At 72.0% G+C, this 57,671-nt stretch carries 48 protein-coding genes and 1 pseudogene; 36 read left to right on the top strand and 13 right to left on the bottom strand.

What is annotated here, in order from left to right; translation table 11 throughout:
• Positions 1–10: 10 nt before the first annotated feature.
• The 3 genes from ACIRL2_RS37170 (at position 11) to truA (ending at position 2,591) form a co-directional block, all read left to right on the top strand.
• The gene (locus ACIRL2_RS37170) at positions 11–1,027 is read left to right on the top strand and encodes a DNA-directed RNA polymerase subunit alpha (protein WP_020549209.1); all 1,017 of its coding nucleotides are present in this window, start codon (positions 11–13) and stop codon (positions 1,025–1,027) included.
• 99 nt (positions 1,028–1,126) lie between these two features.
• Entirely contained in the window at positions 1,127–1,648 is a 522-nt protein-coding gene (gene rplQ / locus ACIRL2_RS37165; protein ID WP_395871678.1) for a 50S ribosomal protein L17, read from the top strand.
• A 100-nt stretch (positions 1,649–1,748) separates the two neighbouring features.
• Positions 1,749–2,591: a tRNA pseudouridine(38-40) synthase TruA gene (truA, locus tag ACIRL2_RS37160; RefSeq protein ID WP_395871676.1), complete on the top strand. Its 843-nt coding sequence runs from the start codon at positions 1,749–1,751 to the stop codon at positions 2,589–2,591.
• Between the two features lie 45 nt (positions 2,592–2,636).
• Here the strand turns inward: truA and ACIRL2_RS37155 are convergent, their stop codons facing one another.
• On the bottom strand, positions 2,637–3,683 hold the full coding sequence (locus ACIRL2_RS37155) for a hypothetical protein (protein WP_395871674.1): 1,047 nt from the start codon (positions 3,681–3,683) through the stop codon (positions 2,637–2,639).
• A gap of 357 nt (positions 3,684–4,040) precedes the next feature.
• Between ACIRL2_RS37155 and rplM the strand changes: the two genes are divergently transcribed.
• The 3 genes from rplM to glmM all read left to right on the top strand — a co-directional run bounded on the left by rplM (position 4,041) and on the right by glmM (position 6,539).
• Positions 4,041–4,484, top strand: a complete 444-nt coding sequence (gene rplM, locus ACIRL2_RS37150) for a 50S ribosomal protein L13 (protein WP_020549205.1) — start codon at positions 4,041–4,043, stop codon at positions 4,482–4,484.
• 41 nt (positions 4,485–4,525) lie between these two features.
• Positions 4,526–5,011, top strand: a complete 486-nt coding sequence (rpsI, locus tag ACIRL2_RS37145) for a 30S ribosomal protein S9 (protein ID WP_395871672.1) — start codon at positions 4,526–4,528, stop codon at positions 5,009–5,011.
• A 160-nt stretch (positions 5,012–5,171) separates the two neighbouring features.
• A complete protein-coding gene (gene glmM / locus ACIRL2_RS37140; protein ID WP_395871670.1) occupies positions 5,172–6,539 on the top strand; it encodes a phosphoglucosamine mutase in 1,368 nt (455 codons plus the stop codon).
• Between the two features lie 21 nt (positions 6,540–6,560).
• Here glmM and ACIRL2_RS37135 read toward each other — a convergent pair whose 3' ends face one another.
• Both ACIRL2_RS37135 and coaA read right to left on the bottom strand, forming a co-directional pair.
• Positions 6,561–7,535 carry a DUF389 domain-containing protein gene (locus tag ACIRL2_RS37135; protein ID WP_395871668.1) on the bottom strand — a complete coding sequence of 325 codons (975 nt, stop codon included), beginning with the start codon at positions 7,533–7,535 and terminating at the stop codon, positions 6,561–6,563.
• Between the two features lie 19 nt (positions 7,536–7,554).
• Entirely contained in the window at positions 7,555–8,523 is a 969-nt protein-coding gene (coaA, locus tag ACIRL2_RS37130) for a type I pantothenate kinase (protein ID WP_395871666.1), read from the bottom strand.
• A gap of 93 nt (positions 8,524–8,616) precedes the next feature.
• Between coaA and glmS the strand changes: the two genes are divergently transcribed.
• Complete coding sequence (gene glmS, locus ACIRL2_RS37125; RefSeq protein WP_395871664.1) at positions 8,617–10,467, top strand: glutamine--fructose-6-phosphate transaminase (isomerizing); 1,851 nt, start codon at positions 8,617–8,619, stop codon at positions 10,465–10,467.
• 99 nt (positions 10,468–10,566) lie between these two features.
• Here glmS and ACIRL2_RS37120 read toward each other — a convergent pair whose 3' ends face one another.
• Positions 10,567–11,106, bottom strand: a complete 540-nt coding sequence (locus tag ACIRL2_RS37120) for a MarR family winged helix-turn-helix transcriptional regulator (RefSeq protein ID WP_395871662.1) — start codon at positions 11,104–11,106, stop codon at positions 10,567–10,569.
• A 112-nt stretch (positions 11,107–11,218) separates the two neighbouring features.
• Between ACIRL2_RS37120 and ACIRL2_RS37115 the strand changes: the two genes are divergently transcribed.
• The 6 genes from ACIRL2_RS37115 (at position 11,219) to tsaE (ending at position 17,248) form a co-directional block, all read left to right on the top strand.
• A complete protein-coding gene (locus tag ACIRL2_RS37115) occupies positions 11,219–12,175 on the top strand; it encodes an EamA family transporter (protein ID WP_395871660.1) in 957 nt (318 codons plus the stop codon).
• 106 nt (positions 12,176–12,281) lie between these two features.
• Positions 12,282–12,650 (top strand): holo-ACP synthase, encoded by a 369-nt coding sequence (locus tag ACIRL2_RS37110; RefSeq protein ID WP_395871658.1) that lies wholly within the window; start codon positions 12,282–12,284, stop codon positions 12,648–12,650.
• An 11-nt stretch (positions 12,651–12,661) separates the two neighbouring features.
• Positions 12,662–14,128: an NAD(P)H-hydrate dehydratase gene (locus ACIRL2_RS37105; RefSeq protein ID WP_402238233.1), complete on the top strand. Its 1,467-nt coding sequence runs from the start codon at positions 12,662–12,664 to the stop codon at positions 14,126–14,128.
• 131 nt (positions 14,129–14,259) lie between these two features.
• Positions 14,260–15,432 carry an alanine racemase gene (gene alr / locus ACIRL2_RS37100; protein ID WP_395871828.1) on the top strand — a complete coding sequence of 391 codons (1,173 nt, stop codon included), beginning with the start codon at positions 14,260–14,262 and terminating at the stop codon, positions 15,430–15,432.
• Positions 15,429–16,571, top strand: coding sequence for an alpha/beta fold hydrolase (locus ACIRL2_RS37095; RefSeq protein ID WP_395871654.1), 1,143 nt, complete (start codon positions 15,429–15,431; stop codon positions 16,569–16,571). The genes alr and ACIRL2_RS37095 overlap by 4 nt, the downstream gene beginning before the upstream one ends.
• A gap of 158 nt (positions 16,572–16,729) precedes the next feature.
• The gene (tsaE, locus tag ACIRL2_RS37090) at positions 16,730–17,248 is read left to right on the top strand and encodes a tRNA (adenosine(37)-N6)-threonylcarbamoyltransferase complex ATPase subunit type 1 TsaE (RefSeq protein ID WP_395871652.1); all 519 of its coding nucleotides are present in this window, start codon (positions 16,730–16,732) and stop codon (positions 17,246–17,248) included.
• A gap of 73 nt (positions 17,249–17,321) precedes the next feature.
• Here the strand turns inward: tsaE and ACIRL2_RS37085 are convergent, their stop codons facing one another.
• Positions 17,322–19,637 carry a transglycosylase domain-containing protein gene (locus ACIRL2_RS37085; RefSeq protein ID WP_395871650.1) on the bottom strand — a complete coding sequence of 772 codons (2,316 nt, stop codon included), beginning with the start codon at positions 19,635–19,637 and terminating at the stop codon, positions 17,322–17,324.
• Positions 19,638–19,814: 177 nt separating this feature from the next.
• Positions 19,815–20,435, bottom strand: a complete 621-nt coding sequence (locus ACIRL2_RS37080; RefSeq protein WP_395871648.1) for a L,D-transpeptidase — start codon at positions 20,433–20,435, stop codon at positions 19,815–19,817.
• A gap of 173 nt (positions 20,436–20,608) precedes the next feature.
• Between ACIRL2_RS37080 and tsaB the strand changes: the two genes are divergently transcribed.
• The 5 genes from tsaB to ACIRL2_RS37055 all read left to right on the top strand — a co-directional run bounded on the left by tsaB (position 20,609) and on the right by ACIRL2_RS37055 (position 24,511).
• Positions 20,609–21,292 carry a tRNA (adenosine(37)-N6)-threonylcarbamoyltransferase complex dimerization subunit type 1 TsaB gene (tsaB, locus tag ACIRL2_RS37075; RefSeq protein ID WP_402238228.1) on the top strand — a complete coding sequence of 228 codons (684 nt, stop codon included), beginning with the start codon at positions 20,609–20,611 and terminating at the stop codon, positions 21,290–21,292.
• 131 nt (positions 21,293–21,423) lie between these two features.
• On the top strand, positions 21,424–21,912 hold the full coding sequence (gene rimI / locus ACIRL2_RS37070; protein WP_395871643.1) for a ribosomal protein S18-alanine N-acetyltransferase: 489 nt from the start codon (positions 21,424–21,426) through the stop codon (positions 21,910–21,912).
• Positions 21,905–22,948: a tRNA (adenosine(37)-N6)-threonylcarbamoyltransferase complex transferase subunit TsaD gene (gene tsaD, locus ACIRL2_RS37065; RefSeq protein WP_395871641.1), complete on the top strand. Its 1,044-nt coding sequence runs from the start codon at positions 21,905–21,907 to the stop codon at positions 22,946–22,948. The genes rimI and tsaD overlap by 8 nt, the downstream gene beginning before the upstream one ends.
• Positions 22,949–23,006: 58 nt before the next feature.
• Positions 23,007–23,282 (top strand): hypothetical protein, encoded by a 276-nt coding sequence (locus tag ACIRL2_RS37060; RefSeq protein ID WP_395871639.1) that lies wholly within the window; start codon positions 23,007–23,009, stop codon positions 23,280–23,282.
• Positions 23,283–23,617: 335 nt separating this feature from the next.
• Positions 23,618–24,511, top strand: coding sequence for a polysaccharide deacetylase family protein (locus tag ACIRL2_RS37055; RefSeq protein ID WP_395871637.1), 894 nt, complete (start codon positions 23,618–23,620; stop codon positions 24,509–24,511).
• Here the strand turns inward: ACIRL2_RS37055 and ACIRL2_RS37050 are convergent.
• The gene (locus ACIRL2_RS37050) at positions 24,499–25,737 is read right to left on the bottom strand and encodes a THUMP-like domain-containing protein (protein WP_395871635.1); all 1,239 of its coding nucleotides are present in this window, start codon (positions 25,735–25,737) and stop codon (positions 24,499–24,501) included. The genes ACIRL2_RS37055 and ACIRL2_RS37050 overlap by 13 nt on opposite strands.
• 245 nt (positions 25,738–25,982) lie before the next feature.
• On the opposite strand from ACIRL2_RS37050, the gene groES reads away from it, so the two are divergent.
• From groES to ACIRL2_RS37035, 3 genes are all read left to right on the top strand, one after another.
• Positions 25,983–26,291: a co-chaperone GroES gene (gene groES / locus ACIRL2_RS37045; RefSeq protein WP_161359282.1), complete on the top strand. Its 309-nt coding sequence runs from the start codon at positions 25,983–25,985 to the stop codon at positions 26,289–26,291.
• A 134-nt stretch (positions 26,292–26,425) separates the two neighbouring features.
• Positions 26,426–28,054, top strand: coding sequence for a chaperonin GroEL (gene groL / locus ACIRL2_RS37040; RefSeq protein ID WP_395871633.1), 1,629 nt, complete (start codon positions 26,426–26,428; stop codon positions 28,052–28,054).
• A gap of 185 nt (positions 28,055–28,239) precedes the next feature.
• On the top strand, positions 28,240–29,058 hold the full coding sequence (locus tag ACIRL2_RS37035; RefSeq protein ID WP_402238223.1) for an SDR family oxidoreductase: 819 nt from the start codon (positions 28,240–28,242) through the stop codon (positions 29,056–29,058).
• Between the two features lie 130 nt (positions 29,059–29,188).
• Here the strand turns inward: ACIRL2_RS37035 and ACIRL2_RS37030 are convergent, their stop codons facing one another.
• Positions 29,189–29,524 (bottom strand): WhiB family transcriptional regulator, encoded by a 336-nt coding sequence (locus ACIRL2_RS37030; protein WP_395871629.1) that lies wholly within the window; start codon positions 29,522–29,524, stop codon positions 29,189–29,191.
• A gap of 491 nt (positions 29,525–30,015) precedes the next feature.
• Here ACIRL2_RS37030 and ACIRL2_RS37025 point away from each other — a divergent pair, with 491 nt between their 5' ends.
• From ACIRL2_RS37025 to ACIRL2_RS37005, 5 genes are all read left to right on the top strand, one after another.
• Complete coding sequence (locus ACIRL2_RS37025) at positions 30,016–30,627, top strand: response regulator transcription factor (RefSeq protein ID WP_020549179.1); 612 nt, start codon at positions 30,016–30,018, stop codon at positions 30,625–30,627.
• 233 nt (positions 30,628–30,860) lie between these two features.
• Complete coding sequence (gene shbA / locus ACIRL2_RS37020; RefSeq protein ID WP_205354273.1) at positions 30,861–31,454, top strand: RNA polymerase sigma factor ShbA; 594 nt, start codon at positions 30,861–30,863, stop codon at positions 31,452–31,454.
• On the top strand, positions 31,451–31,657 hold the full coding sequence (locus ACIRL2_RS37015; protein ID WP_395871627.1) for a hypothetical protein: 207 nt from the start codon (positions 31,451–31,453) through the stop codon (positions 31,655–31,657). The genes shbA and ACIRL2_RS37015 overlap by 4 nt, the downstream gene beginning before the upstream one ends.
• Before the next feature lie 204 nt (positions 31,658–31,861).
• Positions 31,862–33,364, top strand: a complete 1,503-nt coding sequence (gene guaB / locus ACIRL2_RS37010; protein WP_395871626.1) for an IMP dehydrogenase — start codon at positions 31,862–31,864, stop codon at positions 33,362–33,364.
• 121 nt (positions 33,365–33,485) lie between these two features.
• Positions 33,486–34,601 (top strand): GuaB3 family IMP dehydrogenase-related protein, encoded by a 1,116-nt coding sequence (locus ACIRL2_RS37005; RefSeq protein ID WP_078975688.1) that lies wholly within the window; start codon positions 33,486–33,488, stop codon positions 34,599–34,601.
• A gap of 130 nt (positions 34,602–34,731) precedes the next feature.
• Here the strand turns inward: ACIRL2_RS37005 and ACIRL2_RS37000 are convergent, their stop codons facing one another.
• Complete coding sequence (locus ACIRL2_RS37000; RefSeq protein WP_402238344.1) at positions 34,732–35,517, bottom strand: hypothetical protein; 786 nt, start codon at positions 35,515–35,517, stop codon at positions 34,732–34,734.
• 106 nt (positions 35,518–35,623) lie between these two features.
• Positions 35,624–36,172: pseudogene (locus tag ACIRL2_RS36995) on the bottom strand (serine/threonine-protein kinase); the annotation flags it as partial.
• 249 nt (positions 36,173–36,421) lie between these two features.
• Between ACIRL2_RS36995 and ACIRL2_RS36990 the strand changes: the two are divergent.
• The 7 genes from ACIRL2_RS36990 (at position 36,422) to ACIRL2_RS36960 (ending at position 49,043) form a co-directional block, all read left to right on the top strand.
• Complete coding sequence (locus ACIRL2_RS36990; RefSeq protein WP_395871622.1) at positions 36,422–38,128, top strand: glycerol-3-phosphate dehydrogenase/oxidase; 1,707 nt, start codon at positions 36,422–36,424, stop codon at positions 38,126–38,128.
• A gap of 259 nt (positions 38,129–38,387) precedes the next feature.
• Positions 38,388–40,250 carry a serine/threonine-protein kinase gene (locus ACIRL2_RS36985; protein ID WP_395871620.1) on the top strand — a complete coding sequence of 621 codons (1,863 nt, stop codon included), beginning with the start codon at positions 38,388–38,390 and terminating at the stop codon, positions 40,248–40,250.
• Between the two features lie 39 nt (positions 40,251–40,289).
• Positions 40,290–42,053, top strand: a complete 1,764-nt coding sequence (locus ACIRL2_RS36980) for a protein kinase (protein ID WP_402238217.1) — start codon at positions 40,290–40,292, stop codon at positions 42,051–42,053.
• Between the two features lie 110 nt (positions 42,054–42,163).
• Positions 42,164–43,831: a protein kinase gene (locus ACIRL2_RS36975; RefSeq protein WP_402238215.1), complete on the top strand. Its 1,668-nt coding sequence runs from the start codon at positions 42,164–42,166 to the stop codon at positions 43,829–43,831.
• Positions 43,832–44,054: 223 nt separating this feature from the next.
• Complete coding sequence (locus tag ACIRL2_RS36970; RefSeq protein WP_395871613.1) at positions 44,055–45,896, top strand: serine/threonine-protein kinase; 1,842 nt, start codon at positions 44,055–44,057, stop codon at positions 45,894–45,896.
• 67 nt (positions 45,897–45,963) lie between these two features.
• Positions 45,964–47,358: a dihydrolipoyl dehydrogenase family protein gene (locus ACIRL2_RS36965; protein ID WP_395871610.1), complete on the top strand. Its 1,395-nt coding sequence runs from the start codon at positions 45,964–45,966 to the stop codon at positions 47,356–47,358.
• Positions 47,359–47,459: 101 nt separating this feature from the next.
• Positions 47,460–49,043, top strand: coding sequence for a succinic semialdehyde dehydrogenase (locus ACIRL2_RS36960; RefSeq protein ID WP_402238211.1), 1,584 nt, complete (start codon positions 47,460–47,462; stop codon positions 49,041–49,043).
• Between the two features lie 602 nt (positions 49,044–49,645).
• Here the strand turns inward: ACIRL2_RS36960 and ACIRL2_RS36955 are convergent.
• A complete protein-coding gene (locus ACIRL2_RS36955) occupies positions 49,646–49,933 on the bottom strand; it encodes a chorismate mutase (RefSeq protein ID WP_395871606.1) in 288 nt (95 codons plus the stop codon).
• A gap of 291 nt (positions 49,934–50,224) precedes the next feature.
• Between ACIRL2_RS36955 and guaA the strand changes: the two genes are divergently transcribed.
• Together guaA and ACIRL2_RS36945 are read left to right on the top strand one after the other, a co-directional pair.
• The gene (guaA, locus tag ACIRL2_RS36950; RefSeq protein ID WP_395871604.1) at positions 50,225–51,814 is read left to right on the top strand and encodes a glutamine-hydrolyzing GMP synthase; all 1,590 of its coding nucleotides are present in this window, start codon (positions 50,225–50,227) and stop codon (positions 51,812–51,814) included.
• Between the two features lie 300 nt (positions 51,815–52,114).
• The gene (locus ACIRL2_RS36945; RefSeq protein ID WP_402238209.1) at positions 52,115–53,311 is read left to right on the top strand and encodes a hypothetical protein; all 1,197 of its coding nucleotides are present in this window, start codon (positions 52,115–52,117) and stop codon (positions 53,309–53,311) included.
• A gap of 146 nt (positions 53,312–53,457) precedes the next feature.
• Here ACIRL2_RS36945 and pcrA read toward each other — a convergent pair whose 3' ends face one another.
• Complete coding sequence (gene pcrA, locus ACIRL2_RS36940; protein ID WP_402238207.1) at positions 53,458–55,974, bottom strand: DNA helicase PcrA; 2,517 nt, start codon at positions 55,972–55,974, stop codon at positions 53,458–53,460.
• Between the two features lie 157 nt (positions 55,975–56,131).
• Between pcrA and ACIRL2_RS36935 the strand changes: the two genes are divergently transcribed.
• Positions 56,132–56,851, top strand: coding sequence for a PIG-L deacetylase family protein (locus tag ACIRL2_RS36935; protein ID WP_395869995.1), 720 nt, complete (start codon positions 56,132–56,134; stop codon positions 56,849–56,851).
• Positions 56,852–56,911: 60 nt separating this feature from the next.
• Here ACIRL2_RS36935 and ACIRL2_RS36930 read toward each other — a convergent pair whose 3' ends face one another.
• A complete protein-coding gene (locus ACIRL2_RS36930) occupies positions 56,912–57,268 on the bottom strand; it encodes a hypothetical protein (protein ID WP_395869993.1) in 357 nt (118 codons plus the stop codon).
• Positions 57,269–57,671 lie beyond the last annotated feature (403 nt).

Here is a 57,671-nt window from a genome sequence, read left to right as displayed (position 1 = left end):
AGGCATCCCCATGCTTATCGCCCAGCGGCCGACCCTCACCGAGGACGTCGTCGACGAATACCGCTCGCGGTTCGTCATCGAGCCCCTCGAGCCCGGCTTCGGCTACACGCTCGGCAACTCGCTCCGTCGTACGCTCCTGTCCTCGATCCCGGGCGCTGCTGTCACCAGCATCCGGATCGACGGCGTCCTGCACGAGTTCACCACCGTGCCGGGTGTCAAGGAGGACGTCACCGACCTCATCCTGAACATCAAGCAGCTCGTCGTCTCCTCGGAGCACGACGAGCCGGTCGTGATGTACCTGCGCAAGCAGGGCCCGGGTGTGGTCACCGCCGGCGACATCGCGCCGCCGGCCGGTGTCGAGGTGCACAACCCCGACCTGGTCCTGGCGACGCTGAACGCCAAGGGCAAGCTGGAGATGGAGCTGACCGTCGAGCGCGGTCGCGGCTACGTCTCCGCGGTGCAGAACAAGCAGGCGGGCCAGGAGATCGGCCGCGTGCCGGTCGACTCGATCTACTCGCCGGTGCTCAAGGTCACGTACAAGGTCGAGGCCACCCGTGTCGAGCAGCGCACGGACTTCGACAAGCTGATCGTCGACGTCGAAACCAAGCAGTCCATGCGTCCGCGCGACGCGATGGCCTCCGCGGGCAAGACGCTGGTCGAGCTGTTCGGTCTCGCCCGCGAGCTGAACATCGACGCCGAGGGCATCGACATGGGCCCGTCGCCGACCGACGCCGCGCTCGCGGCCGATCTGGCGCTGCCGATCGAGGAGCTCGAGCTCACGGTCCGCTCGTACAACTGCCTCAAGCGCGAGGGCATCCACACCGTGGGTGAACTGGTCGCGCGCAGCGAGGCCGACCTGCTGGACATCCGCAACTTCGGTGCGAAGTCCATCGACGAGGTCAAGGCGAAGCTCAACGGGATGGGTCTGGCCCTCAAGGACAGCCCGCCCGGGTTCGACCCGACCGCCGCCGCGGACAGCTTCGGCGACGAGGACGACCACGGTTTCGCCGAGACCGAGCAGTACTGAGCTTCGTCGCGAGGCGTAGCCCACCACCCGGGCCGACCGGCCCGGGTGGACTGACGCCGGTACCTGATACGGCCGGCGCAGGAATATCTAGGAGAGAACATGCCCAGGCCCACCAAGGGTCCGCGCCTCGGCGGCGGCCCGTCCCACGAGCGGCTGATCCTGGCCGGTCTCGCGACGGCGCTGTTCGAGCACGGTCGGATCACCACGACCGAGGCCAAGGCGCGTCGGCTGCGTCCCGTCGCCGAGCGACTGATCACCAAGGCGAAGAAGGGCGACCTGCACAACCGTCGCCAGGTGCTCACGATCGTTCGTGACAAGAGCGTCGTGCACGCGCTCTTCGAGGAGATCGCTCCTCGGTACGAGAACCGCCCGGGCGGTTACACGCGCATCACCAAGATCGGCAACCGCAAGGGCGACAACGCGCCCATGGCGGTCATCGAGCTGGTCGAGGCGCTGACCGTGGCGCAGACCGCGGTCGGCGAGGCCGAGGCCGCCACGAAGCGCTCGGTCAAGGAGCAGGAGACCGCCAAGGTCGAGACGACGAAGGTCGTCGAGACCGAGGAGGCGCCCGCCGCCGAGGCCGAGAAGGCCGAGGAGAGCAAGGACGCCGACAAGGCCTGACGGTCTCGTCGCGTGCTCCACGCGTTGTGAATCACAGTGCGAGCCCGTCCCCCGTACCCGTACGGAGGGCGGGCTCGCGCCATGCCCGGAGGTGGTTGACGTGGTGCGCTTGCGCATCGATCTGTCGTACGACGGCACCGAGTTCGCGGGCTGGGCCCGGCAGCGCGAGCTGCGCACCGTGCAGGGCACGCTGGAGAGCGCCCTGACCACCGTGCTGCGGCTGGCCGAGCCCGCCCAGTTGACGGTGGCCGGGCGCACGGACGCGGGGGTGCACGCGCGGGGTCAGGTGGCCCACCTCGACGTGCCCGACGAGGTGTGGGCCGCGCTGGGCGACGTGGCGCTGCGTCGGGTCACCGGGGCGCTGCCCCGGGATCTGCGGGTGCGCGACATCACCGTGGCGCCCGAGGGCTTCGACGCCCGGTTCGGCGCGATCTGGCGGCGCTACGCGTATCGGGTGTGCGACGCGCCGGGCGGGGTGGACCCGCTGCGGCGGGGCAGCGTGGTGTGGCACGACCGGCCGCTGGACGAGACCCGGATGAACGCGGCCGCGCAGCGGTTGTTGGGCGAGCACGACTTCGCGTCGTTCTGCCGCAAGCGCGAGGGGGCCACCACCGTGCGCTGCCTCCAGGACTTCTCCTGGGCGCGCGAGACGCCGAGCGGGGCCGATGTGGGTCCCGCGTTTCGGCCGGTGATCGTGGCGACCGTGCGGGCCGACGCGTTCTGCCACAACATGGTGCGCTCGCTGGTGGGCGCGATGCTGGCGGTGGGCACCGGACGCAAGCCGGTGGAGTGGCCGCTGGAGGTGCTCGGGCGCGCGGTGCGCGACTCGGGCGTGCACGTCGCGCCCGCGCACGGGTTGACCCTGGAGGAGGTGGCCTACCCGGCGGACGCGTTGCTCGCGGACCGGGTGACGGCCACCCGTCGGCGTCGGGACGGCGGCTGAGGTCGGGATGGACGGGGGTCGGGGTGCGGCCCCGGCCCGTCCGGGTCAGCCCTGGATCTGTTCCAGGGCCTTGCGCCGGTTCTCGTCGTCGATCTGCTTGGAGCGCGCCTCGCCGCGTGCGGTCAGCGAGTTCCACAGGAACTTGTCCACGTCGTCCTGGGCCTGCGCCATGGTCTTGTCGTCGCCGACCGGGTCCTTGCCGTCGGCGTACCAGTCCAGGGTGAACAGCGCGTAGCGGCCGACGGAGTTGCGCAGCTTGCCGTGCTTTTGCTTCTGGGCGTCGAGGACCTTGACGCCGGGGCCGGCCAGCGGCAGCAGTTCGCCGCCATCCTTGCCGTTCTTGATCGCCGCGGCCTTGTCGGCGGAGGGGAACGAGGCGACCGCGGCGGTGGAGACGATGCCGTTCGGGCCGACCACCGCGAGTCGGATGAGCTGGGTGCACTGCTGGTTGCGCGCGGCCGGGCCGAGCTTGGCGTCGGTGCCGTCCGAACAGGTGTTGTCCAGCTTGCTCGCGACCACCGAGTACTGCCGCCCGTTGACGGTGAACTTCGCGCCGGGGAACAGCGATTCGACCGTGAACGGCGCGTTGTCCAGGGCCGGGTCGGCGAGCACGGCCTGGGCCGGAGGCGGCGGCGGGACCGTGGGCGCGGGGCGGAAGGTGGGCTTGGCCGGGGCGAAGGTCGAGGCGGACGGGACGCCCGAGGCGCCCGGTCCCGCGCTCTTCTTGTCGTCGTCGCCGGACGTGGCCATGACCGCCGCGACCACGCCGCCGATCAGGGCGAGTCCGAGCACGGAGCCGCCCACGGTGAACAGCAGCCTGCGGCGGCGGGCCGCCGCGTCGCGTCGCTCCGCCAGCGCGTCCCAGTCGGGACCGGTGGAGGAGCCGAACTGCTGTTGCCCCGTTGGCTGTTCGTGCGCCGGTCGGGCGAAGGGCTGCTGTGGTTGGGGATGCGGCTGTGGCCCCTGGGGGCCCTGCGCCTGGGTGGGGAACGGATCCCACGCGTGGGCCGGCTGCCCCGGTGACCCGGGCCCGCCCGGGCGTACGCTCCAGGGCTGCTGCCCGTCGTCTCCCGGTGTACCGACCCCCGACATACCCGCCCCCTGCAAGGAGTGACCCGCCTCGGCTCCCCATGCGCCGACGACCCGATCGTTCGGCGCATCGTACCTATCCGCCGATCCGGTGAGGACCGGCGTGGCACGGTAGGAGCACCCGCGCGGATGGCTTACGCTGGGGAGGGGCGTGAGCAGATCATCGCCCCATTGCTCGTTTTGACCGGCACCCCCTTGACCCGGTATTGTGCCGGTTCGTTGTGCGTATTGGCTTGCTTGAGTGGAGTCGGTACGCCGGGCCGCCGGCCACCGGAGTCCGCATTCGGTTCGGAATCATCTCCCGGACAGCCAGTCGGCATCCGTAAGCACACACTCACGAAGAAGCGAAGGCTATCGACCGTGCGCACGTACAGCCCCAAGCCCGGCGACGTCCAGCGTCAGTGGCACGTCATCGACGCGACCGATGTCGTGCTCGGCCGTCTGTCCACCCAGGCTGCTGCCCTGCTCCGGGGTAAGCACAAGCCGGTGTACGCGCCGCACGTCGACACCGGCGATTTCGTCATCATTGTGAACGCCGACAAGGTTCACCTGTCGGGCAACAAGCGCAGCCAGAAGATGGCGTACCGCCACTCCGGCTACCCGGGTGGCCTCCGCGCCGTCCGCTACGACGAGTTGCTGGAGAAGAACCCCGAGAAGGCCGTGGAGAAGGCCATCAAGGGCATGCTCCCGAAGAACACCCTGGGTCGGCAGATGTTGTCGAAGCTCAAGGTGTACCGCGGTTCCGAGCACCCGCACTCGGCGCAGCAGCCGGTTCCGTTCGAGATCACCCAGGTCGCGCAGTAGTCACGGCCACCGCCTGACGAACGAATAGTTTGAGGAGAACAGTGGCCGAGACCATTGCAGAAACCCCGATCGAGGAGACCGAGGGTCTTCCGCTCGAGAGCTACACGTCCGAGTCGCTCGCCTCGCGCTTCAGCGAGCCGCAGGCGGGTTCGGCCACCGGCCGCCGCAAGGAAGCCGTCGCGCGCGTCCGGATCGTTCCGGGCACGGGCAAGTGGAAGATCAACGGGCGCACGCTCGAGGAGTACTTCCCGAACAAGGTGCACCAGCAGCTCGTCAACGAGCCCTTCAAGGTGCTCGAGCTGGACGACCGCTACGACGTGCACGCCCGCATCCACGGTGGCGGCGTCTCCGGCCAGGCCGGCGCGCTGCGTCTGGGTGTGGCCCGTTCGCTGAACGAGGCCGATGTCGAGTCGAACCGCCCGGCGCTCAAGAAGGCCGGCTTCCTGACCCGTGACCCGCGTGCCACGGAGCGCAAGAAGTACGGTCTGAAGAAGGCGCGCAAGGCGCCTCAGTACAGCAAGCGCTAAACAGCCCGCAGCACCCTCTGCGGCTGTACGCAGCGTCATCAGGCCCCGGGGGCACGGTTCGTGCCCCCGGGGCCTGATGCATTTTCCGGCGGTACTCCTGGGGGAGTGGCGTCGCGAGGTAGTGTCCGAGACATCCGGAATGTATGCGGGAGATCCAACTGTGGGACGACTCTTCGGTACGGACGGCGTGCGTGGCCTGGCGAATGGCCGGCTGACCGCGGAACTGGCGCTCGATCTGGCGGTCGCCGCCGCGCGGGTGCTCGGATCACGCGGCCGGGACGGGATTCCGCAATCAGGGCACGGCCGCAGGCCGTTCGCCGTGGTGGGTCGTGACCCCCGGGCCTCCGGAGAGTTTCTCGAGGCGGCCGTGGTCGCGGGTCTGGCGGGCGCGGGTGTGGACGTGTACCGCGCCGGCGTGTTGCCGACGCCGGCGATCGCCTACCTGACCGGGCTGCTCGGCGCGGACATGGGCGTGATGCTCTCGGCGAGCCACAACGCGATGCCGGACAACGGGATCAAGTTCTTCGCGCGGGGCGGGCACAAGCTGCCCGACGACGTGGAGAACGAGATCGAGGCGCTGCTGGGCACCGCGTGGGAGCGGCCGACCGGGTCCGGGGTGGGCCGGGTACAGGACCATCCCGAGGGCCACGAGCGCTACGTCGAGCACCTGCTGTCCTCGCTGCCGCATCGCCTGGACGGGCTCAAGGTCGTGGTGGACTGCGCGAACGGCGCCTCCTCGGCGGTGGCGCCGGACGCGTTGCGTCGGGCCGGGGCCGAGGTGATCGCGATCCACGCGGAGCCCGACGGGCTGAACATCAACGACAACTGCGGTTCCACGCACATGGACGCGCTGCGGGCGGCCGTGGTCGAGCACGGCGCGGACGCGGGCATCGCGCACGACGGCGACGCGGACCGGTGCCTGGCGGTGGACGCGCGCGGCGAGTTGGTCGACGGCGACGCGATCCTGGCGGTGCTCGCGCTGGCGATGCGCGACGGCGGACATCTCGTGGAGAACACGCTGGTGGCCACCGTGATGTCCAACCTGGGGCTCAAGCTGGCCATGCAGGCCGCGGGCATCAAGATGGTGGAGACCGCGGTCGGCGACCGCTACGTGCTGGAGGCGATGCAGGCCTCGGGCCTGTCGCTGGGCGGCGAACAGTCCGGCCACGTGGTGTTGTTGGATCACGCCACCACGGGCGACGGCACGCTGACCGCGCTGCGCCTGCTCGCGCGCGTCGCGGAGACGGGCACGCCGCTGCACGAGTTGGCCTCGGTGATGACGCGCCTGCCGCAGATGTTGGTCAACGTCGCCGGGGTGGACCGCACTCGGGTGCACACCACGCCCGAACTGGCCCAGGCCGTCGCGCTGGCGGAGAAGCGATTGGGGGACACCGGCCGGGTGTTGCTGCGTCCCTCGGGCACCGAGCCGTTGGTGCGGGTGATGGTCGAGGCGCAGACGCACGACCAGGCGCACGACGAGGCCGCGGGTCTGGCCGAGGTCGTGCGGACCCTGCTCGCGCTCGAGTAGCACGGCCGAACCCCCGCGGGTTCACGATGACTTCCCGGCCCCCGTCGTACGCGACGGGGGCCGTTGTTTCGCGCGGGCGGCCTGCAGGCTCCACAGGCCGCGCTGGACGAGCAGGGTGAGGGTGCCCGCGAGCACGATGCCGACCAGGTTCAGGCCGAGTTGGCCCAGGGAGCCGGCCGCCTGCCGGTAGTCGGCGTACCGGATGGCCACCGACGCGTTCGCGGCCGCGGGCACGGTGGTGACCGAGATCAGTACGCCGATCAGCGCGCCGGACTTGGCGCTGGTCAGCGAGAGCATGCCCGCGACGCCGGCGAGCAGCGCGACCCAGAACGACAACCAGTCCGGTTGGAAGATGAACTCGGTGAGTGGGCGCGAGCGTTCGAGCATTTCGCGGTCGAACAGGCCGAACGCGCCCAGGAGCGCGGTGAACGCCATGGTGACCGCCATCGCCACCGGGAAGCCGATCAGCAGCGCGAGCGCGGAACGGCCGGCGAGTCGGGGCTTGCGCTGCACGGTGGCCACGCACAGTCCGGCGAGCGGGCCGAACTCGGGTCCCACCACCATCGCGCCGACGATCAGGATCGGGTTGTCCAGCAGTACACCGCACGCCGCGATCATGGTGGCCACCGTCAGGAAGGCCAGGAAGGTCACCGAGAGGGTGGACTCCTCGGAGGTGGCCTCCTCGATCTCCTCCCAGACTACGGAGTCGGCGCTGTCGCCCGGCGCGTTCCGCTCGGCCTGGTCCGCGGACCGGGACAACATCACGTCCAGGTCCTCGAGCGCGATCGCACCGTCGTCCTCCAGGCCCAGCGCGCGCAGGTCGGCGAGCACCGCGCTGGTGGTCTCGCGCGCGAGATCGCAGGCGATCACGTCACCGGGGGGTTGCACCGCCGCGCCCGGCCACACCACCAGGTGGGTCGCTCCCGGTTCGCCGAGCAACAGGTCGCGCACGGCGGCGCTGCGGTCGGCCGGGACGATCAGGCGCAGATGGAACATCCCGTGACGGTACCGCCCTTCACAGCTTGCGCAGTCGCAATCTGCTCACCGCGTGCTCCGCATCCTTTTGCAGTACCAGCGTGGCGCGGGCGCGGGTGGGTCGGATGTTCTGCACCAGGTTGGTCTCGTTGATGGTGGCCCACGTGTTCTCCGCGTAGCGCAGCGCGTCCTCGGGGGTCATCACCGCGTACTTGCGGAAGTACGAGGCCGGGTCGCGGAACGCGGTCTGGCGCAGTTTGACGAAGCGTTCCAGGTACCAGCGGCGGATGTCCTGGGTGCGGGCGTCCACGTACAGGCTGAAGTCGAAGAAGTCGGACAGCGCGAGCCGGGGGCGGCCGTCGGCGGTCGGCGAGGCGGGTTGCAGCACGTTCAGGCCCTCGACGATCAGGATGTCGGGCCGGTGGATGGTCAGCCGCTCGTTCGGCACGATGTTGTAGGTCAGGTGCGAGTACACCGGCGCGGTGACCTCGGGCTTGCCCGCCTTGACGTCGGCGACGAAGCGCACCAGGGCGCGTCGGTCGTAGGACTCGGGGAAGCCCTTGCGGTGCATGATCCCGCGGCGCTCCAACTCCTCGTTGGGGTAGAGGAAGCCGTCGGTGGTCAGCAGTTCGACGTGCGGGTGGTCGGGCCAGCGGGCGAGCAGTTCGCGCAGGATGCGGGCGGTGGTGCTCTTGCCCACCGCGACGCTGCCCGCGACGCCGATCACGAACGGTATGCCCGGGTTCTCGCCGTTGCCCAGGAACGTGGTGAGCGCGCGGCCCAGGCCCCGGGTGGCGCCCACGTAGAGGTTCAGCAGCCTGGACAGCGGCAGGTAGACGTCGGAGACCTCGTCGAGGTCGACCACGTCGCCCAGGCCGCGCAGGCGTTCGAGTTCGTCGGCGGTCAGCGGCAGCGGCGTCCCGGCCCGAAGCCGGGTCCAGGCGGCGCGGTCGAGTTCGACGAAGGGGGACAGGTCGCGAGCCGGCCCCTGAGCCGCGAAGGAGTGCACGTGCCTATTGTCCCGAGTGTGCGCCCACGCGCCGTCGCCGGGCCGTCGAACGCGTTTCCGCCGGCCCGATGTGGACCCCGTAGGCTGGCCCCCATGTGCGGGATTGTGGGATATGTGGGCGCTCAATCGGCGCTGGACGTGGTCATCGGCGGGCTCAAGCGGCTGGAATACCGCGGTTACGACTCGGCCGGGGTGGCCGTGCTCTCCGCCGGTGCCCTGGTGAGCGAGAAGCGCGCCGGGAAGCTGGCCAACCTGGTGGGCGCGCTGGCGGAATCGCCGCTTCCGGTGGGGACGTGTGGCATCGGGCACACGCGGTGGGCCACCCACGGTGCGCCCAACGACGCGAACGCGCATCCGCATCTGGACAACGCGGGTCGGGTCGGCGTCGTACACAACGGGATCATCGAGAACTTCGCCGCGCTGCGCGCCGAGTTGGCCGAGCGCGGGCACAAGCTCGCCTCGGAGACCGACACCGAGGTGGTCGCGCACCTGCTGGCCGAGGAGTTCGCGGGCGCCGGCGAGGACCTGGCCGAGGCGATGCGCCGGGTCTGCCGTCGGCTGGAGGGCGCCTTCACCCTGGTCGCGGTGCACGCGGACGCTCCCGACGTGGTGGTCGGTGCGCGCCGCAACTCGCCGCTGGTGGTCGGTCGCGGTGTCGGCGAGAACTTCCTCGCCTCGGACGTGGCCGCGTTCATCGAGCACACGCGCGAGGCGATCGAGCTGGGCCAGGACCAGGTGGTCGAGCTGCGCCGGGACGCGATCACGGTGACCGACTTCGACGGCGCGCCCGCGGCCATTCGCGAGTACCACGTGGACTGGGACGTGTCGGCCGCCGAGAAGGACGGCTACGACTACTTCATGCTCAAGGAGATCGCCGAGCAGCCCAAGGCGGTCGCCGACACGCTGTTGGGCCGGATCGGCACCGACGGGCGCCTGGTGCTCGACGAGGTGCGGATCGCGGACGAGGTGCTGCGCGAGATCGACAAGGTCGTGATCATCGCCTGCGGCACGTCCTTCCACGCGGGCCTGATCGCCAAGTACGCGATCGAGCACTGGACCCGCGTGCCCTGCGAGGTCGAGCTGGCCAGCGAGTTCCGCTACCGCGACCCGATCCTGGACCGGCAGACGCTGGTGGTGACCATCTCGCAGTCCGGCGAGACGATGGACACGCTGATGGCCCAGCGGCACGCCCGCGAGCAGGGCGCCAAGGTGCTGGTCATCTGCAACACCAACGGCTCGACGATGCCGCGCGAGGCGGACGCGGTGTTGTACACGCACGCGGGCCCCGAGGTCGCCGTCGCCTCGACCAAGGCGTTCCTGACCCAGTTGGTCGCCTGCTACCTGGTCGCGCTGTACCTGGGCCAGGTGCGCGGCACCAAGTGGGGCGACGAGATCACCGAGGTGATCGAGCAGCTCGCGGCGATGCCGGAGATGGTGGACAAGGTCCTGGACACGATGGAGCCGGTGCGCGAGCTGGCCCGTTCGCTCAAGGACGCCGGTTCGGTGTTGTTCCTGGGCCGGCACGTGGGCTACCCGGTGGCGCTCGAGGGTGCGCTCAAGCTCAAGGAGCTGGCGTACATGCACGCCGAGGGCTTCGCGGCGGGAGAGCTCAAGCACGGTCCGATCGCGCTGATCGAGGAGGGCCTGCCGGTCGTGGTGGTGGTCCCGTCGCCGCGTGGGCGCTCGGTGCTGCACGACAAGATCGTGTCCAACATCCAGGAGATCCGGGCCCGCGGCGCACGCACCATCGTGATCGCCGAGGAGGGCGACGAGGCGGTCGTGCCGTACGCCGACCACCTGGTGCGCATCCCGGTCACGCCGGTGCTGCTGCAGCCGCTGGTGTCCACCGTGCCGTTGCAGGTATTCGCGTGCGAGCTGGCCACGGCCAAGGGCCACGAGGTGGACCAGCCGCGCAACCTGGCGAAGTCGGTCACGGTCGAGTAGTCCGACCCGATCCTCGACCGCCCCGCGCCCCCTCATCGAGAGGGGGCGCGGGGCGGTTTCGCGTTTCGGGCGGGGCGCTCGGGGCCGGATCGGTTCGGGTCAGCCCAGGTGGGTGTCGCCCTGGGCGATCAGGAGCTTGCGCAGCAGGGCGTTGAGCTGGTCGCGCTCGCTTTCGTCGAGGACGGCGAGGAAGCGGCCCTCGTTCTCCAGGTGGCCGACGAGGATGTCGTCCACGAGCTTGACGCCCTCGGGGGTCAGCTTGACCAGGACCGAGCGGCGGTCCTCGGCGCTGACCGAGCGCTCGACCAGGCCCTTCGCGGTGAGCTTGTCCACCCGGTTGGTGATCGCGCCCGACGTGACCATCGCCGAGCGCAGCAGCGTGCCCGCGCTGACCCCCTCGACGCCGCCGGAGCGGCGCAGCGTGGCCAGCACGTCGAACTCGGAGAAGTCGAGCCCGTAGCGGGCGAAGTAGGTGCGCAACGTCTGGTCGATGAACCGGCGCAGCCGGTTCATCCGCCCGACGGCCGCCATGACGTCGAGGCTCTCGGGAGCGATGTCGGGCCGCTCCCGGTGCCATTGGTCCCAGACGTCGTCGATCGCGTCGCGGATGTCTGTCTCGGATGTGCCGCGTTCGGTCATGCCGCCAATTTATCTCAACGCTCATCTACTTGACGCTCACAGAAGGAGGGTATTTACTTATCTCAACGTTCAGATAGTTACTGCTCGCAAAACTAGCGTTGAGGTGAATGGCATGGCGGTTCAGGGTGGTAGCAGGGGGATCGGTCGGGTGGGGATGCTCCTGGCGACGGCCGTGGCCCCGGCCACGTGGGGGACCACCTACCTCGTGACCACGGAGATGCTCCCGGCCGACCGGCCGTTGCTCGCGGCCGGCGTGCGGGCGTTGCCCGCGGGTCTGCTCCTGGTCGCCATGTCCAGACGGCTGCCGACCGGGGTGTGGTGGTGGCGCTCATTCGTCCTGGGGATGCTCAACGTCGGGTTGTTCTTCCCGCTGATCTTCGCCGGCGCGTACCGCCTGCCCGGTGGTGTCGCGGCCACCATCGGCTCGGTGTCGCCGCTGATCGTCGCGGGCCTGTCGTTCCTGATCCTGAAGGTGCGGGCACAACCGCGGGTGCTGCTCGCCGGCGTCGGCGGCGTGGTCGGCGTCGCCCTGCTCGTGCTCAGCTCGGAGGCGGAACTCGACCCGATCGGTGTCGGCCTGATGCTGCTGGCCACCACCTTGATGGCGATGGGCGTGGTGATGTCGGCGCGCTGGGGTCGACCCGAGGGGGTCTCGCTGTTGGCCACCACCGGATGGCAGCTCACCGTCGGCGGCATGGTGATCGTCCCGATGATGTTCGCGATCGAGGGCATGCCGCCGGTGCCCACCGGCCGCAACCTGCTCGGCTTCGGCTACCTGGTGCTGATCGGCACCGCGCTCGCCTACGTGCTGTGGTTCCGCGGCATCGAGCGCCTCGGCGCCGGCGTGGCGTCCTTCCTCGGCCTGGTCAACCCGGTGGTCGCCACGCTGGCCGGCCTGGTCGTGCTGAGCCAGACGCTGACCGCGCTCCAGGTGCTCGGGCTGCTGATCGCCCTCGGCGCGATGTTGCTCGGCCAGTGGCAGCCGCGGCGCCGCACCGAGGTGCGCGTCGAGCCGCCGGTGACTCTCGTCAACGAGCGCAACCGGGCCGACGTCGTCGAGGCGTCGTGACCCGAGAGCGCCCACGAGCCCACCGGGCCGCACCCCCGCCGGGGGTGCGGCCCGGACTCGTCGTGGGCCGGGGCGCCGGCGGCCCCGGTGTTTGTAGGCTCGGGCCGTGATCATCGGTGTGGGTATCGACGTCGCGGACATCGCGCGGTTCGGGCAGTCGTTGGAGCGGACCCCCGGGTTGGCCGATCGGCTCTTCACCGAAGGGGAGCGTTGGGTGCGGTCCGGGCAGGAACGCGGCGTCGCGTCCCTGGCCGCCCGGTTCGCCGCCAAGGAGGCCCTGGCCAAGGCACTCGGCGCGCCCGGCGGCCTGCACTGGCTGGACGCCGAGGTGACCACCGAGGATTCCGGCCGGCCGCTGCTCGCGGTGACCGGCACGGTCGCCGCGCGGGCCTTCGAACTGGGCGTGCGGCACTGGCATGTGTCGCTCAGCCACGACGCGGGCATTGCTTCCGCTGTCGTCATCGCCGAGGGCTGAGGGGGTCGCGCATGCGCGCAGCGCACGACGTCGAGCAGGTGCGTGGCGCGGAGGCCGCGCTGTTGGCCACGTTGCCCGAGGGCACGCTGATGCGGCGCGCCGCGACCGGCCTGGCGAATACGTGCGCCCGACTGCTCGGCCGGGTCTACGGCACCCGGGTCGCGCTGCTCGTGGGCAGCGGCGACAACGGCGGGGACGCGCTGTACGCGGGCGGCATGCTGGCCCGACGCGGCGCGCGGGTGGACGCGTTGCTGCTCGCGCCGGAGCGGGCCCATCCGGCGGGCCTGGCGTGGGCGCGGCGGGCCGGCGTACGGGTGTGGGACGCCGGCGCGCCGGACCGGGCCGACACGATCGACCTGCTCGGGCGGGCCGACCTGGTGCTCGACGGCATCGTCGGGATCGGCGGCAAGGGCGCGCTGCGCCCACCCGCCGCGGAACTGCTCGCGCACGTGCGGGATTCGATCGTGGTCGCGGTCGACGTGCCCAGCGGGGTGGACGCGGACACCGGGCGGGTCGAGGGCGCGGCGGTACGGGCCGATGTCACGGTCACCTTCGGCACCTACAAGCCCGGCCTGCTGGTCGACCCCGGAGCGCAGTACGCCGGCGTGCGGCACCTGGTGGACATCGGGCTCGACCCGCACCTGCCGACGTCACGGGTGGACGTCCTGCAACACGCGGACGTGGCCCGGCTGTTGCCCGCTCCCACGGGGGAGAGCGACAAGTACTCGCGCGGGGTGCTCGGCGTGGTCGCCGGCTCGCCCCGATACCCCGGCGCGGCGGTGCTCGTGGTCGGCGCGGCCGTGCGCGGCGGCGTGGGCGCGGTCCGCTGCGCGGGTCCGGCCGAGGTGTTGCGCCCGGTGCTCGCGGCCTGGCCGGAGACGCTGGCGACCGAGGCTGCCCCGGTCGACGCCGGTCGGGTGCAGGCCTGGGTGGTGGGACCGGGCCTGGACACCGACCAGGACGCCCAGGCGCGCTGGGCGGGCGTACTGCACGGCTCGGCGCCGGTGCTGGTGGACGCGGACGGACTGACCCTGCTCGCCCGGGCGAAACCCGGCACCTGGCCGACTCCCGCGCTGCTCACCCCGCACGCGGGAGAGGCGGTGCGCCTGTTCGCCGCCGCCGGGGTCGTCACGACCCGCGAACGCGTCGAGGCGGAGCGGCTGGAGCACGCGTGCCGGCTCGCCGCGCTCTACGACTGCGTGGTGCTGCTCAAGGGCTCCACCACGGTGATCGCCGCGCCCGACGGCCGGGTCCGGATCAATCCCACCGGCACCCCGTGGCTGGCCACCGCGGGCAGCGGCGACGTGCTCTCCGGCCTGGCCGGCGCGCTGCTCGCGGCGGGCCTGGACCCGCTGGACGCCGGTTCGGCGGCCGCCTACCTGCACGGCCTGGCCGCCCGCGCGCTGCCCGGTCCGGTGACCGCGCCGGACCTGATCCGGGCGCTGCCCGCGGTGTGGGCGGACGTCACAGGCACGTGACAGGGAGACCGCCCCGGCACGGGCCTGCCACACTGGGAGTCTTGAGCTCCGGGATGCCCGGCACCGGATCCCGTCCGGAGCCGGGACGCGGGCTCTCGTCGATGACCGTCGTCGGAAGGACCACCAGCCACATGCGTGCCGAGGCGCGGATCGATCTCGATGCCATTCGGGACAACATCGCGGCCGTCCGGGCTCGGGTGGGCTCGGCGGCGGTGATGAGCGTGGTCAAGGCGAACGCCTACGGACACGGCCTGCTCCCGTGCGCGCGGGCGGCCCGTGCGGGCGGCGCCGCGTGGCTGGGCACCGCGGTGGTCGAGGAGGCGCTCGCGTTGCGCGCGGCCGGCGACACCGGGCGCGTGCTCACCTGGTTGTGGGCCCCGGGCGACCGCTTCGAGGACGCGGTGCGCGCCGATGTGGACATCTCGGTGAGCGGGCTCTGGGCGATGCGCGAGGTGGTGGACGCCGCACGGGCGAGCGGCCGGACCGCGCGCGTGCACCTCAAGGCGGACACCGGCCTGGGCCGCAACGGTTGCCTACCCGCCGACTGGCCGGCCCTGGTCGATGCCGGGCTCAAGGCCCAGGCCGACGGCGCCGTCGAGGTGGTCGGCCTGTGGTCGCACTTCGCCTGCGCGGACGAGCCCGGACACCCCTCGATTGCGGTGCAACTGGCCGAGTTCACCGAGATGCTGGCGCACGCCGAGGGCTGCGGGGTCACCCCCGAGGTGCGGCACATGGCCAACTCGCCCGCGACGCTGCTGCTGCCCGAAGCGCACTTCGACCTGGTCCGGGTGGGCTTGGTCAGCTATGGCCTGTCGCCCGTGCCGGAGGTCGGCGGCCCCGCCGACTTCGGGTTGCGCCCGGCGATGACGCTGGCGGCGAACCTGGCCGGGGTCAAGCGGGTTCCGGCCGGGCACGGCGTGTCCTACGGGCACTCGTGGATCGCGCCGCGCGAGACCACGCTCGCGCTGGTGCCCACCGGCTACGCGGACGGCATCCCCAGGAACGCGAGCAACGCCGGTCCGGTCCTGGTGGCCGGCCGCCGGCGCACGATCGCCGGCCGGGTGGCGATGGACCAGTTCGTGGTCGACCTCGGCGACGACCCGGCCGCCGCGGGCGACGAGGCGATCCTGTTCGGGCCGGGCGATCGGGGCGAGCCCACCGCGGAGGACTGGGCGGTGGCGACCGGCACGATCAGCTACGAGATCGTCACCCGGATCGGCGCGCGGGTGCCTCGCGTCTACACCGGGACGACCGCCGCCGGGACGACAGCCGAAACGGCCGCCACCGGGACGGGCGCGCCGTGAGCACCCCCGTGCCGGGCCCCTCCGGCGGCGGTCGTGCGCTCGGCCGCCGGGCCGGCATCGTGGGCGCCGCGGTCGGTGTGCTCGCGGCCGGCGCCGCCGCGGGCGTGGCGATCGAGCGGATGACCGTCGGCCGCGCGTTCCGCCGCCGGACCGAGGCGCAGATGGACGCGCTGGCGGAGTTCGGCACGCTGCGCGGCGAACCGCACATCGTCACCACCGGCGACGGCGTCGAGTTGTACGCCGAGGTGGACGGCAGGCGTGACGCGGCGGTGACCGTGGTGCTGTGTCACGGCTACTGCCTCGACATGGACTGCTGGCACTACCAGCGGGCCGAACTGCGCGACGAATACCGACTGGTGTTCTACGACCAGCGCAGCCACGGCCGATCCGGCCGGGGCGCTCCGGAGACCTCGACGATCGACCACCTCGGCGCCGACCTGTACACGGTGCTGACGGAACTGGCGCCCGAGGGCCCGCTCGTGCTGCTGGGCCACTCGATGGGTGGGATGACCATCATGGCGCTGGCCGATCAGCACCCCGAGTTGTTCGGGGACCGGGTGATCGGCGTCGCGCTGATGAACACCTCGGCGGGCCGCTGGGCGACGGTGACGCTGGGCATTCCCGCGGCCGGCGCCCGGCTCGTGCACCGGATCGCGCCCGGGTTGCTGCGTACGCTCGGCCGGCGGGCCGCGCTGGTGGAGGCGGGTCGGCGGGCGGCCCGCGACCTGGTGTACCTGTTCACCGAGCGGTACGCGTTCGACTCCGAGGTGGACCCGACCCTGGTGCGGTTCACCGACCGGATGATCTCCGGTACGCCGATCGACGTGATCGCCGAGTTCTTCCCGGCCTTCGAGGCACACGACAAGATGGCCGCGCTGCCGGCGCTGGCGGGGGTGGAGACGCTCGTGGTGGGCGGCGAGGGCGACCTGATCGCGCCGGCCACGCACAGCGAGGCGATCAAGGAGGCGCTGCCCGGCGCCGAGTTGCTGATCGTGCCGCAGTCGGGGCACCTGACCCCGCTGGAGCATCCGGTGGTGGTCAACGCGGCGGTGCGCGATCTTCTCGCGCGCGCCACGCGTGCACCCGGGCGGCGCGCCGGGCGATCCGGCGGGCACGCGCGCGGCGGATCGTCCGCATAGGTCGGAATCGACGCGAGCCGTGATCCTGCGGGACAGTGATCCCGGGTGATGACCCCGAGCGATGGTCCCGGGAAGCCGGGACGACTCGGGGAGGGCGGGCCCGAAGCGGTTCGGGTTCGCGAGTTCGGCGTGGTGGGAGTGCTGAAGTGGTGCGAAGTGTGACGGTGACGGTCGCCGGCGGCGCGGACACGCGCGCGCTCGGTGCCCGTCTGGCCAAGTTGCTGCGGGCCGGCGATCTGATCGTGCTGTCCGGCGGCCTGGGCGCGGGCAAGACCACGCTGACCCAGGGCATCGGGGTCGGCCTGGGAGTGCGCGGCGCGGTGACCTCGCCGACGTTCGTGATCGCCCGGGTGCACCCCTCCGAGGTCGGCGGCCCGGCCCTGGTGCACGTCGACGCCTATCGGCTCGGCGGTTCGGCGGACGTCACCGCCGAGATCGACGGCCTGGACCTGGACGCCTCGCTCGACGAGTCGGTGACCGTCGTGGAGTGGGGCGAGGGCATGGTCGAGGAACTGACCGAGGACCGCCTGGACATCGCCATCGCGCGTGACGCGCTCGGGCCGGACGCGCTCGCGGAGAGCGCGACCGACTTCGCCGGCGACGAGGTGCGCACGATCCAGGTGACCGGGGTCGGCGCCCGCTGGGCGAGCATCGACCTCGACGCGTTGGCGGGCTGACCCGGACCGGGATCGACCGGCCCGGACCCGGACCCGGACCCGGACCCGGACCGGGACCGAGGCCCTGGGCCGGTCAGGTGACGGCCGCCGCCGGGGACTCGGGCGCGTCGGGGGACTCGGGCACGTTCGAGGGCGGGCGGCTGGTCGCGCCGCCGCCACCCGAACCGCCCGGCGGGGCGGACGTGTCCGGCGGGCGGGTGCCGGTCGCCGGGGGCGTGGTCGGCGGAGCGGTGGTGCCGGTGTCGCCGGTCGGCGGACCGGTGGTCGCGGTGGCCGGCGCGCTGGGCGTGGCGGTACCGGTGTTCGGCGGCACCAGGCTGGTGTCCGGCACACCGAGGCCGCCGGCGGTCTCCTCCGGGAAGTCGGTCGCCTTCTGCCCGGCGAGTGCGGCACGCATGTAGGTCGTCCACATCCGGGTCGGCAGGTTGCCGCCGTCCACCCGGTCCAGTCCGGCGACCCCGGACAGGGACAAGAACGCGTGCGTCTCGGCGTCCTCGCGGAACATGCCCATCGAGGTGGACAGGTCCGGGGTGTAGCCGACGAACCAGGCCGAGCGGTTGTCGTCGGTGGTGCCGGTCTTGCCCGCCGCCGGGCGGTTCAGCGCCTGTGCGCGAAATCCGGTGCCGCTGTCCACGACGCCGCGCAGCACCTGGGTGACCGCGTTCGCCTGCTGGTTGTCGTAGGCGTCCTCGGTGTCGTGATCGGGCAGGTCCACGGTGTCGCCGGAGCGGGTCAACCGGTCCACCGGGTAGGGCGCGCGCTGTTTGCCCTCGGCCGCGAACGTGGCGTACGCCGAGGCCATGTCCAGCGCGCTGGGGGTAGAGGTGCCCAGCGACACGGACGGGATCGGTTGCAGCCCCGGCGTGCTCGCGGGCAGCCCCGCGTCCACCGCCGCCCGCACCACCCGGTCGGGGCCGACGTCCATGCCCAGTTGGGTGTAGACGGTGTTCACCGACTTGTCCATCGCCCGGGCCAGGGTGATCTGCCCGTAGTCGACGCCGTCCTCGTTGCCCGGTTGCCAGGGCACGCCGTCCTGCAGGACGGGCTTGCCGTTCGGGTAGCGGATCACCACGTTGTCGTTGCCGTTGTAGACCGTGCGCGGGCTGATCCGGTCCCGCCTGCCGTCGCGGTCCTGCACGCCGTCGCGCAGACCGGCGGCCAGCACGAACGGCTTGAACGTGGAACCGACCTGCACGTCGCGGCGGGTGGCGTCGTTGACGAACTGCCGGACGTAGTTGGGGCCGCCGTAGATCGCGACGATCCGGCCGCTGCCCGGCTCCACCGACGCCGCGGCGACGCGTACGCCGACGTCCGCGGAGCGCTCGGCCGGATCCAGCGACTGGGCGAGCTGGTCCTGCACGGTCTGCTGGAGCACCTCGGTCGTGCGCTTGTCGAACGTCGTGGTGATCGCGTAGCCGCCGGCGTCGAGCCGGTCCTCGTCGACCACGTCGTGGTCGAGCAGGTAGCGCTTGGCCATCTCCACCAGATAGCCGTTGACGCCGGCCAGGTTGGCCGCCGGACGCGGGTCGATCGGCTCCGGGAAGACCATGCCGGCGCGCTGCTCGGGGGTGAGCCACTTCTCCTTGACCATGCCGTCCAGGACGTAGTCCCAGCGTGCGAGTACCCGCCGCCGGCCCGCCTCGGTGGTGTTCCGGACGTCGTTGGCGCTGGGCGCGTTCAGCAGCACCGCCAGGTAGGCGCCCTGCTCGACGGTGAGTTGCCCGACGTCGATGCCGTAGTACGCCTGCGCGGCGGCCTGGATCCCGTACGCGCCGCGGCCGAAGTACACGCTGTTGAGGTAGCCGGTGAGGATCTCGTCCTTGGAGACGGTGCGGTCGAGTTTGACCGAGATGATCGCCTCCTTGAACTTGCGGCCCAGCGTCTGCTCCTGGGTCAGGTAGACGTTCTTGACATACTGCTGGGTGATCGTCGAACCGCCCTGGAGGCCGCCCGAGCCACCCGCGGCGTTGCGCAGCAGGGCGCGCACGGTGCCGGTGATCGATACACCGGCGTTGGAGAAGAAGGAGCGGTCCTCGGCGGCGAGCACCGCGTGCTGCACGTCGATCGGGATCGCGGCCAGCGGCACGGTCTGCCGGTTGGTGGTGCCGGTGCGGGTGATCTCGCTGCCGTCGCTCCAGTACCAGACGTTGCTCTGCTGCCGGGCCTGGGCGTTGACGGTGTGCGGAACCGGGGTGACCGCGTAGACCAGACCCACGGCGGCGAACAGGCCGGACAGGACCAGCAGGACGAAGGTGAGCAGGTGCTTGAACGAGGGCAACCAACGCCGGAGTCCCCGCCGATTGCTCCGGGGGTAGTCGAACAACCTGCGCCGGGGAGTCGGCCCCTGGACGTCGCCGGGACCGCTCGGACCGGAGGAGTCGTGCGCCACGCCGCCACCATTTCCTCGGTGCCATTGCCCTGACGGGCCCTGTCGGTCAGCCGCGTGTGCCCGATGGGGCTGGTGTGACCGGAGGGATCATCATCCTGATGATATGTGGGCAAAGCACGGGAATCGCCGCTGAATGGGGCAATGGTGGGCGTGGCGTGGTGAATCGGACCTGTGCGGTCAGGGCACCACGATGACGGGTGTGCCGACCGGGGCGAAGGCCCACAGGGCCGCGCCGTCGTCCGGCTTGGAGCGGATACCCGCGCTCTTGGCCGGCGACGTGGAGGCCTTCGGGCGTGCGGTGCCGCTGGGGGAGGGGCCGGGCTTGGCGCCGGTGTCGATCTTGTCCAGCGGAGTGTCCGTCGCGGCGAAGCCGAGCGGGATGCCCTGTACCGCGCCGAAGCGCACCGAGTAGGTGATCCGGAGGTTGTCGCTGCCGGTCTGCGCCTCCTCCTTCTTCAGGGTCACCTGGTACGAGCCCGGTTGCGGCTTGACCGGCGCGTTCGCGACGGGGTATTCGCGCAGCGTGCGGTCGGCCTCGTCGACCAGCCAGACGTGGCTGTCCTTGATCGCGTAGACGACCCGCTTGCCGGTGCCGGAGCCCGCGGGCACCGGCGGCGGTACGTAGACCGGGGGCGCGGTCGCCCCGGACGGGGCGGTGGGGGTCGGCGTGTTCGTGCGCGCTATCCCCCGGTTGTCCGGTGCCGAGTTCGCGGCCTGCGCCGCGAGGAAGCCGACGCCGACCAGTGCGGCGATGGTGATGCCCGCGACGGCCACGCCCGGGTTGAGCCGCTTCGCCATTGCCTTGGGTCCCTCTTCCGCCGTGTGGTGGCCTCCATGGTGCCGGCAGGCACCGCCCGCGCGTTGGAGCCGGGTCCACTTTTCCTTCCCGGCAGCCCGCGGCGCCCCGCGCACCCGCGCGTCCCGCGGGCGCGGCGGACGAGAGCACGGCGCGCGGTCGGTAGCCTGGTGCCGTGCTGCTGCTCGCCTTCGACACCGCCACCCCGGCCGTCACGGTCGCCCTCCACGACGATTCCGCCGTCCTCGCCGATTCCACCCGGGTCGACGCCCGTCGGCAGGGCGAACTGCTCGCGCCCGGCATCGCCGACGTGTTGCGCGCGGCGGGCCGAACCCGCTCCGACGTCACCGCCATCGCGGTCGGGGTCGGGCCCGGGCCGTACACCGGCCTACGGGTGGGCATCGTGACCGCGCTCGCGATGGGCGACGCGCTCGGCATCCCCGTGTACGGCGTGTGCACCCTCGACGCGCTCGCGTACGCGGCCCGCCGGGACGGCACCGTCACCGGGCCGTTCGTGGCGGCGACGGACGCACGCCGCAAGGAGGTCTACTGGGCGCGGTACGACGAAGCGGGTGCGCGCGCGCAAGGCCCGGCGGTGGATCGCGCGGGCGACCTGCCCGAGGACGTCACCAAGCTGCCGGCGGTGGGCGCGGGCGCCGCGTTGTACGCGGGGACGTTCACCGACGCGCGTGCGCCGGAGCACCCGGACGCGGCGGCGCTCGCGGCGTTCGCCGTACGGCGACTGGCGGCCGGGGAGGCCCTGTCGGCCCCCGAGCCGTTGTACCTGCGCCGCCCCGACGCGCAGGTCCCCGCGGGCTACAAGGCCGTCACCCCCGACGGACCGCCGCCCCGGGCCTGACGGTCACCGATCCGCGACGCCGGCCCCACCCCGCCCCGGCACCCCTGCCGGCCCCCTGTCGGTCGCCCCGGGCCGGGCCGGCCCGATCGATCGGGCTCAAGGGGTGGTGGGGCAGTCGATAGACTCCCGGCATGGAATCCGGCCCTCGACTGCGGCGCATGCGGTGGTGGGACATCGAGGCCGTCATGCGACTCGAACACGAACTGTTCGCCGAGGACGCGTGGTCGGCCGGGATGTTCTGGTCCGAGTTGTCCGAGCCCGAGTTGCGCTATTACGTGGTGGCCGAGGACGAGACCGGGGCGCTCGCCGGGTACGCCGGGCTCGCGGTGATCGGCGACGAGGGCGACGTGCAGACGATCGGGGTGCGCCGCGATCGGTGGGGGACGGGCCTGGGCTCGGTGTTGTTGACCGAACTGCTCGATCTGGCGCTCGAACGCGGCTGTCGGGACGTACTGCTGGAGGTGCGCGTGGACAACGCCCGCGCACAGGCGCTCTACGAGCGCTTCGGATTCAAGGGGATCGGCGTGCGGCGGGGCTACTACCAGCCCGCCAACGTGGACGCGCTGGTGATGCGCCGCGATCTCAAGGAACGTCGGGAAGGAACGGCCACCGGTGGCTGACGAACCACTCGTCCTGGGCATCGAGACCTCGTGCGACGAGACGGGCATCGGCATCGTGCGCGGCACCACGCTGCTCGCCGACGCGGTCGCCTCCAGCGTCGACGAACACGCCCGGTTCGGCGGGGTGGTGCCCGAGGTGGCCAGCCGCGCGCACCTGGAGGCGATGGTGCCCACGGTGCGCCGCGCGCTCGCCGACGCGGGCGTCACCATGCGCGACATCGACGCGATCGCGGTCACCTCCGGCCCCGGCCTGGCGGGGGCGCTGCTGGTCGGCGTCGCGGCGGCGAAGGGCTACTCGGTCGCGCTGGACAAGCCGCTGTACGGCGTCAACCACCTGGCCTCGCACGTGTGCGTGGACCAGTTGGAGCACGGCAAGCTGCCCGAGCCGTGCATGGCCCTGCTGGTCTCCGGCGGACACTCCTCGCTGCTCCTGGTGCCCGACATCACCGCCGACGTGCGGCCACTCGGGTCGACCATCGACGACGCGGCGGGCGAGGCGTTCGACAAGGTCGCGCGGGTGCTCGGGCTCGGCTTCCCGGGCGGACCGGTGATCGACCGGCGGGCGCGCGAGGGCGACCGAACCGCGATCGCCTTCCCGCGCGGGCTGACCGGACCGCGCGACGCGCCCTTCGACTTCTCCTTCTCCGGCCTCAAGACCTCGGTCGCGCGCTGGGTCGAGGCCCGGCAGCGGGCCGGCGAGGCGGTGCCGGTGGCCGACGTCGCGGCCTCCTTCCAGGAGGCGGTGGTGGACGTGCTGACCCGCAAGGCGATCCGCGCCTGCAAGGAGAACGGCGTCGAGCACCTGATGATGGGCGGCGGCGTCTCGGCCAACTCGCGGTTGCGCGCCCTGGCGCAGGAGCGCTGCGACGCGGCCGGGATCGTGCTGCGGGTGCCGCGGCCGGGCCTGTGCACCGACAACGGCGCGATGGTCGCCGCGCTGGGCGCCGAGATGGTCGCCCGGGACCGGGCCCCCTCCACGCTGTCCATCCCGGCCGACTCCTCGATGCCGGTCACGGTGACCCAGGCGCTGTCGTAGGCGCGGGCGCTCACGCGGAGTACGACGGTTCGGGAACGGTGGAAACGGGAGAGGCGAGATGGCGATCGCGGCGATGTGGGAGGCCAGGGCCGAGGCCGGCGGGGGAGCGGCGCTGGCCGCGTGGGTGCACGCCGCGGCGCTGCCGGTCCTGGTCGACGCGCCCGGCCTGGAACGGGTCGAGGTGTTCGCCTCCTCCGACGAGCGGGACGGCGACCGGGTCGTGGTGATCGCGCTGTGGACCGGCGAGCCGGTGTCGCTGCCGGACCCCCCGGCCGCGCTGGTCGCCCGCACGCCGCACGCGTGGAGCTTCGAACGGCTCAGCGTCGGCCCCTGACCGGGCGCCGCGTTCGGGCCGACACGCGCGAGTGGGCGTTCCGGTCCGCGGCGGAGTTGCCGGTCCGCGTCGGAGTCCGGCGTCCGGTTCCGCGCAACACTCGACCCGCGTCCGACGAGGAGGCCATTCGCAAGCCGGACGCGGGCCGAGTGCCTTGGCTGATGGCTGCGTGCCGCCGCACGTGCCATTGGCCTTGCCGGGAGTGTGCCCAGCTCATCGGCTGCTCAACAGTCCTTCGACAGTCCCTTGAACAGCCCTTGTCCGGACCGTGACAGGCCGCCGCGACGCGTAGCGTGGGCGCGATCGGAGCACACGAACGAAAGGGTCCGGCGACAGTGGCGCATCGAACGGTACAAAAGCGGCGGGGCGCGGCCCGCACCTCGGCCCTGATCGGCCTGGCCGGTGCGCTGCTCGTCGCGCTGACCGGCTGCGGCGGCTCCGACGACACCGCCGCGGTCAAGGGCACCGGCCGGCCCACCGGCGGCGCGTCCACCGACCCGACCAGGCCCACTCCCGCCGCGAAGCCGGACACCCCGGGCGCCGACGCCGCCGCGCTTGCCGCGAAGTGGAACCTGAAGCCGTTCACCCCGCCGCCCGCCCCGCCCGCGGTCAAGCCGATCAAGGCCGGCGGGCCCCAGCCGCCGGTGGTGGACAAGATCCCCACCGAGGAGAAGATCGTGTTCATCACGATCGACGACGGGGCGGAGAAGGATCCCGGGTTTCTCGACATGATGCGGGACCTGCGGATCCCGGTGTCGATGTTCCTCAACGACACCTACGTGCGGCAGGACCCGGAGTACTTCCGCAAGCTCCAGGCGCTCGGCGCCACGGTGCAGAACCACACGCTGTCCCACCCGGACCTCAAGACGCTGGGCGCGGAGGCGCAGAAGCACCAGATCTGCGGTCAGCAGGACCGGCTCGCCGAGATCTACGGCAAGCGCCCGACGCTGTTCCGCCCGCCGTACGGCAACTGGAACGCGACCACGCAGACGGTGGCCGGTGGTTGCGGCGGGATCGACGCGATCGTCAAGTGGCGGGAGTCGATGCAGATCAACGACATGCAGTACGTCGGCGAGAAGAAGCTGCACCCGGGCGACATCATCCTGGCCCACTTCCGCGGGCCCGGTGAGCTCAAGGGCACCACGATGACCGAGATGTTCGGCAACATGCTGCGCAAGATCCAGGCCCAGGGCTACACGGTCGCGCGCCTGGAGGACTACATCGGTTGAGGTCCTCCCGGCCGGTCGAGCACCCCGCCGAGGCCCGGGCCGGTGGGCTGCCCCGGGGACACCGGCTGCCCGATCAACATCGTGGGCGCGCCCGCCACCCGGGTCAGCAGCACCGTGGCCGCGTTCGGGCCGGTCGGCCCGACCCGGCGGCGGACCTCCTCGGGTTCGACCGCCGAGCCGCGCTTCTTGACCGTGAGGTTGCCGACGCCGCGCTCGCGCAACAGGGCCTTGAGCCGCTTCAGATTGAACGGCAACACGTCGGTGATCTCGTACACGCTCGCGAACGCGGTGGCGACCAGCTTGTCCGAGGCGAGGTAGGCGATCGTCTCGTCCACCAGGTTGCCGTCCACCAACTCGCCCACCTCGGCCACCAGGTGCGCCCGGATCACCGCGCCGTCCGGCTCGTAGAGGTAGCGGCGGACCGGGCCCACCGGTGCCCGGCGAGCCGGGCCCGAGGCCAGCGCGGCGCCGGCGGGCAGCACGGTGGCGCGCAGGCCGCCGCGCGCGAGCCGGCCCCACCACAACACCGCCTCCTTGACGTCGCCGCGATCGGAGACCCACTCGGCCTCCATGCCCTCGGGCACGATCTCGTGCGGGATGCCGGGCGCGACCTTGGCCGCGCCGCACGGCACCCGGGCGGCGAGCGTGGTCAGGAACGAGAACGGCGGCGAGTACGCCCGGGGGTCGAAGGTGCGGCCCCGGGCGGTGCGCCGCGCCGGGTCGATCAGCGCCGCGTCGTACCCGCCCAACTCCACCTCGGTCACGTCCGCGCACTCGACGGTGAGCAGGTGCGCCAAGCCCAGCGCGTCGGCGTTGGCCCGGGCGACCGCGCAGGTCAGCGGGTCCAGGTCGACCGCGTGCACGGCGATCCCGGCGCGGGCCAGCGCGAGCGCGTCGCCGCCGATGCCGCAACACAGGTCCACGGCCCGGTCGATCCCGCCGGCCGCGACCAGCCGGGCGGCCCGGTGCTCGGCCACCGAGGTGCGGGTGGACTGTTCCAGCCCATGGGGTGTGAAGTACATCCGCGCCGCGTCCGCACCGAACTTGGCCCGCCCGCGCTGCCGCAGCCGGGACTGGGTGAGCGCGGCGGCCACCAGCTCCGGCGAGTGCTCCCGACGCAGCCGGGTGGCCAACGACAGCTCTTCGCCGATCTCGTGGTCGGCGAGCAGGTCCAACAGCGAACGGCCCTCGTCGGTCAGCAGCGCGGTGAAAGCTTCGGTGTGCACGCGCCCATTCTCGCCGAGCGCCGCCGGCCCCCGTCGGGAAGGCCACCGGTATGAACAATGCGGTCCGACGCGCTGAATCTGGCACTCTGGTTGACGGAGTGCTAACCGCCACCTAGTGTCTGTGCTGGCACTCTCCCCATGAGTGTGCCAGTGCGATACGAGCAGGTCCGGCACCCGCGACGACGGATCTGTCCCATCGCCGACAGACATTTTTCCGTGAGATCTCCGAAGGGGGAGGTCGCATCGTGACGACCGCCAACACCAAGGTTGCCATCAAGCCGCTCGAGGACCGCATCGTGGTCCAGACGCTTGAGGCCGAGCAGACCACCGCGTCGGGTCTCGTGATCCCGGACACCGCCAAGGAGAAGCCCCAGGAGGGCGTCGTCCTGGCTGTGGGCCCGGGTCGTTTCGAGGACGGTCAGCGTCTGCCGCTCGACGTGAGCGTCGGTGACACCGTTCTGTACAGCAAGTACGGCGGCACCGAGGTGAAGTACAACGGCGAGGAATACCTCGTTCTCTCGGCTCGCGACGTGCTCGCGATCATCGAGAAGTGACATCGCGCTGACGCGCCGGAACCGGTGACGGTTCGACGACCCCGCCCCGGATCGCCCTGCCTTGTCGGCCGGTGGACCCGGGGCGGAGTCGGTTGTACGACGTCGACTAGCAACCTTTAAGGACGAAGACCCTCATGGCGAAGATCCTCCAGTTCGACGAGAAGGCCCGGCGGTCGCTGGAGCGCGGCGTCAACGCGCTGGCCGACACCGTCAAGGTCACGCTCGGCCCCAAGGGCCGCAACGTCGTGATCGACAAGAAGTTCGGTGCCCCGACCATCACCAACGACGGCGTGACGATCGCCCGTGAGGTGGAGCTCGAGGACCCGTACGAGAACCTCGGCGCGCAGCTGGCCAAGGAAGTCGCGACCAAGACCAACGACATCGCGGGTGACGGCACCACCACCGCGACGGTCCTGGCCCAGGCGCTCGTCCGCGAGGGTCTGCGCAACGTGGCCGCCGGCGCGGCCCCGATGGACCTGAAGAAGGGCATCGACCTCGCGGTCGCCGCGGTATCCGAGCAGCTGCTCAAGACCGCCCGCGCGATCGACGGCAAGGAGGACATCGCCGCCGTCGCCGCGCTCTCGGCGCAGGACCAGCAGATCGGCGAGCTGATCGCCGAGGCCATGGACAAGGTCGGCAAGGACGGTGTCATCACCGTCGAGGAGTCCCAGACCATGGGTCTGGAGCTGGAGTTCGCCGAGGGCCTCCAGTTCGACAAGGGCTACCTGTCGCCGTACATGGTCACCGACCAGGAGCGTATGGAGGCCGTCCTCGACGACCCGTACATCCTGATCCACCAGGGCAAGATCTCGGCCATCGCCGAACTGCTGCCGCTGCTCGAGAAGATCATCCAGGCCGGCGCGTCCAAGCCGCTGCTGATCGTCGCCGAGGACGTCGACGGCGAGGCGCTGTCGACCCTGGTCGTGAACAAGATCCGCGGCACGTTCAACGCCGTCGCGGTCAAGGCCCCGGGCTTCGGCGACCGCCGCAAGGCGATGCTGGAGGACATGGCGATCCTGACCGGTGGTCAGGTCATCGCCCCCGAGGTCGGCCTCAAGCTCGACCAGGTCGGCCTGGAGGTGCTGGGCAGCGCCCGTCGCATCACCATCACCAAGGACGCGACCACCCTGGTCGACGGCGCCGGCGACGCCGCCGCGATCGCGGACCGGGTCAAGCAGATCAAGCGCGAGATCGACGACACCGACTCCGACTGGGACCGCGAGAAGCTCCAGGAGCGCCTCGCGAAGCTGGCCGGCGGCGTGTGCGTGATCCGTGTGGGCGCGGCCACCGAGGTCGAGCTCAAGGAGAAGAAGCACCGTCTCGAGGACGCGGTCTCCGCGACCCGCGCGGCCATCGAGGAGGGCATCGTCGCCGGCGGCGGCACCGCCCTGGTGCACGCCGTCTCCGTGCTCGCCGACAACCTCGGCCAGACCGGCGACATCGCGACCGGCGTCGCGGTCGTGCGTCGCGCCGCGGTCGAGCCGCTGCGCTGGATCGCCGAGAACGCGGGCCTCGAGGGCTACGTCATCGTCAACAAGGTGCAGGAGCTCGGCATCGGGCACGGCTTCAACGCCGCGACCGGCGAGTACGGCAACCTGGTCGACTCGGGCGTCATCGACCCGGTCAAGGTGACCCGTTCCGCGCTGCAGAACGCCGCGTCGATCGCGTCGCTGCTGCTCACGACCGAGACCCTGGTCGTCGAGAAGCCGGCCGAGGAAGAGCCCGCCGCGCACAACCACGGCGGCCACGGCCACTCGCACTAGTTCCACCCGCGACGCCTCGCGACACCCCGACGGGCCCGACCGCTTCGCAGCGGTCGGGCCCGTCGGCCTTTCCGGTGCCGGCCCGATCTGCGAGAGTGCCGGGAGCCGTCAACTGACGGACCGTCAGGAGTCGGCCGGGCGACTGCCGTCGAGCGCCGTCGGTCGAGCACCATCGAAGGAGAGACATGGGTACCTACGCGATCACCGGAGCGGCCTCGGGTCTGGGCGCCGCGACCAAGGCCCGGCTGGAGGCGGACGGCCACCGGGTGATCGGCGTCGACCTGCACGACGCCGACGTCGAGGTGGACCTGAGCACGGCCGAGGGTCGCGCCGAGGCGATCGCCGGGGTCACCGAACTGTCCGGCGGCGCGCTCGACGGCTTCGTGCCCTTCGCGGGTCTGGCGGCGGCCACCGGGCGCCCGGGCGGTCTGCTCGTATCGGTGAACTACTTCGGCGCGATCGCGCTCCTGGAGGGGCTGCGTCCGCTGCTCGCGGCCGGCACGAACGCGTCCGTCGTGCTGATCAGCTCGAACTCGACGACCGCCCAGCCGAACTGGCCGGTGGAGGTGGCCGAGTTGTGTCTGGCGGGCGACGAGGCGGGCGCGACGGCGGCGACCGAGGTGTTCGGCGAGTTCGCCGCGCTCCAGGCCTATCCCGCGACCAAGGCCGCGCTCGCGTGGTACGCGCGGACCAAATGCGCCGAGTACATCGCCGACGGCATCCGACTGAACGCGATCGCGCCGGGTCTGATCGAGACGCCGATGACGGCCGAGGGCCGCAAGGACCCGTTGACCGCCGAGGGCATGGAGATGTTCCTGAACACGATCCCGGCCGGCCGCGGCGGTCGGCCGGAGGAGATCGCCGCGCTGGTGGCGTTCCTGCTCGGCGGCGAGTCGAGCTTCTTCGTCGGTTCGGTGGTCTTCTGCGACGGCGGCACCGACGCGGCGTTCCGGGGCAAGGACTGGCCGAAGGTGTGGGAGATGGACATGTCCGCCCTCCGGTAGGCGATCGCGAGCGCCTCGGCGCTGCTGTGGTGACACGTGCCGCGGCTCGTGGTGACACGTGCCGGGCCGCGCCCAAGCTCGGCGGCCCGCCCCCGGATCCGGGGGCGGGCCGCCGAGCTTGGTGTGTGTCTCAGTGCGTCACGGACGCGCCGCCGGCCGCGGCGGCCGCGCGTTCCGCGGCGACCCCGTGCCGGCGGTCGCTGTCGAGTTCGACCCGTTCGTCCTCGGTGAGCCCGCCCCATACGCCATACGGCTCGCGCACCTTCAGGGCGTGCGTGGCGCACTGGCGACGGACCGGGCACCGCATGCAGACTTCCTTGGCCGAAGCCTCTCGGGCGACCCTGGCGGCGCCTCGCTCGCCTTCGGGGTGGAAGAACAGTGCGCTGTCGACTCCGCGACAGGCTGCCGAGAGCTGCCAGTCCCACAGATCGGCGTTGGGGCCGGGGAGTCGCGAGAAATCAGCCATGACTCGTCCCTCTTGCTTATCGCGTACGAGTTGTCGGTGAGCAGGGTTGCCACCTCGGGTGCAGACCGTGCAGAACAGTCGTGATCAAGCGATCAGAAGTAGGTGCGACTGTGTCACGAATTGATCAGTTCCAATCCTAATTCCCACTTATGCACTGAAAGCAGAAAAAATTACTCACTCTGGTGGCTCACGGGCACCGGTGGGTGCGCTTCGGTGGGATTCGACGAGGGGAAGCGGTGGAAGGTGACGTTGGGTACGCGAGCGATCACCCACGCGTGTCCTCGGGCTCGGTCGCCTCGTTGTCGTAACGGCGGAGCGGAACTCCCCCCGTAACCCTTTCGAGTGATGCTCGTTGGGGTGGGTGAAGCGGTTGGCGATGGAGGCGGTCGGGGCCGGACCCCGAGTCACCGTCCTCCGGGACCGCCGCAAAGGAAACGGTACGTACAGGCGTGGAGGCTCAACGTGACGCGGATCCACTGCGGAGGCCGGCGATGACGACCGTCCTGGTCTGCGACGATTCCCCGCTGGTTCGGGAGACCCTGCGGCGGGCGGTGGCCACGGTCCCCGGCGTCGAGAGGGTGACGACGGCCACGAGTGGCGAGGAGGTACTGCGGCGCTGGGGCGCGGAGCGGTCCGATCTCGTCCTCATGGACGTGCGGATGCCCGGGCTCGGCGGCGTCGAGGCGGTGCGCCGCCTCCTGGCCGGCGACCCCGGCGCACGGGTGATCATGCTGACGATGGCCGAGGACCTGGACGGCGTGGCCCTCGCGGTCGCCGCCGGGGCTCGGGGATATCTGCACAAGGACGCGTCGCGCGCGGAGTTGCGCGCGACCGTCTCCCAGGCGCTCGCCGACCCGACCTGGCGGCTCGCGCCCCGGCGTCTGCGTTCGCCCGACATGGGCGTGGCGCCGACCCTGACGGCACGTGAGATCCAGGTGCTCGAAGGGATGAGTCACGGGCGCAGCAACGCCGAGATCGGGCGCGAGCTGTTCCTGTCGGAGGACACCGTCAAGACCCACGCGCGCCGGCTGTTCAAGAAGCTGGGCGCGTCCGACCGGGCCCACGCGGTCGCGCTCGGATTCCGGTGGGGACTCGTGCGATGACGCACGCACGCGAGCACTCCCCCGACCGTGAGGGGCCCGAGGGTCGCCTCCCGGGTGGGCACGGTCGGTGGGGACTTGTGCGATGAGGCGTGTGCCGACGGCCCCCGACGGGCGAGGGTCCGTGCGGTGATTGCCGTTGCCCGGGGGGCCGGATGAGTCCCCCGGGTCGGCATGGCCGCGATTCGGTCGCCGATCCCTGCATACTGAATGGCATGGGTGGGACCCCCGAGCGAATGCCGGACGAGCCGTACGAAGCACACGCGCAGGCCGACGACGGCATGCGTGCCGTCGTGGTTCGCGCGGTCCAGGGGGACGTGCAGGCGACCGACGAACTGCTCGCGTACGTGCGACCCCTGGTGTTGCGCTACTGCCGGGCCCGGCTCGGCCGGGTCTCCGGCGCCGAGCACGCGGCGGACGACGCCGCGCAGGAGGTCTGCCTGGCCGTGTTGTCCGCGCTGCCGCGCTATCGCGACGAGGGCCGCCCGTTCGAGGCGTTCGTGTTCGGCATCGCGGCACACAAGGTGGTCGACGTGCAGCGTGCCGCGATGCGCGGCGCGGTACCCACGTGCGATCTGCCGGAGGCGGTGGACGACCATCCCGGTCCCGAGGACCAGGTGGTGCGGCGCAGTGACGCCGCGCACGCCCGGGCCCTGCTCGGCCGTCTTCCCGACAACCTGCGCGAGTTGCTCGTGCTGCGGGTCGCCGTCGGGCTCTCCGCCGAGGAGACCGGGCGGGCGATGGGCATGTCGCCCGGCGCGGTGCGGGTCGCGCAACACCGTGCGCTGACTCGCCTGAGGGCGTTGGCGGGCGAGGAGAAGACCGCGTGAGCGGCGGCGGTGTGCGGTTCGGTGGCCGATCCGGCACCGCCGACCTGGGCCTGCTGCGGCAGGACGACGAACTCGTCGAGCAGTTGCGGCGACGCCGTCCCACGCCCGCCCAGGACCGGATCGCCAGACTGTTCGACGCGCTGCTCGCCGAGGTGGACGGCACCGCGGCGAACCGGCGCCGGGCGGTGCCCGACCGTTGCTGAGGCGGGTCGGGAATGGCGCGGACCCGGTGCGCGGTTGTGCTCACCATCGGCAAGCGGGCTCGAAGCACCGCGTGGGGCCAGTAGCATGAACCCTCAATCCACCCATCCGCTTGCCGAGAGCGCGTTTCCGCCGTACCCGGGGACCCGCCCTGTTCGGGGAGCGGGCCGGCGGAGCGATCCATCGGAATACCTTCGGAAGGTGTCATGAGTCTCACGGCCGACGGCGTACCCGAGAAGTTCGCGATGCTCGGGCTGACGTACGACGATGTCCTGCTGCTGCCGGGCGCGTCCGACGTCGTGCCGAGCGAGGTGGACACCTCCGCCCGGGTCACCCGCAACATTCGCGTCCGGATCCCGCTGTTGTCCTCGGCGATGGACACCGTGACCGAGGCCCGAATGGCGATCGCCATGGCCCGTCAGGGCGGCGTCGGCGTGCTGCACCGCAACCTCTCGATCGAGGACCAGGCCGCGCAGGCGGACACGGTCAAGCGCTCCGAGGCCGGAATGGTGCTCGACCCGATCACCATCGGCGCGGACGCCACGCTCCAGGAAGTCGACGCGCTGTGCGCGCGGTTCCGGATCAGCGGCGTCCCGGTCACCGACGACAACGGTCGGCTGCTGGGCATCGTGACCAACCGCGACCTGCGCTTCGAGGTCGACCACTCGCGCCGGGTGCGCGACATCATGACCCCGATGCCGCTGGTCACCGGCAAGGTCGGCACCACCGGCGACCAGGCGATGGAACTGCTGCGCCGGCACAAGGTGGAGAAGCTGCCGCTGATCGACGACGCGGGCAAGTTGCGCGGTCTGATCACGGTCAAGGACTTCGTCAAGAGCGAGCAGTACCCGAACGCGACCAAGGACGCGGACGGCCGACTGGTGGTCGGCGCCGCGATCGGCACCGGTGACGACAGCTACCGCCGGGCCCAGGCGCTGGTCGAGGCCGGCGTCGACTTCATCGTGGTGGACAGCGCGCACGGCCACTCGCGCAACGTCCTGGAGATGATCGCCAAGGTCAAGGCGAACACCAAGGTCGAGGTGATCGGCGGCAACATCGCCACCCGCGACGGCGCGCAGGCGCTGATCGACGCGGGCGTGGACGGTGTCAAGGTCGGCGTCGGCCCGGGCTCGATCTGCACCACCCGGGTGATCGCGGGCGTGGGCGCGCCGCAGGTCACCGCGATCTACGAGGCGGCCCAGGCCGCCCGCGCGGCGGGTGTGCCGGTGATCGGCGACGGCGGCCTGCAGTACTCCGGCGACATCGCCAAGGCGATCGCGGCCGGCGCGGACACGGTGATGCTCGGCAGCCTGCTCGCGGGCTGCGAGGAGAGCCCCGGCGACCTGATCTTCATCAACGGCAAGCAGTTCAAGTCCTACCGGGGCATGGGCTCGCTCGGCGCGATGCAGTCGCGCGGCCAGGCCAAGTCCTTCTCCAAGGACCGCTACTTCCAGGACGACGTGCTCTCCGAGGACAAGCTGGTCCCCGAGGGCATCGAGGGCCAGGTGCCCTATCGGGGCCCGCTCTCCGCCGTCGCGCACCAGTTGATCGGCGGCCTGCGCGCGTCGATGGGCTACGCGGGCGCCGCGACCGTCACCGAGCTCCAGGACAAGGGCCGCTTCGTGCGGATCACCTCGGCCGGGCTCAAGGAGTCGCACCCGCACGACATCCACATGACCCAGGAAGCGCCGAACTACCACTCGCGCTAGATCGCGCCACACCCCGAGGGGCTTCGTCCGTACCGCGGGCGGGGCCTCTCGCCGGTTTGCCCGCCCCGTACCCTGGGATACGGGTTTTCCCATCCACCGATTCCAGCAGGAGAGGCGCAACGTGACTGAGGTCGAAATCGGCCGGGGCAAGCGTGGCCGGCGTGCCTATCACTTCGACGACGTCGCCATCGTCCCCAGCCGGCGGACCCGGGACCCCGAAGAGGTCTCGATCGCGTGGCAGATCGACGCGTACCGGTTCGAGCTGCCGTTCCTGACGGCGCCGATGGACAGCGTCGTGTCGCCGCAGACCGCGATCGAGGTCGGTCGCATGGGCGGCCTGGGCGTGCTCAACCTCGAAGGGCTGTGGACCCGCTACGAGGACCCGACGCCGCTGATCGAGGAGATCGGCGCGCTGGACGAGGACGCGGCCACCCGGCGGATGCAGGAGATCTACGCCGAGCCGATCAAGGAGGAGCTGATCGGCGCGCGGATCAAGCAGATCCGCGACTCGGGCGTGGTCACCGCCGCAGCGCTGTCGCCGCAGCGCACCGCGCAGTACCACAAGGCCGTGATCGACGCGGGCGTGGACGTGTTCGTGATCCGCGGCACCACGGTCTCGGCCGAGCACGTCTCCGGGCGCGCCGAGCCGCTGAACCTCAAGCAGTTCATCTACGACCTCGACGTGCCGGTGATCGTCGGCGGTTGCGCGACCTACCAGGGCGCACTGCACCTGATGCGGGCCGGCGCGGCCGGGGTCCTGGTCGGCTTCGGCGGCGGCGCGGCGCACACCACCCGCGGCGTGCTCGGCGTCGCGGTGCCGATGGCCACCGCGGTGGCGGACGTGGCCGAGGCGCGCCGCGACTACCTCGACGAGTCCGGTGGCCGGTACGTGCACGTGGTCGCCGACGGCAGCGTGGGACGCAGCGGCGACATCGCCAAGGCGGTCGCGTGCGGCGCGGACGCGGTGATGATCGGTTCGGCGCTGGCCCGGGCGAGCGACGCCCCCGGCGCCGGTCACCACTGGGGCTCCGAGGCGCACCACCCGGAACTGCCGCGCGGTCGGCGGATGAACCTGGGCGCGGTGGGCACGCTGGAGGAGATCCTGCTCGGTCCCTCGCACGTATCCGACGGTTCGATGAACCTGTTCGGCGCGCTGCGTCGGGCGATGGCCACCACCGGCTACTCGGAACTCAAGAAGTTCCAGCAGGTCGAGGTCACCGTCTCGCCCGCCCACTGACCGAAGTCCGTACACCGACGAGGTCCGCACATCGGCGAAGTCGCCGGCCGGGAAGTCGCCGGCCGGACCGAAGTTGCCGAATGGCCCCGAACACCCTTGGTGTTCGGGGCCGTTCGCGTTCGCAGACGGATCAGTCGCGGCGGCAGATCCCGGTGGTCGTGCCGTTCGCGGGCGCGCAGACGTACTTGAGATCGGCCGAGGCGCCGCTGAGGAACCGGCCCACGCACAGGTCGGCGACGGTGCGACCGCGAGCGGCACAGTAGGCCAACGCGGCGGTGCCGTCCGGGAACGGGCCGTCCGCGTACACGACCCAGTGGTTCGGCTTGAGCGAGGCGTACCGGTCGCTGTCCAGGACCTGCGCGTCGGGGACCTGCCGGCGCACCTCGGCGAGCTTCGCGTCGCGCCCGGTCACCTCGTCGGACTTGGGTACGGACGCGAGTTGGGCGATCCAATGGCCGCCGGGGCGCCCGGTGGGGGACGCGGTCGCGGCGGGCGGCTCCGCGGCGGGCGCGGTGACCGTGACGGTCGTGGGCGGCACGGTCGTGCCGGGGGCGGTGGGCGGGCCCGGGGGCGAGGTGGGGGCGGCCGAGCCGGCCGGCGGGCCGGTGTCGGTCGGCGCGGACGGCGCCGGGGAGGACGTGCGTGCCCGCGGGGTGCCGTCGTCGCCCGTGAGCGCGAGGGCGGTGAGCACGCCCGCCGCGATCAGGACGACCACGAGCAGCGCCGCGAGCAGCGGGAGGCGCAGGTGGGACGGCGATTCGGGGCCTGGAGGCGGCAGCGGGGGACGCGGCGGCGCGGTCGTGGGCAGCGTGGCGTCGTCGCCGCGGATCGCCGCCTCCAGTCGGGCGGCCGACTCCGCCCCGGTCGGGCGCGCGTCCGGGTCCTTGGCGAGCAACTCGACGATGATCGGGGCCAAGGCGCCCGCCCGCCCGGCGCGGCGGCGGCAGCGTCTCGTGCAGCACCGCACCGAGCGTGGCCATGGTCGACGCGCGGCGGAACGGGCTGTACCCCTCGACCGCGACGTACAGCAGCATGCCCAGCGACCACAGGTCGGCCTCGGGACGCGGGGCGTGCCCGAGCACCCGCTCCGGGGCCAGGTATTCGGGGGAGCCGATGATCGAACCGGTCACGGTGAGCGCGGGGGTGCCCTCGACCGCGGCGATGCCGAAATCGGTGAGCACGACCCGATCGCCGGGTCCGAGCAGCACATTGGCCGGTTTCACGTCGCGGTGCAGCACACCCGCCTCGTGCGCGGCCCGCAGCGCCCCGAGCACCGCCAGGCCGACCCCGGCCGCCCGGTCGGGCGACAGACCGCCCCGGTCGAGCGAGTCCTGGAGCGAGCCGCCGGGGACCAGCTCCATCACGATCCACGGGTAGCTCTCGTCCTCGATCACCTGATGGACGGTGACCACGTTCGGGTGGGCGAGTCGGGCCAACGCGCGCGCCTCGCGCAGCGCCCGCTGCCGGATTCGGTCCACCTCGTCGGCCGGCAGTCCGTCGGGTGCCCGCACCTCCTTGAGCGCGACCTCGCGGCCCAGGGTGACGTCCCGGGCCCGCCACACCGTGCCCATGCCGCCCGCGCCGAGGCGTTCGATCAACTCGAACCGGCCGTCGCCGACCATGCGTCCCGCGTCCACGCCGCCCCCCGGTGCCGAGTGCGGGGAACCGGCGCGCGCCCTTCCGGCCGCGGCGCCGGTGCCCGAACCCACCCAGAATGACAGAGCGCGTGGTCCGGCCGACGGGCATTGGGTAGGCGGGGGTGGGGCGAGTCGCCCGATCGGTGTGGTCCGGCAGGTGACGATCGGATTCGGAGGTGGCTGATGCGGACCGCGGCGATGGGACCTCGGGCGCGCGCGCAGGCGTTGCGGCGGATGGCCGAGAGCGAGTTGGACGTGGTCGTGGTGGGCGGCGGCGTGGTCGGCGCGGGCACCGCCCTGGACGCGGTCACGCGCGGCCTCTCGGTGGGACTGGTCGAGGCGCGTGACTGGGCGTCGGGCACCTCCAGCCGATCCAGCAAGCTGATCCACGGTGGTCTGCGCTACCTGGAGATGCTCGATTTCGCGCTGGTGCGCGAGGCGTTGCGCGAGCGCGGACTGCTGTTGCACACGCTCGCGCCGCACCTGGTCAAGCCGGTGTCGTTCCTGTACCCGCTGCGCCATCGGGGCTGGGAACGGCCGTACGTCACGGCCGGGGTGACGCTCTACGACACCATGGCGGCCTCCGCCGGGCGGGCTCGCGGGCTGCCCCGGCACCGGCAACTGACTCGGCGTCAGGCGCTGCGCCTGGCACCGGCGTTGCGCAAGGACTCGCTGGTGGGCGCGGTGCAGTACTACGACGCGCAGATGGACGACGCGCGCTACACGATGACACTGGTGCGTACCGCCGCCGGCTACGGCGCGCAGGTGGCCTCGCGCGCGACGGTGACCGGGTTCCTGCGCGAGGGCGAGCGGGTGGTGGGCGTGCACGTGCGCGACATGGAGACCGGCGGGACGTACGACATCCGGGCCGGGCAGGTGGTCAACGCGACCGGGGTGTGGACGGACGAGACGCAGGCCCTGGTCGGCGAGCGTGGGCAGTTCCACGTGCGCGCGTCCAAGGGCATCCACCTGGTGGTGCCCAGGGACCGGATCCACTCCTCCACCGGCCTGATCCTGCGCACCGAGAAGAGCGTGCTGTTCGTGATCCCATGGGGGCGGCACTGGATCGTCGGCACCACGGACACCCGGTGGGACCTGGACAAGGTGCACCCCGCGGCCAGCCGGGCGGACATCGAATACCTGTTGGAGCACGTCAACCGGGTCCTGGCGGTGCCGCTCACCCGGGAGGACGTCGAGGGCGTGTACGCGGGACTGCGTCCGCTGTTGGCCGGCGAGTCGGACGCCACGTCGCAACTCTCGCGCGAGCACACCGTCGCGCACCCGGTGCCCGGTCTGGTGGTGGTCGCGGGCGGCAAGTACACGACGTATCGGGTGATGGCCGCGGACGCGGTGGACGCGGCGGTGCACGGACTGGACCGCAAGGTCCCGCCGAGCTGCACCGAGACGGTGCCGCTGGCCGGCGCGGAGGGGTATCCGGCGCTGTGGAACGCGCGGGCCTCGATCGCGACGCGGACCGGGCTGCACGTGGCCCGGGTGGAGCACCTGCTGAACCGGTACGGGTCGATGATCGAGGAGGTGCTCGCGCTGATCGCGGACGATCCGGAGTTGGCCTATCCGCTGGACGGCGCGGACGACTATCTCGCCGCCGAGGTGGTGTACGCGTGCACCCACGAGGGCGCGCTGCACCTGGGCGACGTGCTGGATCGGCGGACCCGGGTCTCGATCGAGATGTTCGACCGCGGCGCGCGGGCGGCGCGGGCCTGCGCGGCCCTGATGGCGCGGGTGCTGGGGTGGGAGGAGGAGCAGTCGCGGCGGGAGGTGGAGTACTACCTCAAGCGGATCGAGGCGGAGCGGGCCTCGCAGGAGCAGATGGACGATCACACCGCGGACGCGGTGCGGCTGGGCGCCGAGGACATCGTGCCCGGGTGAGGCGGCGCCCGACCCGGCACGCGGTCCGCGACCGGCCCGCCCGGCACGGTTGATCGCGCCGTGGTTGGGGCACCTTCCATCGCGCCGTGGTTGGGGCACCTTCCGGGGCGCCGTGGCGTTCCATCGATACGCCGGCCAGGTGTCTTTCGGCGATGTTCGTCCCGGAACCGGTGGACCCCGCGCGCCGCCGGACTGGAGTATGGAAAGGGCAACCACCCGATCGCGCGGCGGGGCCGCGGCTGCATGGGGAGCGAGAGACTTGACCGACCCGGAAGCACCCGAGCGTTTGGTCGCGGGGCGATACCGCCTGGGTGATCAACTGGGCCGGGGTGGCATGGGCACGGTCTGGCGGGCCGTGGACGCCATGCTCGACCGCGACGTCGCGGTCAAGGAGATGCGGTTGCCTCGCTACGAGGACGACGACGAGCGCGGCACGCTGAGCGCGCGGATGTTGCGCGAGGCGCGTGCGGCGGCGCGGATCGACCATCCCAACGTGGTGACCATCTTCGACGTGGCCGAGGAGGACGGGCGGCCATGGATCGTGATGGAGCTGGTCCGCGGCCTGTCCCTGGCGCAGGAGCTGGACAAGGAGGGGCCGATCCCGTCCGAGCAGGTCGCCGAGCTGGGGCTGCGGTTGCTCGCGGCGCTGGAGGCCGCGCACGAGGCCGGCGTGCTGCACCGGGACGTCAAGCCCGCCAACGTGCTGCTCGCCCGCAACGGCCGGGTCGTGCTCACCGACTTCGGAGTCGCCTCGGTCGAGGACAGCGCCACGCTCACCCAGGCCGGCGCGATGGTGGGATCGCCCGAATACCTGGCGCCCGAGCAGATCGCGGGCGAGCCGCCCGGACCGGAGGCCGACCTGTGGTCGCTGGGCGCGACCTTGTTCGAGGCGGTCGAGGGCCGCCCCGCGTTTCGCCGCAACACGCACGCGGCCACGCTCGCCGCGGTGGCCGCGGGCCGTTTCCCGGAGATCTTCCTGGCCGGCCCGCTGACCCCGGTGCTCAAGGCGCTGATGGTCAAGGACCCGAGCCGGCGCGGCTCGCCGGCGCACGTGCGGGAACTGCTCCTGGAGGTCGTCGAGAGCGGTCCCAACCCGGCCGGCGGCCGGATCGCCGAGCGCTTCGTCCCGGACCGGATCCGGCCCGGCGCGGTCCGCCGGCACGGCGTGCGGGTGTCCGGTCACCCCCAGGCGCCGTCCGGGCCGCGCACGCCTCGGCCGCCGCGTACGCCTCGGCCGCCGGGCAAGGTCGGCGCCACCGCCTACCGGCCCGGCCGGGGCAGCCTGGACGAGACCTCGCCCAACGTGCGGCTGCCCCGCGAGGGCGGCGTCTTCCGGGCCCGCTACCGGCGCTGGCCACGCTGGTGGTTCCGGCACTGGACGACCATCCTGACCTCGGTCGGCATCGCCACCGCTGCCGGCGCGCGCTGGTTGGCCGCGTTCGGCAACTGGACCGGGATGTACACGATCGTGCTGCTCGCGCTCGCGCTGAGCGTGTGGCTGGTGTTGCCGCACCGGCGGATCTCCCGATCGGTGCCGATCGCGATGTTGCTCGGAGTGATCGCCGGCGGGGCCCTGGAGGCCGCGCGGATCAATCCCGACCCGATCATCGTGGGCGCCCTGATCGGCGGTTGCCTGGTGGTCGGCCCGTTCGTGGACAACAAGGTGATACCGCGACTGCGCCGCCGACGGCGGACCGATCTGGGCTTCGCGCTGCCCGTTCCGGAGGGCTGGACCTGTACGGACAGCCCCAGCGGATTGACGGTGACCGATCCGGACCGGCTGATCTCGGTGACCGTGACGGTGGATCGGGGCATCGTGATGGCCCCGGAGGAATCGGTCGCGCACCGTGAGCACGGCAGCATCGGCGGCCGGGAGCGACTGGACGGCGAGGACTACGAACGGCTGCTCCTGCGGGCCACCGACTACCGCGGGCACGAGGCCGCGGAGTGGGAGTACGTGTGGCGCGGCCAGGACCTGATCCCCTACCACGGCAAGGACCTGGTGGTCCGCACCGCGTCCGGCGTGCGCTACTGGCTGACCGTACGCGGACGCGACGATTTGTGGGGGACCGCCGGCGCGTACTACGAGCACGCGCGTGGACACCTGTCGATCGCGGGCTGACCCGGGTCGACGCGGAGACGATCGTGTCGAGGGGTCGGGATGAGTGGGCGCGTGCTCGCGGGGCGGTATCGGCTGGTCGAGGTGCTCGGTCAGGGCGGGATGGGGGTGGTCTGGCGGGCGCACGACCCGACCATCGGGCGGGACGTGGCGATCAAGGAGTTGCGGTTGCCCGAGCACCTGGACGCCGACGAGGTCGAGCGGCGCTCGGCGCGGATGCGGCGCGAGGTGCGCGCGGCGGGCCGGGTCCGGCACGCGAACGTGGTCACCGTGTTCGACGTCGTGGTCGAGGACGGCCGCCCGTGGATCGTCATGCAACTGCTGCCCGGCCGGCCGCTGACCGCGCTGATCGCCGAGGGCGCCATGGCGCCGGACCGGGCCGCGCGGATCGGCGCGCGGATGCTCGCGGGTCTGGCCGCCGTGCACGGGGTCGGCATCGAGCACCGCGACGTGAAACCCGCCAACGTCATGGTCGACGAGGACGACGGCGTGGTGTTGACCGACTTCGGCATCGCCACCCACGCGGACGCGCCCTCGGTCACCGAGACCGGTGCGACGGCGGGCACCCCCGAGTACATGGCGCCCGAGCGCGCGAGTGGGCAGCCGTCCGGGCCGCCCGCCGACCTGTGGTCGCTGGGCGTGACGCTCTACGAGATGGTCGAGGGGCACTCGCCGTTCCGCCGGGACAACCCGCTGGCCACGTTGCAGGCGGTCGCGGCCGGGATCTGCCCGCCGCCCGGGTGCGCCGGGCCGCTCGCCGAGGCCGTGCTCGGACTGCTCACCCGGGATCCGGCCGCGCGGATGACGGCCGCGGCCGCGGGGCCGCTGTTGGCCCGGGCGGGCGGGAGCGGCGGGACGGTGCGCCCGGACGTCGAGGCCACCGACGTGCGCGAGCCGATGCCCGTACCGGTCCCGCCCCCCGTTCCGCCTTCCATCCCGCCTTCCATCCCGCCTCCGGTCCGGCTTCCGGGCGCCGTCTCGCCCGCGCCGCCGCGGCCGGCCGGTCCGCCGCCGATGCCGGCCGGGCCGCCGACGCCCGCACCGACCGGGCGCCCGGGCCGACTGTTCATCGTGCTCGGCACGGTGGTCGCGGTGCTGCTGACCGCCGCCGGTGTCACGATCGGCGTGCTGGTGGGGCGGAACGGGGCCGAGCCTCCGGACGCGGCCTCGGCGGGCGGGCCGCGCCGAACGGCGCCGGTGACCTCGGCGGGCTCCGGCGTCGCCCAACCGGACACGCCCGCGACCTCGGCCGCCGGCGCCCCGACCGGTGCCGCTCGCCCGACCGACCCGGGCGTCGTCGGGCCCGCGACGACGCCCGCGCGGGTGGACACCCCCGCTCCGACGAACCCGCCGGGCGGCTTCCGACGGGTCACCTCACGCGGCGCGTTCACCGTCCTGGTGCCCGCCGAATGGACCGATCGCGACGCCGTCGGCGAGCGGGTCTACTACCGCTCGCCGGACGACCTGTACCGCCTCGGAGTGCGCCCGGACGCGTCCGACGCCAAGGGCGATCCGTGCGGCGAATTGGCCGTACAGGAGTCCAAGGGCCTGGGACCGGGCACCTACATCGGAAACGGAACGGACTACCACCTGATCCGGCTCGAGTGCACCACCGTGCACGGACAGGTCGCCGGACTCTGGGAGTTCCGCTGGAACGATCGGGGCACCGTGCGCCGATCGATCAACATGCGCTTCGTCGAGGACGGCCGGACCTGGGACTTCTGGGTCTCCGGCCCGGACTCCGGCTCGGCGCTGGTGCGTTCGGCCTTCGACGCGGCGCGCGAGAGTTTCGCGCCGGGCGCGTGACCGAACGCTCTCGGGCGGAACCTTCGGAGCACACCGGACGTCTTACCCGTGACGCCAGTGACGCGCCGACGGGGCGGATCGGTGGTGTCCACGGTCTTGGGGAGGACCACGTGGCACACGACAGCGGCTCGCACGGCCGCCTGGTGGATGGGCGCTATCGGTTGGGCGAACCGCTCGGACGCGGCGGGATGGGCACGGTCTGGCTCGCCTTCGACGAGCTCTTGCGCCGGGACGTCGCGGTCAAGGAGGTCCGGATACCGGACGACCTGGACGAGATGGAGACCCAGGGGCGCTGCGAGCGCGCGCTGCGCGAGGCCCGCGCGGCGGCCCGGATCACCCACCCCAACGTGGTCACGATCTTCGACGTCGCCGAGGACGACGGGCGTCCGTGGATCGTGATGGAGCTGGTCCGCGCCCCCTCCCTCACCGACGTGCTGGAAGAGGGCCGGATGGCCCCGCACGAGGCGGCCGAGGTCGGCTTGGCCGTGCTCGCCGCGCTGCGCGCCGCGCGCGCCGCCGACGTGCTGCACCGGGACGTCAAGCCCAGCAACATCCTGATGGCGCCCGGCGGTCGGATCGTGCTGACCGACTTCGGCATCGCCACCGTGGCCGGCTCGGTGACGCTCACCGCGACCGGGATGCTGGTCGGCTCGCCCGAATACCTCGCGCCCGAACGCGTGCTCGGGCGCCGGCCCGGTCCGGCCTCGGACCTGTGGTCGCTCGGGGTGACGCTGTATCAGGCGGTGGAGGGTTTCTCGCCGTTCCGGCGCACCGGCGCGATGGACACGCTCAGCGCCGTGCTCACCGACGAGCCCGCGCCGCCGCGCCAGTCCGGCGCGCTGTGGCCGGCGATCGAGGCGTTGCTGCGCAAGGATCCGCTGGAGCGGGCCGACGAGGACGACACCGAGCGTCTGCTGATGGCCGCGATGGTCAGCGGCGGCGCGCCCGCCCCCCAGGAGCCGAGCGCGGAGCCGATCCCGCCGGGGACGGCGACGGTGGAGGACCCGGGCGGTGTGCGGGGCGTGACCCAGTCGTCCTGGCAGCAGGCCCCGCAGTCGCAGGAGACCCCGCAGACGCCGCCGATCTGGCAGCAGGAGCCGCCGGTGAGCCCGGCGCCGCCGTTCGGCGCGGTGAGCCGGGCCGATCCGGACGGTGCGACGGGCGGGTATCCGCTGACCGGGTCGCACGCCTATTCGCCCGCCGACGCGGTCCACGGGTCCGAGACCGCCGACGACCGGCCCAACCCGGTGCTGATCGGCCCGGCGGCGGGTCCCGCGGCCCCCGGCGACCGCGCGGCCAAGAAGCGGCGTAAGACCATCCTCCTCGGTGGCATGGTCGCCGCGGCGGTGACCGCGCTGGCGATCTGGGTGCCGGCCGCGATGGGCGGACAGGGCGGCGGCAACGGCGGCGGCTCCGACGCGCCCCGAGAGGGCGGCTCGTCGCAGGGCGCCTCGGCGGCGGCGAACCCGCAGGGCACCGGCGACCGCGGCGACGTGCTGCGCGCCACGGGCAGTTCGGCCGGCACCGGACAGAGCGGCGGCGCCGGCACCTCGGGCAACAGCAGCCAGGGCGGCGGGTCGACCCGCACCTCTCGGCCCACCACCTCGAACACGGGCCACCCGTCCACGTCGCGCCCGCCCACCTCGCGCCCGCCGACCACGACCCCGCCGCGCACCACGGCTCCGGTGACCACGCGCCCGCCGATCGACCCGTCGAAGGGCGGCGGCGGGGCGAGCGGCGCACCGCAGAACCAGGGCGGCGCGACGGCGGCGAACTGATCGCGGTCGGCCGGCACGCCGTAGGGTGTGCCGGCGATCCCCGATCGCACGCCCGGTCGAGGGCGTGTCCTCGGTCGCCCGACAAGGGACCGAAGACACCCTCCATGGGCGGTCGACGCGCCCGAGGCTCGCATCCTCCCGCCGATCCCGGGGTCGCACCTAATGTGACGGGTTCTAGTCTGGAGATGGCCGGCGGGACAGTCGGCTGACGCGGGGAGGGTACGTGGCACAGACCGGGGGCACGCGCGGCCGGATCGTCGGCGGGCGCTACCGGTTGGGCACCATGCTCGGCCGAGGCGGCATGGGCACGGTATGGCGTGCCGTCGACGAGATGCTGCACCGTGACGTCGCGATCAAGGAGTTGCGACTGCCCGACCACCTCGACGACGAGGAGAAGGAGCTCGCCCGCGAACGCACGCTGCGCGAGGCCCGTTCGGCCGCCCGGATCGGTCATCCCAACGTGGTCACCATCCACGACGTGGTCGAGGACGGCGGCGTCCCGTGGATCGTGATGGAGCTGGTCGAGGCCCAGTCGCTGGCCGAGATCCTGGAGACGCAGGGCACGCTGACCCCGGCGGACGCCGCCGAACTCGGCATCAAGGTGCTCGACGCGCTGCTCGCCGCCGACGACAAGGGCGTGCTGCACCGCGACGTCAAACCCGCGAACATCCTGGTCACCCCGCACGGTCGGGTCGTGCTCACCGACTTCGGGATCGCCACCGCGACCGGCACCGCGACGCTCACCACGACCGGCATGCTGGTCGGTTCGCCGGACTTCCTGGCGCCCGAGCGGGCCGAGGGCAAGCGTCCCCTGCTCGCCGCCGACCTGTGGTCGCTGGCGGTCGTGCTCTACATGGCGGTGGAGGGCCGGAACCCGTTCCGCCGGGGCACGATGATCAGCACGCTGAACGCGATCCTGACCGATCAGGCGGACCCGCCCCGGCACGCGGGCGGGCTCGAACCGGTGATCGACGGCTGGCTGATCAAGGACCCGGACCTGCGGATGGGGGTCGAGGAGGGGGCCCGGATCCTGCGCGACGTGGCGAACTCGACGCCGTCGCGGCAATTCGACGCGGTCCCTCCGCCGCCCACGCACAGTCCCGCACCGCAGACCCCGACCACCCCGGTCGGGGCGTACGACCCGCACCGGCACGCGCAGCCCGGCTCCGACAGTGGCGCAAGCGGGCACCCCGACGGCAACACGCCGCCCACGGCGTGGTCGCAACCGGCGCACTCGCCCGCCGACGCGGGGATGTCGTCGACCCGGACCGGGCCGCCGGTCGGCGGCCCGCCGCACCGGCCGCCGACCCCGCCGGAGCCGTACCGCCCGACGCCGGAGCCGCGTCGTGGCGGCAGAGGACGTGTCGTGGCGGTCGTCGCGCTCGTGGTGGCGCTGATCGTGGGCGGTGTCGTGGTGGGCCTCGTGGTCACCAAGGACAAGGACGACGGCGACAAGGCGGGGTCGAACCCGGCTTCGTCGGGCGTGGACACCCCGGGGCCGACGGGGAGCAGCGCACCGAACACCACACCACCGGGCAGCACCGCCCCGACGACGCCTCCCCCGACCGTCTCCGGCCGACCGGCCAACCCGCCCGCCGGCTACGAACTGGTCCGCGACCCGCTCGGGTTCTCGCTGTTCATGCCCCCGGGCGTGACTCGCAGTCTGACCGGCGTCAACCGCGACCAGATCAAGTACCTGACGGCGGACAAGAAGACGGTCTACCTGATCGGCGCGACCCCGGTGGGCAACGATCCCAAGGGGAACTTCGAGACGGTCGTCGAGCCGGGCGCGCAGAAGCGGACCGCGTACAACCGGCTGCAACTGCGGGACTTCACCCCCGTTCCGCCCGGCTCGCGCAAGGCGGCGCTGTGGGAGTACACGTGGCAGGGCGACCCGATCGGTGAGGACACCACGAAGCGGGTGCCCAGTCACGCGATGAATCTGGGCATCGTGACGAACGGCAACACGGACTACGCGTTGTACGTGGCGTCGTACGAGTCGAACTGGGACTCGGTCTCGCGGGACCGGTTCGACAAGATGACGGAGTCCTTTCAGGGCCGCTGACGCGTGAGTTCGGGCCGAGCCCCGGGGTACGGTCCGGGGGAGTCCAGCCATCCCCGGAGGTACGCAAGTGACCACGCAGCGCCCCGAAGCTTCCGCACTCCTCGACGTCGACGTGATCGTCCTCGGTCTCGGCGTGGGCGGTGAGGCCGTCGCCGGCAACCTGGCCTCGGCCGGGTTGGAGGTCGTGGGCATCGAGGACGGCCTGGTCGGCGGCGAGTGTCCGTACTGGGGGTGCATCCCGTCCAAGGCGATGGTGCACGCGGCCGGCGAGGCTCGGCATCAGGAGCATCCCGACTGGTCGAAGGTCGCCGCGCGGGTGCGCGAGTTGACCGCCGACTGGAACGACCGGGCGGCGGTGGACCGACTGGTCGACAAGGGCATGACGTTCGTTCGGGGCGCCGGTCGGATCACCGACGTGGACACGGTCGAGGCGACCGACGCGGACGGCGTCGTGCGGCGATTCCGGGCCCGGCACGCGATCGTGGTCGGCACCGGCACCAAGGCGTTCGTGCCGCCGATCGAGGGCCTCGCGGGCACCCCGCTGTGGACCAACCGCGAGGCGATCGAGGCCGACGAGGCGCCGCGCTCGCTCGCGGTGCTCGGCGGTGGCGCTATCGGTCTGGAACTCGCCCAGGTGTTCGCCCGGTTCGGCACCGACGTGACGATCGTGGAGAACGGCGAACGGGTGCTGGCGGTCGAGGACCCCGAGTCCTCGGAAATGGCCGCGTGGGCGCTGGGCGAGGACGGTGTGCGGATCCACCTCGGCGTGCGGGCCGAGCGGGTCGCGTACGACGGCAAGGCGTTCACCCTCTCGTTGTCCGACGGGCGCTCGATCGAGGCGGAGAAACTGCTTGTGGCCACGGGCCGGCGGGTGGACATGGCGGCACTCGGCGCCGAGGCGCTCGGCGTCGACCCGCACGCGCACGCGCTGCCGGTGGACGGGCAGTTGCGGGTGCGGCCCGGTGGTGAGCCGCCGGCGGTGTGGGCGGTCGGCGACGTCACCGGGCAGGGCGCGTTCACCCACGTGGCGATGTACCAGTCGGCCATCGTGACCAAGGCGGTCCTGCACACGATCGGTCGCGGCGAGGCGGGCCCGGACGCGGACCACAGCGCGCTGCCGCGGGTGACGTTCGTCGACCCGGAGATCGGCGCGGTGGGTCTGACCGAGCATCAGGCCCGGGCCGCCGGACTCACCGTGCGAATCGGCCTCGCCGACCTGGCCGCCTCCTCGCGTGGCCACATCACCGGCGCGCGCGGTTTCGTGAAGGTGATCGAGGACGTCGACCGGGGTGTGCTGGTCGGCGCGACGGCCGTGGGCCCGGCCGGCGGCGAGATCCTGGGCGCGCTCGTGGTCGCCGTCCGCGCGGCGGTGCCGGTGGCCACGCTGCGGGACATGATGTACGCCTATCCGACCTACCACCGCACCATCGAGTCGGCGCTGGCCGATCTCGACACGGACTGAGCGGCGCCGGCCGGTCGATCCGGCGGGCACGGACGTGCCGTGCCCGCCGCGCACCGGACGGTCCTTGTTACCGCCAAGTAGTGCTGTCTAGGCTGGACGGCATGACGGACATCGCAGCGCCCGCGCCCGCAGCAGCACCCATCGACCTGCCGAGCCTGCCCGCCGAGCGGCTCGCCCGTCGCGTCGTGACCGGCCCCGTGCCGACGATGGTGACCACCCGCAGTCCGTTCGACGGCTCGCCGATCGCCGAACTCCCGGAGTCCACCCCGGAGAACGTGACCTCCGCGTTCGCCCGCGCGCGGCTCGCGCAGACCGCGTGGGCCAAACGTTCGGTGCGTGAGCGCACGGCGGTGTTCCTGCGGTTCCACGACAAGGTCCTGGAGCGTCAGTCGGAGATCCTGGACATCATCCAGACCGAGACCGGCAAGGCGCGCAAGCACGCGTTCGAGGAGGTCCTGGACGTCGCGCTGTGCTCACGGCACTACGGCCGGCGCGCCGCGGGCTACCTGCGCGAGCGCCGCCGGGCCGGTGCGCTGCCGGTGCTGACGAAGGCGATCGAGGTGCGTCACCCCAAGGGTGTGGTCGGCCTGGTCTCGCCGTGGAACTACCCGCTGGCGCTGTCCATCGGCGACGCGATCCCGGCCTTCGTCGCGGGCAACGCGGTGGTGATGAAGCCGGACACGCAGACCGCCTTGACCGCGTTGTGGGCCCAGGACGTGCTGATCGAGTGCGGCCTGCCCGAGGACCTGTGGCAGATCGTGCTCGGCGACGGCCCGGTGGTGGGCACCGCCGTGGTCGAGGGCGCGGACTACGTCGGCTTCACCGGCTCCACCCGCACCGGCCGCGAGGTGGCGCAGCGGGCCGCCGCACGCCTGGTCGGCGCGTCGCTGGAGTTGGGCGGCAAGAACGCGATGATCGTGCTGCCGGACGCGGACCTGGACCGGGCCGCCGAGGGCGCGGTGCGCGCGTGCTTCTCCTCCGCCGGACAACTGTGCATCTCGATCGAGCGGATGTACGTGCACGCCGACATCCACGACGCGTTCCTGGACCGCTTCCTGGCCCGGATCCAGACCATGCGGCTCGCGGCCGGCTTCTCGTGGGACACCGACATGGGCTCGTTGGTCTCCCGCCGTCAGTTGCACGCGGTGAGCAGGCACGTGGACGAGGCCCGGGAGGCGGGCGCGCGGGTGCTGATCGGCGGCACCGCGCGACCGGACCTGGGTCCGCTGTTCTACGAGCCGACGGTGCTCGCCGACGTCACGCCCGAGATGGCGGTGTGCGCCGAGGAGACGTTCGGGCCGGTGGTGTCCGTGTACGCGTTCACCGAGGAGGAGGACGTCGTCACCCGCGCCAACGAGACCGCGTACGGGCTCAACGCGAGTGTGTGGACGCGCGACACCCGGCGCGGCGGTGCGCTCGCGCGGCGGCTGCGCGCGGGCACGGTCAACGTCAACGAGGGTTACGCGGCGGCGTACGGCAGCGCGGGCGCGCCGATGGGCGGCATGGGCGACTCCGGCCTCGGCCGACGGCACGGCGCCGAGGGGATCATGAAGTTCACCGAGGCGCAGACCGTGGCCACCCAGCGGCTGCTTCCGATCGCCGCGCCCTTCGGCATGAGCGACGAGCAGTGGGCCCGCTCGCTGACCCTGTCGTTGCGGATCATGAAGACCCTCCGGGTGCGCTGACCCGCCGCGTGCGCCGACCGACCCCGCGCGCGTCGACCCCGGGTGCGCGCCGACGCTCTGCCGGTGCGGCCGCGCGCGGTGCGGTGCGCGCCGGCGCGGTGCGCGGCTCGCGGGGCGTGCGGGTGCACAAGGGTGAATTCCGATCGCCGGGGGAGCCCGGAATGGGCGCCGGAAAGTCGGGACAAAATGACATCTATCGACCGGTTAATGATCATCATTTGCGCTAACCGGACGTCTCCGTCTCGGTTCGGCGGTTCCGCGGAACCGCCGAACCGAGACGGGAATCCCGCTACTCTTGGCGCTGCCGGCGGCTATGGCGTGAAAGATCCGCTTTGCGGTGAATGAGGCATGCCGAAGCGCGGCGCGTTCGGGCAGATCCGCGGATCGGCCCAAGGCGCGGCGGCCGGTGTCGAGCGTCCCCGACACCGGCCACCGGCGGGGTTGTGACCGGTTGCTGTCCCCTGCGTCCCGGTCACGGCACCGACGCGAGGTCCCACGGCGCACTGGTTGAGCGCGCCTCATCGCGTCGGCGGTCCTGCGTTGCCCGGCCCGCGCATCAAGCGGGCCGGCCATCAGTCACAACGACGGCCGGCGCGGTGAGGTTACGCCTGCGGCCGGACCCGACCCCGACACAGCTCCAAAAGCGTCAGCGCCACGGTCGTGCCCGGCTTGCCCAAGCCCTCGCGGTAGCGGGCGATCACCTCCATCTCGCGGGACAACTGCACCCGATTCCCGCCGGACGCGACACGGACCCGCTGGATCTCCGCCGAGGCGTCCACCCGCTCGGTGATCAGCGCGATGATCCGCCGGTCGAGATCGTCGATCCGGGCCCGCCCCGCGCCGATCACGTCGTCGGGGGACTGCGGGTTCGTGGTGGTGGTGTCTGCCATCGATGGCCTGCTCTCCGGAGGGGGTCCGTGCTCCGGGGCGGCGGCGGTGAACGCGAAGACGCCCCGGGTACCGGACCCGGGGCGTCTTCGTCTGCCTGTGGCTGTACTCGTTCAGGCGGTGACGGCGGCGCCGGGGATCCCGGTGCCATAGGTAAAGCTGCGCGTCACGCCGAACGAGGACATGGCCGTCAGTATGCCGGGCCCGCCGGCGCGGACACCAGCCGGGGTCACCCGGGCGGCGCCGGTAGAATCGGCGTCCACCCCTTTTTTCGCTTCGCCGGAAGGCCCCTCGTGACCTTTGCCAGCCCGGACGGGGGCGGCACCGAGACCGTCCTCGTCGTCGACTTCGGTGCCCAGTACGCCCAGCTCATCGCCCGCCGGGTGCGCGAGGCCCGCGTGTACAGCGAGATCGTGCCGCACAGCATGCCCGTCGCGGAGATGCTCGCGAAGCGGCCGGCCGCGATCATCCTGTCCGGCGGCCCCTCCTCGGTGTACGCGGACGACGCGCCCAGCATCGACCCGGCGCTGTTCGAGGCCGGCGTGCCGGTGCTCGGCATCTGCTACGGCTTCCAGGCCATGGCGCAGTCGCTGGGCGGCGTGGTCGAGAAGACCGGTCTCGCCGAGTTCGGCGCGACGCCGCTGACCGTGACCGGGACGACCGGCACGTTGTTCGACGGGCTGCCCACCGCGTTGTCGGTGTGGATGTCGCACGGCGACTCGGTCTCCGGCGCGCCCGAGGGCTTCACGGTCACCGCGACCAGCGCGGGTGCGCCGGTCGCCGCGATCGAGAACGACGGGGCGCGGCTGTACGGCGTGCAGTACCACCCCGAGGTGATGCACAGCGAGCACGGCCAGGCCATCCTGGAGCGCTTCCTGAAGGTGGGCGCGAAGCTCTCGGCGAACTGGACGATGGTCAACATCGTCGAGGAGCAGGTCGAGCTGATCCGCGAGACGGTCGGCGACAAGCACGTGATCTGTGGCCTGTCCGGCGGCGTGGACTCCGCGGTCGCCGCGGCGCTCGTGCAGCGCGCGGTGGGCGACAAGCTCACCTGTGTGTTCGTGGACCACGGGCTGCTGCGCAAGGGCGAGCCCGAGCAGGTCGAGCGCGACTACGTGGCGGCCACCGGCGTCTCGCTCAAGGTGGTGAACGCGCAGGAGCGCTTCCTGACCGCGCTCGCCGGGGTCACCGACCCCGAGGAGAAGCGGAAGATCATCGGGCGCGAGTTCATCCGTGTGTTCGAGCAGGCCGCGGCCGAGGTGGTCGCCGAGGCCGGCGCGCACGGCGAGGAGGTCGAGTTCCTGGTCCAGGGCACGCTGTATCCGGACGTGGTCGAGTCCGGCGGCGGCACCGGCACCGCGAACATCAAGTCGCACCACAACGTGGGCGGGCTGCCCGAGGACCTCCAGTTCAAGCTGATCGAGCCGCTGCGCAAGCTGTTCAAGGACGAGGTGCGCGCGGTCGGCGAGCAGTTGGGCCTGCCGTCCGAGATCGTCTGGCGCCAGCCGTTCCCGGGCCCCGGTCTGGGCATCCGGATCATCGGCGAGGTCACCGCGGACCGGCTGGAGATCCTGCGCGAGGCGGACGCGATCGCTCGTGAGGAGTTGTCCCGGGCGGGCCTGGATCGGGAGATCTGGCAGTGCCCGGTCGTGCTGCTCGCGGACGTGCGCTCGGTCGGCGTGCAGGGCGACGGCCGTACCTACGGCCACCCGATCGTATTGCGCCCGGTGTCCTCCGAGGACGCCATGACGGCCGACTGGTCGCGGCTGCCCTACGACCTGCTGGCCCGGATCTCCAACCGGATCACCAACGAGGTCCGGGAGATCAACCGGGTCACGCTGGACGTCACCAGCAAGCCCCCGGGCACCATCGAGTGGGAGTAGTCCCCGCCCGCTCGCACGTGCTTTCGCCGGCCTCCGCCCGATTTCGGACGGGGGCCGGCGGTCCGTCCGGGGCTTGCCCGGGTCTTCTCGGCGAGCCGGCGGGACGCCTTGTGGGACACGGAAGTTGACGTTGCGTCGGATGTTCGATCGACAATCCGTGCGATCACCCGACCGGGCCCGTGCGACCTCCCTCGGATGCGGCACAATGTGCCGCTGAACGAGCACGTTCGTATGTGGTGGTGGGGAGGGCGTGGCGAAGTGGCGCACGGTGTCGGTGTGCACGGACCGGACTGTCATTGCGTGGTCCGGGAGGAATACCGCAGGACCGTCGCCGATTTCGAGACGTTGCGGCGGGCACTGGCCCGCAAGGAGGGTGTGCCCTCGGCGGTCGCCCACTCCGACGGCGGCGCGCGCCAGTGGATCTCCGACGAACTGCGCGGCAAGGCGCAGGAGTTGGCCGCAGTACGCCGGGCCCAGGGACGCGCCTGGCTGCAAGTTCTCGGCGGGCGCGCGCTGATCGTGTTGTGGCTCCTGGTCGCCGTACTGGTCCTGGTCCAGGCACTCACCGCGATCGGCGCCGGCTGGACCGGCTCGCGCACCGCCGGGATCGTGGCCGCCGTGGTGGTCGCCGGAGTGCTCAGCGTGGTCGGGTGGGCCGCCCGGGCGGGCGGCGGCGTGTTCGCGCCCGTACGGGGCCTGGACGGCCGTCTGTCCACCTCCAAGGCGGTCGCCGCGCTGTGGATGGTGGCGCTGATGTACTGCTTCGCCTTCCTGGGCATGCGGCTCGCCTCCGCGTCCGGGACCGGCGATCGCGATCGGCTCCTGGACCGGCTCGGCGACATCGCGCTGGACCAGATCACCCTGGTGGCGGCGCCGCTGCTCGCCGCGGTGGCGGTCCGCCGCATCGTCGGCGACAAGGTCGGCCGACGCGTGCTCCAGAAGTTGCGCGCCGACCAGGCCTCGCTGCGCGACCTGGTGACCGACGACGCGGGCCGGGCCTCCTTCGTGGACGCGCAGTACGTCCTGGTCAACCTGGTCGCGGTGGGCTTCGTCGTGGTCGGCCTGGCCCGCGACCCGGACCGGCTCCCGGACATCCCCGCCACGCTGGTCGCGCTCGCCCTGGTCTCGGTGGTCACCTACCTCGCGGGCAAGCTGGCCGAGAACGACCGCCCGGTGATCCTGTCCGTGGTCCGCGTGCGCACCCGCGGCGACCTGGACTCGGCGGTGCGCCAGGGCGACGACATCGAGGTGCGCGGGATCAACCTCGCGGCGGGCGGCTCGCACGAGGCGGACCTGCTCGCACGCGTGGTGGTCAAGTTCGGCGCGGTGCACGTGCACGCCCCGCTGATCCCGGCCGACACCGGTTTCGCCAACCCCTCCGACGCGTGCGTGGTGGTCCCGGTCCCGGTCGACGTGGACCCGGGCCGGGTGGAGTTGTGCGTGGTGTCCGCCTCCGGTGTGGAGTCGGCGCCCTACGAGATCCAGATCTCCGGCTAGGCCCTGTCCGGCGGCCCGATCCACCAAGATCCGCCGGACAGGCCTGGTCGTCTCCCTCTCCCCGGCGGTTCCTCGCACGAACGCGGGCGGGCCGGGCCGATGCACGCGGCCCGGCCCGCCCGCGTTCGTGCCAGGAGGCTCGCGCGCTACAACTTCTGCACCGGCGCGTAGCGCAGCAGCAGGGTCTTCTCGCCGCCCGCGCCGAAGTCGATCGTGGCCTTGGCCTTGTCACCGGTCTCGGCGGTGGAGACCACGGTGCCCAGACCGAACTTGTCGTGGGTGACCCGGTCGCCGGGGGACAGCGCGAGGATCGGCCGCTCCTTGATCTGGGCGCCCTTGCCGAAGCCGCCGCGCGAGCCGACCGTCGACTTGGTCGCGGACAGCGCCTTGGCCGCCGACGGGGACGTACCGCGCCAGTCGACCAGCTTCTCGGGCAACTCGCCCAGGAAGCGCGACGGCGGGTTGTACGACGGCGCGCCCCACGCGCTGCGCATCTTCGCGAGCGTGACGTGCAGCCGCTCCCGGGCGCGGGTGATGCCGACGTAGGCCAGTCGGCGCTCCTCCTCCAGTTCCTTCGCGTCGCCCAGCGAGCGCATGTGCGGGAAGACGCCGTCCTCCAGACCGGTCAGGAACACCGTGGGGAACTCCAGGCCCTTGGCGGTGTGCAGGGTCATCAGCGTGACCACGCCGCCGTCCTCGCCGTCGGTGGGGATCTGGTCCGAGTCCGCCACCAGGGAGACCCGCTCCAGGAAGTCGGCCAACGTGCCGGAGCCACCCTCCTGAGCCTGGGCTTGTTCGAACTCCAGTGCCACCGCCGCGAGTTCCTGGAGGTTCTCGATCCGGGTCTCGTCCTGCGGGTCGCTGGACGCCTGCAACTCGGCCAGGTAGCCGGTCTGTTCCAGGATCGCCTCCAGCACGGTCGCCGGGCCCGCGCCGCCGTCCACGACCGCGGTGAGGTCGTCGAGCAGTTGCACGAAGCCCTTGACCGCGTTGGCGGACCGCTTGGCCAGGCCCGGCGCGTCCTCGGCGCGGCGCAGTGCCTGGGCGAACGGGATCCGGTCGCGGGTGGCGAGCACCTCCAGGCACGCCTCGGCCCGGTCGCCGATGCCGCGCTTGGGCACGTTCAGGATCCGCCGCAGCGAGACGGTGTCGTCCGGGTTGGCCAGCAGCCGCAGGTAGGCGAGCACGTCCCGGACCTCGCGGCGCTCGTAGAAGCGCACACCGCCGACGACCTTGTACGGCAGCCCGACCCGGATGAAGACTTCCTCGAACACGCGGGACTGGGCGTTGGTCCGGTAGAACACCGCGACCTGGCCCGGCTTGGTCTTGCCCGCGTCGGTGAGCCGGTCCACCTCGTCCGCGACGAACTGGGCCTCGTCGTGCTCGTCGTCGGCGACGTACCCGACGATGGGGGTGCCCTCGCCGGCGTCCGTCCACAGGTTCTTCGCGCGCCGATTGCTGTTGCGCTCGATCACCGCGTTGGCCGCGCTGAGGATGGTCTGCGTCGAGCGGTAGTTCTGCTCCAGCAGGATCGTCGTGGCGTCGGGGTAGTCGGCCTCGAAGTCGAGGATGTTGCGGATGGTCGCGCCGCGGAACGCGTAGATCGACTGGTCCGCGTCACCCACCACGCACAGCTCGGCCGGTTCGATCTCGGCCAGGCCCGCCTCGGCAGGGTTCACCAGGTCGCCGTCGACCGTGCGCCGGGGGCCGCTGCCCGCCGCGCCGCCGACCAGTTCGCGCACCAGCGTGTACTGCGCGTGGTTGGTGTCCTGGTACTCGTCGACCAGCACGTGTCGAAAACGCCGCCGGTAGTGCTCCGCGACGTCCGGGAACGCCTGGAGCAGATGCACCGTGGTCATGATCAGGTCGTCGAAGTCCAGCGCGTTGGCCTGGCGCAGCCGCTCCTGGTACATCGTGTACGCCTGAGCGAGTATGCGCTCGGTCTCGTTGATCGCCTTCGCCGCGAAGTCCTCGTGGTCGACCAGCTCGTTCTTGAGGTTGGAGACCTGGGCGTTGAACTTGCGCGGCGGGAACTTCTTCGGGTCCAGGTCCAGGTCGCGGCAGACCATCGCCATCAGCCGCTGCTGGTCGGCGGAGTCGTAGATGGAGAACGACGAGCTCATGCCGAGCTTCTTGTACTGCTGCCGCAGGATGCGTACGCACGCCGAGTGGAACGTGGACACCCACATGGCCCGGGTGCGCGGCCCGACCAGCGCCTCGACCCGTTCGCGCATCTCGGCGGCGGCCTTGTTGGTGAAGGTGATCGCCAGGATCTCGCCGGGGTGCACGTCCCGGGCCGCGAGCAGATACGCGATCCGGTGGGTCAGCACGCGCGTCTTGCCGGAGCCCGCGCCGGCCACGATGAGCAGCGGGGACCCCTCGTGCACGACCGCGGCGCGCTGCTGCGGGTTCATTCCGTCCAGCAGCCGCGCCGGATCCACGACCGGGCGCGGCGCGCCGTTGCGGTAGTAGGTGTCGCGCGGTTCGGGCGGCGGTGCGTACTGCCCTTCGTACAGGTCGTCCGGATAGTCCTCCGGAAGGCCGTACACGTGGTTCTCGTCCGGCTCGGGCGGCAGCGGAATGTCGTCCGCGGGGCTCGTGGGGGACTTCTTGGCCGCGGTCTCGAAACCGGGCAGGGGGATGTCGTCGAAGAGGCTGCTCATCGTTCCCCGAGTCTAGGTGGGTAACAAGCGAGTCGTGCTCGGCCCTTTGTACAGAGCGGAGATCATTGCGCCGACGACGGGTTTTCGCCGCCGGCATCACGTCGATCGGGATCGGTGGATCACCGGTCGGGGATCGATCCGATCAAGGGAGTACATCGTGCTGGACGATCGTGACGTGGAACGGGTGCTGGTGTTGGCCGCGCACCCGGACGACATCGACTACGGGGCGGCGGGGACGGTGGCGACCTGGACCGAGGCCGGCATCGAGGTGAGCTATTGCCTGGTCACCGACGGGGACGCGGGCGGCTTCGACCCGGCGGTGCCGCGATCCGAGATCGGCGGGATCCGGCGGGCCGAGCAGACCGCGGCGGCGGCGCACGTGGGGGTGAAGCGGCTCCACTGGCTCGGCTACCCGGACGGGCGGTTGGCCGCGACCCTCGAACTGCGGCGCGACATCACCCGGGTGATTCGGCAGGTGCGGCCGCAGCGCATGGTGATCCCCAGCCCCGAGCGGGACTGGACGCGGCTCGCGCCCAGCCATCCGGATCATCTGGAGGCGGGCGAGGCGGCGATGCGGGCGATCTACCCGGACGCCCGGAACCCCTTCGCGCACCCCGAGCTGTTGGACGCGGAGGGACTGCGGGAGTGGACCGTGCCGGAGACGTGGTTGTCGCCGACGGGGGATCCGGACCACGCGGTCGAGGTGAGCGCGGTGTTCGAGCGCAAGATGGCGGCGCTGTTGTCGCACGCGAGTCAGACGAGTCATCTGTCCGGGCTGCGCGAGGAGGTCACCGGGATGCTCGGCCGCAATGCCCTGCGGTTCGGTCTGGGCGCGGGGCGGATGGCCGAGGTGTTCCGGGTGGTGGACACCGCCTAGCGCATTCGGCGAGAGATCGAGGACGCGCCCGGGCGGTGAGCCGGCGGGCCCGGCGCCGGCTCAGGTCCACATGACGGCGATGGCGATGTTCGCCACGGTCAGCAGGCCGATCGCGCCGAGGACCTTCGGGGAGACCCGGTCCGCGGCGCGATTGCCCCAGACCAGCAGCAGGATCGCCAGCAGGATCACCAGCTTGGTGCCGATCTTGGCGTTGTCCACGTCCTGGTCCAGGCCCGCCTGGACCACCCCGACCAGCGCCAGACCGGTGACGAGCATGGTCAGCGCACCGTGCGTCATCGCGGGCACGATCCGCACGTCGCCGGTGCGCAGCCCGGACATCTGGGTGAGGAAGCCGCCGAGCAGGGACGCAATGCCCACGATGTGCAGGACCAGCAGGATCTGCCGCAGAACGTCCACGTCGTACAACTCCTCGTCGGCTCCTCGCGCGGCGCCCGGGACGCCGTCGTCGTTGCGGGTCGCAGCTTAGCCGGCGGCCGATAAGGGACCTTCCGGTTGGTCATACGCCGGCAATATGCGCCAAACGGCTCAAGATCGACTTTCGGGAATCCGGGCGCTTTTCCCGTGATACGGGGAGAAGGAAACGGTGACCTTGGTAAAGTTTTGGCAATGCAGAGGCCAATGGTGATGGTCGTGACACGCCTGTGACTAGTGTTCTGCGACAGGCGATCGGCTCGACGTCGGCCACCCGGTCGACACGATCGCCTCCGCCGAATTCGGGGACGCGTTTCGGTGACGGTGGGTGACCACCGTCGTCGCGACGAGAAGCCGGAACCGGGGACCCTCGCAGTCCCTGGGGTGA

The sequence above is a fragment of the Embleya sp. NPDC127516 genome (assembly GCF_044765325.1).
GTDB lineage: Bacteria > Actinomycetota > Actinomycetes > Streptomycetales > Streptomycetaceae > Embleya.
This window is presented reverse-complemented; position numbering and strand designations above follow the sequence as displayed.

Excerpts from the sequence above, each read along its gene's own strand:
- groL (WP_395871633.1), top strand. The coding sequence starts at position 26,426 with ATGGCGAAGATCCTCCAGTTCGACGAGAAGGCCCGGCGGTCGCTGGAG.
- ACIRL2_RS37080 (WP_395871648.1), bottom strand. The coding sequence starts at position 20,435 with ATGGCGAAGCGGCTCAACCCGGGCGTGGCCGTCGCGGGCATCACCATC.
- glmS (WP_395871664.1), top strand. The coding sequence starts at position 8,617 with ATGTGCGGGATTGTGGGATATGTGGGCGCTCAATCGGCGCTGGACGTG.
- ACIRL2_RS37115 (WP_395871660.1), top strand. The coding sequence starts at position 11,219 with ATGGCGGTTCAGGGTGGTAGCAGGGGGATCGGTCGGGTGGGGATGCTC.
- ACIRL2_RS36980 (WP_402238217.1), top strand. The coding sequence starts at position 40,290 with ATGAGTGGGCGCGTGCTCGCGGGGCGGTATCGGCTGGTCGAGGTGCTC.
- ACIRL2_RS37105 (WP_402238233.1), top strand. The coding sequence starts at position 12,662 with ATGCGCGCAGCGCACGACGTCGAGCAGGTGCGTGGCGCGGAGGCCGCG.
- ACIRL2_RS36955 (WP_395871606.1), bottom strand. The coding sequence starts at position 49,933 with ATGGCAGACACCACCACCACGAACCCGCAGTCCCCCGACGACGTGATC.
- rimI (WP_395871643.1), top strand. The coding sequence starts at position 21,424 with ATGGAATCCGGCCCTCGACTGCGGCGCATGCGGTGGTGGGACATCGAG.
- ACIRL2_RS37025 (WP_020549179.1), top strand. The coding sequence starts at position 30,016 with ATGACGACCGTCCTGGTCTGCGACGATTCCCCGCTGGTTCGGGAGACC.
- pcrA (WP_402238207.1), bottom strand. The coding sequence starts at position 55,974 with ATGAGCAGCCTCTTCGACGACATCCCCCTGCCCGGTTTCGAGACCGCG.
- ACIRL2_RS37035 (WP_402238223.1), top strand. The coding sequence starts at position 28,240 with ATGGGTACCTACGCGATCACCGGAGCGGCCTCGGGTCTGGGCGCCGCG.
- alr (WP_395871828.1), top strand. The coding sequence starts at position 14,260 with ATGCGTGCCGAGGCGCGGATCGATCTCGATGCCATTCGGGACAACATC.
- ACIRL2_RS37135 (WP_395871668.1), bottom strand. The coding sequence starts at position 7,535 with ATGTTCCATCTGCGCCTGATCGTCCCGGCCGACCGCAGCGCCGCCGTG.
- ACIRL2_RS36990 (WP_395871622.1), top strand. The coding sequence starts at position 36,422 with ATGCGGACCGCGGCGATGGGACCTCGGGCGCGCGCGCAGGCGTTGCGG.
- ACIRL2_RS37060 (WP_395871639.1), top strand. The coding sequence starts at position 23,007 with ATGGCGATCGCGGCGATGTGGGAGGCCAGGGCCGAGGCCGGCGGGGGA.
- ACIRL2_RS37030 (WP_395871629.1), bottom strand. The coding sequence starts at position 29,524 with ATGGCTGATTTCTCGCGACTCCCCGGCCCCAACGCCGATCTGTGGGAC.
- rplQ (WP_395871678.1), top strand. The coding sequence starts at position 1,127 with ATGCCCAGGCCCACCAAGGGTCCGCGCCTCGGCGGCGGCCCGTCCCAC.
- ACIRL2_RS36960 (WP_402238211.1), top strand. The coding sequence starts at position 47,460 with ATGACGGACATCGCAGCGCCCGCGCCCGCAGCAGCACCCATCGACCTG.
- ACIRL2_RS37120 (WP_395871662.1), bottom strand. The coding sequence starts at position 11,106 with ATGACCGAACGCGGCACATCCGAGACAGACATCCGCGACGCGATCGAC.
- ACIRL2_RS37170 (WP_020549209.1), top strand. The coding sequence starts at position 11 with ATGCTTATCGCCCAGCGGCCGACCCTCACCGAGGACGTCGTCGACGAA.
- ACIRL2_RS37155 (WP_395871674.1), bottom strand. The coding sequence starts at position 3,683 with ATGTCGGGGGTCGGTACACCGGGAGACGACGGGCAGCAGCCCTGGAGC.
- guaB (WP_395871626.1), top strand. The coding sequence starts at position 31,862 with ATGAGTCTCACGGCCGACGGCGTACCCGAGAAGTTCGCGATGCTCGGG.
- shbA (WP_205354273.1), top strand. The coding sequence starts at position 30,861 with ATGCCGGACGAGCCGTACGAAGCACACGCGCAGGCCGACGACGGCATG.